Here is a 54115-nt window from a genome sequence, read left to right on the forward strand (position 1 = left end):
TGCGAGTTCTCATCACCGGCGGTGCCGGGTTCATCGGATCGGCCGTCGCCGACGCGCTGGTCGAGCGCGGCCACGACGTGGTCCTGATGGACGCCTTCCTGCCACAGGCGCACGGGGAGGAGCGACCACCGCGCCACCCGCTGCTGCGCGGCGACGTGCGCGACCCCGAGGTGGTGCGGGAGGCGTTGCGGGGCGTGGACGTGGTGTGCCACCAGGCCGCGATGGTCGGGCACGGCCAGGACCCGTCCGACATGCCGGACTACGCCTCCCACAACGACGTCGGGACCGCGGTGCTGCTCGCGGGCATGCACGCGGCGGGCGTGCGCCGGCTGGTCCTGGCGTCGTCGATGGTCGTCTACGGCGAGGGCCGCTACCGCTGCCCGCAGCACGCTCTCGTGACACCGGGGCCGCGGCGGGAGGAGGACCTCGCCGCCGGGCGGTACGAGCCGCGGTGCCCGGTGTGCGGGGCCGACCTGGAGCCCGAACGGGTGCCGGAGGACGCCGTGCTGGACCCGCGGAGCACCTACGCGGCCACGAAGCTGGCCCAGGAGCACCTCGCCGCGGCGTGGGCGCGGCAGACCGGCGGCGGGGTGTGGGCGCTGCGGTACCACAACGTGTACGGGCCGTGGATGCCCAGCGGGACCCCGTACGCCGGGGTGGCGTCGCTGTTCCGGTCCGCCCTGCACCGCGGGGAGGCTCCGGTGGTGCTGGAGGACGGCCGGCAGCTGCGGGACTTCGTGCACGTCAGCGACGTCGCGGCGGCGAACGTCGCCGCTGTGGGGGCCGAGCCCCCACCGGGTGGCCTGGAGGCGGTGAACGTCTGCTCCGGCCAGCCGCACACCATCGGCGACCTCGCCCACGAACTGGCGAAGGCGTGCGGCGGTCCGGCGCCGCGCGTCGTGGGCGGTGCGCGGCCCGGCGACGTGCGGCACGTCGTCGCCGACCCGTCGAAGGCGCGACGCGTGCTGGGGTTCCGCGCAGCGGTCGGGTTCGCCGACGGGGTGGCGGCCTTCGCGCACGCGCCGCTACGGGAGCCCGCCGCGGTCGGCGGGAGCCAGCGGTAGCCGCACCTCGAAGCGGCACCCCGGGCCGTGGTTGTGGGCGGTGATCGTGCCGTGGTGGGCCTGCACGAGTCCCCGCGCGATCGCCAGCCCCAGCCCCGCGCCGGCCGAGTCGTCCCGGCGGGCCCGGTCGCCGCGGTAGGCCACGTCGAACACCCGCTCCAGCTCCTCCGGCGGGATGCCGCCGCAGCTGTCGTCGACGCGCACCCACGCCTGGCCGTCCTCGGCGCCTGCGGACAGCACGACCGAGCCCCGGGCCGGGGTGTGGCGGATCGCGTTGGACAGCAGGTTCCGCAGCACGCGGGCGAGTTCCGGGTCGCTGCCCAGCACCACCGGCCAGTCGCTGTCCGCGGTGCGCAGCTCGACGTCGCGGTGCCGCGCCAGCGGTGCCGCCACCGCGACCACCTCGTTGACCACGTCCAGCAGCGGCACCGCGGAGAACTCCAGCCGCACCGCGCCCGCGGTGATCCGGGACAGCTCGAACAGGTCGTCCACCATGGCGGAGAGCCGCTCGGTCTCGGCGCGGATGTGCGTGGCGTAGGCGCAGACCTCCTCGCGTTCCTCGACGACCCCGTCGGCCAGGGCCTCCGCCATGGCGCGGATCCCGGCGAGCGGGGTGCGCAGGTCGTGGCTGATCCACGCGACGAGCTCGCGGCGGGAGGCCTCGGCGGCCCGCTCCCGGGCGTGCGCCTCCCGCTCCCAGACGCTGCGGCGCGCGACGTTGCGGCCCAGCAGCACCGCGACCGGCACGGTCACCACGCCGACCGCGGTGCAGATCACCACCACCGTGGTCAGCAGCGGGCCGAACATGAACCCGGTGACGCCGAGGACCCCGGCCAGGGTGGCCAGCAGCGGGGTGAGCACCAGCACGGTCAGCGCGGTGGCCAGCGACCGCCACCGCAGGACGTAGAGCAGTCCAGCACCGAGGAGCGCGACGGGCAGCGAGAGGCCGATCGCGTACGGCGCGACGTGGGTGAGTTCGGTGATCACGTCCACGGCGCACCCGTCCCGTCCACCGGGTCGTAGCGGTAGCCCACGCCCCACACCGTGATGATCCGCTGCGGCCGCGCCGGATCCGGCTCGATCTTCTCCCGCAGCCGTCGCATGTGGACGGTCACGGTGGAGTGGTCGCCGAAGCTCCAGCCCCACACCGCTTCCAGCAGCTCGGCCCGGCTGAACGCCCGCCCCGGGTTGCGCAGCAGGTAGACCAGCAGGTCGAACTCGCGGCTGGTCAGCGACAGCTCGGTGCCGTCCAGCGTGCACCGCCGGGCACCCACGTCGACCCGCAGCGCACCGTCGCGCAGCGACTCGGACGCGGGTGGGGGAGCGGCCCGCGCCCGGCGCAGCACCGACCCCACGCGCAGCACCAGCTCGCGCGGGCTGAACGGCTTGACGACGTAGTCGTCGGCGCCGAGCTCCAGGCCGAGCACCCGGTCGGACTCCTCGCCGAGCGCGGTCAGCATGACCACCGGGACCGCGCCGTCCGCGCGGAACCGGCGGCACACCTCCAGCCCGCCGATCCCGGGCAGCATCAGGTCGAGCACCACCAGGTCGGGCGCGCTCGCGGCGAACGACCGCAGCGCGGTCTCGCCGTCGGCGGCGAGGTCGACCCGGTACCCGGAGCGCTCCAGGTACCGGCGGACCACGTCGCGCACCGCGGGGTCGTCGTCGACGACGAGGATCCGCCCCGCACCAGCCTGCTGTTCCATCCGCCTCACCAGTTCGTCGCGATCAGGTGGTTCACCGCCAGCGCGGTCACCGCCTGCCCGGCCAGCCACCAGCGCGGCTGCCTGCCCGGCAGCAACGCGGCACCGACAGCGAACCACACCGCGAACGGAAGCCAGATCCGCTCGACCTCGGCCTTGCTCAGCCCCGAGACGTCGGCGGCCAGCGCCGCCGCGGCCGCCGCCAGCACCAGCCAGCCGGCCGGGCCCCGCTGCACCGCGGCCCGGCGGAGGGCGACGGCGGCGAACGGGCCCGCCGACAGCAGCAGCAGCGCGCCGATGTCGCCGAACACCCAGTAACCGTACGGTCGTCGGGCGAACTCGCCCTGGTGGTAGCGCTGCACCACCAGGTGGTAGCCGTCCAGCCACCAGAAGCCGTGCAGCGCGAACGCGGCCACCACGACGACCACGCCGGCCGCCGCGAACAGCAGCGCACGCACGTTGCGGGTGCGCCAGAGCACCACGAGCACGAGGGGCAGCAGGAGCACCAGCCCGTAGCTCAGGAACAGCGCGAAGCCCAGCAGGAGACCGGCCGCCGTCGCCGCGCAGGCGGCCCACGGTCCGCGGCGCGCCGACGCCACGGCCAGCAGTGCGAGGCCAGTGGTGGTGACCCCGGTGAACATGCCGTCGGCGGACACCGCCATCCACACCGCGCCCGGGAACAGCACCAGGAACGGCACGGCGGCCCGCGCCGCGTCCGCACCGGCCAGGGTGCGCACGGTGACCGGCACGGCCACCGCGGCGAGCGCGCCGACCGCCATCGTCACGACGGCCGCCCACGCCCCGCCGCCGAGCCCGAGGCGGTCGAGCCACACGTAGCTCAGCAGCACCCCCGGCGGGTGCCCGGACACGTGCACCGTCCACGAGTCGGGCTGCCCGAGCAGGATGTGCTCGGTGAACCCCGCCAGCGTGGCGCCGATGTCGGTCACCCGGGGCACGTCGTGCAGGTACTCGCTCCAGTCGGTCAGGCGCCTGGCGATGCCGTCCTGCCAGCCGTCCACCAGCGCCAGCGACACCATCCACGCCAGCGCGGCGACGTACCCGGCGACGAGCAGGCGAACCCACGGCAGCCGGGCGGCCAGCGGCGGCCCCCACGCGATGACCGCACCGGCGACGAGGACCGCGAGCGGGGTCCCGGGACCGGTGCGGGGCAGCCAGAACCCGAACAGCGGTGCGGCGTCGGCGTACAGCGGCACACCGGCCTGGTTCAGCAGGAAGCCCGCGACGGCCGTGCCCGCGACCGCCGCGATCGCGGCCGCGAAGGCGAGGAGGTCGGCCCGCCGCGCACGGTCGGGGGCAGGGCTGAGGGATCGCATCAGCGCGACGCTAATGCCCGCGGCGGCCCGCACCAACGCGCTGCCGCCGCACGTCAGGACTTCGTAAGGATTCCGCCGCAGCCGTAAGGGATCCACAATGTCCGGAGGCGTTCCCGCCGACCCCGCGCTGCGCTTCACTGGCTGACGTGAACGATGTGGACGTGGTGCTGCCCTGCCTGGACGAGGCGCTCGCGCTGCCGGGCGTGCTCGCGGGGATGCCGCCGGGTTTCCGGCCGATCGTGGTGGACAACGGGTCCGTGGACGGCTCCGCGGAGGTCGCCGAGGAGCACGGCGCGGTGGTGGTCCGGGAGCCCCGGCGGGGCTACGGCGCCGCTGTGCACGCCGGTCTCGAGGCGGCGACCGCGGAGTTCGTCTGCGTCCTGGACTGCGACGGCTCCTTGGACCCGGCCGCGCTGCCGTCGTTGGTGTCCGTGGTGCGCGCGGGGCGCGCGGAGCTGGCGGTCGGCCGCCGGGTCCCGGTGACAGCGGCGGCGTGGCCCTGGCACGCCCGCGCGGGCAACGCGGTGATCGCCGGACTGCTGCGGCGGCGCGGACTCCCGGTGCACGACATCGGGCCGGTCCGCGCGGCACGGCGGCGCGACCTGCTGGGGCTGGGCGTCGAGGACCGCGGCTTCGGGTACCCGCTGGAGCTGCTGTGCAGGGCGGCGGACGCCCGCTGGCGCGTGTGCGAGCTCGACGTGACGTACCGGCCGCGCACGACCGGGACCAAGTCCAAGGTGTCCGGGTCGCTGCGCGGAACGGCCCGCGCGGTGCGCGACATGGCGGGTGTGCTGTGGTGACCCGGACCGCGCTGCTGGTGGTCGCGAAGTCCCCGGTGCCGGGCCGGGTCAAGACCCGGTTGTGCCCACCGGCCACCCACGCCGAGGCGGCGCGCATCGCGGCCGCGAGCCTGCTGGACACGATGGACGCGGTGCGGCGCACCGAGCGGAGCCGGCCGGTCGTCGCGCTCGCCGGGGACCTCGACGCCGGCGTCGACGCGGCGGCGCTGCGCACGGCGCTGCGCGGGTGGACCGTGCTCGGGCAGCGCGGTGACGGCTTCCCAGCCCGGTTGGCGGCGGCCCACGCCGACACCGCGGCCGCGCACCCCGGGCTGCCGGTCGTGCAGATCGGCATGGACACCCCGCAGGTGACGCCGGAGCTGCTCGCCGAGGCCTGCGCCGCGCTGGACGGTGCCGACGCGGCGCTCGGCCTCGCCGAGGACGGCGGCTGGTGGGTGATCGGGTTCCGCGACCCGGCCGCCGCACGGCTGCTGGCTTCGGTGCCCACCTCCCGGCCGGACACCGGGACGCGCACGCTGGCCGCGCTGCGCGCCGCGGGACTGCGGGTCGCACTGCTGCCGGAGCTGACCGATGTGGACACCATGGACGACGCGCTGCGCGTCGCCGACGAGGCGCCGTGGACCCGCTTCGCGTCGGTCCTCCCCGCCGCACACCGGTGACAGCGCCGCGGTGCGCGTCCCGGTGAAGCGCTCCGCTCCGACGCCGCCCGCTGCGGGGGCGCGTCCTCCGGTGAGGGGACGTGCGTCGCGATCGCGGTCGCCGTGCGCCTGTGGTGTCACGGGTGTTGTCGCCGCGAACGTGTGTTGTGGTGTTGACCTCCTGTTCTGGCTGGAGCGTTCCCTGCCGTGCTGAGATGGCACGGAGTCCGGTGCGGGCGGTGGTCTGCAGGGGGTGGGGATGAGCGAGCACGACGAGATCGACGTGGAGCGCCCGAACGCCGCGCGGATGTACGACTACTACCTGGGTGGGTCGACCAACTTCGAGGTGGACCGCGCTGCGGCGGAGGCGGGGCGGGGCGCCATGCCCGACGCGGAGACCTACGCCCGGGCCAACCGCGCCTTCCTCGGCCGCGCCGTGCGGTACCTGTGCTCGGTGGGGATCGACCAGTTCCTCGACCTCGGCTCCGGCAGCCCGACCAAGGGCAACGTGCACGAGATCGCGCGGCAGGCGAACCCGGAGGCCCGCGTCGCGTACGTCGACATCGAGTCCGTCGCGGTCGCCCACTCCCGCCGCATCCTCGCGGACGTCGACGGGGTGACCGTCACGCGAGCCGACATCCGCCGGCCGGACACGGTGCTGAACGCGCCGGGAGTCGCCGGGCTGCTCGACTTCAGCCGCCCGGTGGCCGTGCTCGCCGTGGCGATCATGCCGTTCGTGCCGGACGACGCGGAAGCCGCGGCGGTGATGGCCGCCTACCGCCAGGCGTGCACCTCCGGCAGCTACGTGGCGGTCTCGCACATCTCGCAGTTGGCGGCCACCGCGGAGCAGGTCGCCGCGGCCGAGGAGGTCATGGCTCGCACCCCGACGCCGGTGAGCTGGCGGACGGCCGACCGCATCGTCCCGCTGCTGGAGGGCTGCTCGCTCGTCCCGCCGGGGCTGGTGCCGGTGCCGCTGTGGCGGCCGGACGGCCCGGTCGAGCCTGAGCAGGTCGTCCGCGCCAACGCCTTCGGGGCGGTCGGCGTCCTGCCCTGACGCGTGGTCCCGCCGCGTGCGGTGCCCAGGGGCCTGCGCGTGCGCGGTCAGCGGTGTCGCCTGCCATCGGTTCCTCCTGGTCGTCCGTGGTGGACGGTGTCGGTGCGGACCTGCCTGCACCGATGGTGCCACCGACTCGCACGCGTGTTCGAGTGCATCCCGGTCGCTCGTTCGGATGATCCTGCTCGGCGCTGAGCCCGGGCGAGCCGTGGAACAGCGCCGCGCCCCGCGGCGTTGTCGGCTGCATGCGGGAACCGCCGTGCGACGCGGCCGCGGTGCGGCAACGGCTGGCCCGGGAGCGCGCGACCGCGCTGGCCCGGGCCGAGTCGTTGCGGCGCCGCCTCGACGAGATCGGCGACGCGTCGACCTGGACCGGCGCCGACGACGAGCACGACCCGGAGGGCGCGACGCTCGCCTACGAACGGGCCCAGGCGCAGGGCCTGCTGGTCGACGCACGCCACGAGCTGGAGGCGCTCGACCGCGCGCTCGCCCAGGTGGAGCAGGGCGCCTACGGCGTCTGCGAGCGCTGCGGGGAGCCCATCGCCGTGGAGCGGCTGGACGCGCTGCCCGCCACCACCACGTGCATCAGCTGCGCCTCATCGCGGCGTTGAGCCGGCGGTGCGGGCGAAGGTCCTGCGGTAGTCGCGCGGGGTCACGCCGACGAGGTTCCGGAAGTGGTGGCGCAGCAGGGCGGCCGAGCCGAACCCGCACTTGCGCGCGATCTGCTCGATGCCCAGCGCGGTGTCCTCCAGCAGCCGGCGGGCGTGCAGGACGCGCTGCGTGACCAGCCACTGGTTCGGCGTCGTGCCGGTCTCGGCGACGAACCGGCGCGCGAACGTGCGCGGCGACATCTGCGCGCGTGCGGCGAGGCTGGCGACGTCGTGGTCGGCGTCCAAGGTCTGCTGCACCCAGGCGAGCACCGGCTCGAGGCTCTCCCCGGTGCACTCGGGCACCGGGAGGTCGATGAACTGCCGCTGCCCGCCGTCGCGCTGCGGCGGCACCACCATGCGCCGGGCGATCCGCGTCGCCGCGGTGGAACCCAGCTCGCGACGCACCAGGTGCAGGCAGGCGTCGATCCCGGCGGCGGTCCCGGCGCTGGTCACCACGTCGCCTTCGTCGACGTAGAGCACGGCCGGGTCGAGCTGGGCGGCGGGGAAGCGGCGGCGGAACTCCGCGGCGTGGTACCAGTGCGTCGTGCAGCGGCGACCGTCCAGGAGCCCGGCCGCGCCGAGCGCGAACGCCCCGGTGCACACCGAGAGCAGGACCGCCCCGCGCGCGGCGGCGGCCCGCAGCCCGTCGAGCACCTCCGGTGGGTAGGTGTCCCGGACCCGCGCGGCCGGGACCGCCACGACGTCGACCCGGGTCAGCTCGTCGAGGCCGTGCTCGGGAACCACCTGCATGCCCACCGAGGTGCGCACCGGCTCGCCCGGTCGCTGCCCGCAGACGCGGAAGTCGATCGGCGGCACTCCGTCGGCGGTCCGGTCGAGGCCGAAGACCTCGCACAGCACGCCGAGCTCGAACGGCGCGACGTCGTCCAGCACGACGGCGGCCACACTCCGCAACACCCCTCCACCGTAGTTGGCAGGATCTTGCGGCACAACGGCATCACTGCCACTGGTCCGGAGGATCTCCGCGTCGCACCCTCGGAGGTGGCGAAACCCCCTAGCCACCAGGGATGCCGACCATGAACACGCCGTTGCTCACCGGCTTGACCGCGCTCCGCCGCTACTTCGCCGTCCAGACCTGGCTGTGGTCCCGCTACCTTGCCGCCCTGGAACCGTGGGAGGCGGAGGCCGAGATGCGCTGGGTCCGCAACCCGGTCACCCGGCGCTGGGAACTGCGCGGCGAGGTCCTGCCGCGCCCCCACCGAGTCCACTGAGGAGACCGCGCTCGTCCCGGCCGGGGTCCCGACGGCCGCCGCAGCTCGTAGCCCGTCGCTGCGGCGTACGTCGGGCGCGGTACTGCGAGTGCCGCTCGTGGGCCGACGACGCGGGGCCCCGCTGGGGCGACGCTGGGGCCGTCGTCGATCCACGGAGGTGTCGAGATGGTGACCGAGTTCGTGCTGCAGTGGGGTCCGGGCTGGGCCGGCCCGCACGGTGGTCCCGGATGGCCGTTCGGGCTTCTCTTCCTGCTGGTGCTGGCCGCGCTGGTGGTGACCGCGGTCTGGCTGGCGACGCGCGGTCGACCGCGCCGGAAGTCGCCCGTCGACCGGGCCAAGGAGGTCCTCGCCGAGCGCTTCGCCCGGGGCGAGATCGGTCTTGAGGAGTACCGCGAGCGGCTCAGCGGGCTGGACTGAGCCGGTTGGGAACGAACCAGTCTCGGAAATGTGACGGTTAATTTCCAACGTTGCCCGTTCGGGGGAGGGTGTTCTAGCGGGACGCGCGTTACCGTCGAGACAGGTGCGCACTCAGCCGTACGGCACATCCCGGACCCGTCCGGGGCACAACACTGGGGGGAGAGGTCGGGGGCCGGCGTTCTCGCTGGTCCCCGACCCCTCGATCGACCACGGGAGTGGTCTGCATGGACCTGATCACGAGGCGCAGCGACCTCGAGCGCGAGCAGTTGCTCGAGGAGATCCGGGTCGCCGCGCTGGCTCGCAAGCAAGCCCTGGACAGCGGTTCGAGGGCGGACGTGGAAGTGGCCGAGTCGGTGCTCAACTGGTTCTTGGACGAACTCGCCGACCGGTTGCGGCGCGGGACCGTGCCGGGCAGCGACACCCTCCGCGGTGGGCGGGAGGACGAGCCCCTGCCGCGGTGACCGGCGCCGTCAGCGCGGGTCGCGGGAAACCGGGCCCGAAAGCCCGGCCGCGGGCCGTGACCGGGGCGGTGCGGGCGTCGTCCCGGGCGTCCTGGGTGAGGTGCAAGGCCGGGGCGTCCCCGAGGGACCGCGAGCCGCGGCGGTGCCGCGCGCGTTCTCCCGGCTCCGCGGAGGGGCGGCCCGGCCCGTGCGGCGTCCACTGAGGACATCGCGCCTCCCGGGCCGCCTTCCCCGGTCGGGAGGCGCGTAGCCTGGAGGCGTTGATGTTGGACGCCGGACCCGGGAAGTAGGGGGAGAGCGATGTTGTGGACCATCCTCGGCTGGATCGTGTTCGGCTTGATCGCGGGGTTCATCGCCCGGGCGATCGTGCCGGGCAAGGACGACATCGGCGTGCTGCGGACGATCCTGCTCGGCATCGCCGGGTCCATCGTCGGCGGGTTGGTGTTCGGCCTGCTCACCGTCGGTCTGCGCGGGTTCCAGCCGGCGGGCTGGATCGGCTCGGTGATCGGCGCCGTGATCGTGCTGGTGATCTACAACCAGGTCACCGGGCGGAAGCGGCGGAGCCGCTCGTAGTCGACGGCGCCGGGAGGGGGCTCGGCACGGGCCCCCTCCCGGCGCCGTCGATCACGGTTTGCGGCCCACCCCGGCCAGACCGGTGAAGCGCTCCGGGTGCTCCTCGACGTCGCCCGGGGTCGCCGGTCGCCACTGCGGCAGGAAGACCACGCCCGGCTCGACCAGCTCGAACCCGTCGAAGAACCCGGTCACCTCCTCGGTCGACCGCATCGTCAGCGGTGTCGCGGTGCGCTCGCGGTAGAGGTCGGCGTGCGCTGGTCCCACATCGGGCCGGCCCTCGTGGGAGGCGTGCGAGATCACCAGGTAGCTCCCCGGTGCCAGCGCCTCGCGGTAGCGCGCGACGACCTTTCGCGGTGCGTCGGAGTCCGGCACGAAGTGCAGCACGGCGACCATCATCAGCGCGACCGGCTCGCTCAGGTCCAGCAGCTCGGTGACCTCGGGGCTGCCCAGCACCCGCTCCGGGTCGCGCAGGTCCGCGTCGACGATCGTGGCGTCCGGGTTGTCGCGCAGCAGCTTCCGGCTGTAGGCGACCGCGACCGGGTCGGTGTCGACGTACACCACCCGCGCACCGGGGGCCGCAGCCTGGGCGACCTCGTGCACGTTGCCGACGGTGGGGATGCCCGAGCCCAGGTCGAGGAACTGGCGGATGCCGCGCTCGGCGCAGACCTGCACGGCCCGGCGGAGGAAAGCGCGGTTGGCCTGCATCACCAGCGGCAGCTCCGGCCACATCGCGATCGCTTCCTCGGCCATCTGCCGGTCCACCGCGAAGTTGTGGTCGCCGCCCAGGTAGTAGTCGTAGACCCGTGCCGCGTTCGGCTTCTCCAGGTCGACGTGCTCCGGCGGCGCCTCGGACATCACGGTCCTCCTCACGACGGGGCTGTCCCCCCGCTGCGAGCGTAATCGGCGGAGCACCGCCAGATCCAGATCGCGGCACGACCACGACGCGCCGAACGGGGCGGCGCACCCCCGGAGCCCACCGCCGTGGTGTCGCCGCGGGAGGTGAGCCGGAAGCGTTGCGGTGTCGTGTGGGATCGGTCGTCGAGGGCTCCGCGGGGGCGCCGCCAGAGGGTAAGATTTCCGGGTTTGGCCAGGCCGGTGAAGTGGAGCGGTGGGATGCACGGATACACCCAGGACAAGGACAACTACCTCAAACGGCTGGCGCGCATCGAGGGGCAGGTCCGCGGCCTGGCCCGCATGATCGAAGAGGACAAGTACTGCATCGACATCCTGACGCAGGTCTCGGCCGTGACGAAGGGCCTGCAAGCGGTTTCCCTGCGCCTGCTCGACGAGCACCTCAAGCACTGCGTGGCCGAAGCACTGGCGGAGGGCGGCGAGAACGCCGACGAGAAGGTCCGCGAGGCCAGCGAGGCGATCGCCCGCCTGGTGAAGTCCTGAGCTGCCCCGGCACGCGTCCGGCCACTGGGCGACGCAGCTGAGCGGGGCCGGGGCGGTCGCGCGACCGCCCCGGCCCCGGGTGGTCAGCTCTGCGCGAGCAGGGTGCGCATGGTGTCGATCTCGGCCTGCTGGGTGTCGATGATCTGCTGCGCCATCTGCTTGGCCGCCGGGAACTGGCCGTCGGACAGCTCGGTCCGTGCCATCGTCACCGCGCCCTCGTGGTGCCTGATCATCATCTCCAGGAACGCGCGGTCGAACTCCGCGCCGCGGGCCCGCTCCAGCCGCGCCATCTCGTCGGCGGACATCATGCCGCCGTGACCGCCCGTGTCGCCGTGGCTGCCGTGCTCCGCGGGCGCGGCGCCCCAGTCGCGCAGCCACCCGGTGAGCGTCTCGATCTCCGGGCCCTGCGCGGCCTCGATCTGCCGGGCCAGGTCCTCGACCTGCTGGGACTGCGACCGGTCCGGCACCAGCCGGGCCATCTCGACGGCCTGCTGGTGGTGCGGGACCATGCCTCGAGCGAAGGCGACGTCCGCCGCGTTGTGGGCCGTCTGCTCCTGGCTCGCCGGGGCCTGCGGGGGCGGGGTGCTGGCGGTGCCGCAGCCGGCCAGTGCGAGCGCGGCGACTGCGCTGGCGCCGACGACGACCGCGCGGGTGTGCTTCCTCATCTCTGTCGTCCTCCTCGTGACTGATCCGGGCACGCGTGCCACGGCCGGGCCGTGGCCGGTGCCGATCAGTGACGGAGCACGCACAGGGCCGCGAGCCTCCGCGGCACGGGGATCGGCGGCGGGGCCAGCGCGGGCGGGGCCGCGACGAGGGCTCTCGGTGGTCCGGCCACGGCGCGGGCCGCGCGCCGGAGCCGGGGGAGCAGCAGGACCAGGAAGCCGACGACGATCGCCAGGCACAGGTGCAGCGCAGCGTGGCCCGGGGACGCCGGGTGGCCGTGGTGCTCGACCTGCGCGACCGGCGCGTGATCGGTGTGCGCGGTGACCGGTGAGTGCCCGACCGCGTGCGCGGCGGCCGGTGAGTGCCCGACCGCGTGCGCGGCGGCCGCCACCGGGGCGGGCTCGTGCGCCTGCGCCGGGACGTGGTGCATGAGCACCACGCCGAGCGCCAGGACCAGCAGCAGCACCCAGCGGAGCGGGTCCCGGTGTTCTCGCACGTCGGCTACCATACCGGGGTTGGGTCCAGCGGTCAGGACTTGACCAGCCGGGCGATCGCGTCGCTGGCCTCGCGGACCTTGTCCTCCGCCTGCTGGCCGCCCTCGGCCAGCGCCTCGGAGACGCAGTGCTTGAGGTGCTCGTCGAGCAGGCCCAGCGCCACGGCCTGCAGCGCCTTGGTGGTGGCCGAGACCTGGGTGAGCACGTCGATGCAGTACTCGTCGTCCTCGATCATCCGGGCCAGGCCGCGCACCTGTCCTTCGATCCGCCGCAGCCGCTTGGCGTAGCCGTCCTTGTCGTGCGCGTAACCGTGCATCGGCGCCTCCCCTGGTCCTGGCGCCTTTGTACCCCAGGGGGGTACCGATCAGCAAAGCCGATCAGAGGAAGCCCTCCGGCTTGACCGGCTCCTTCGCCGCCTCCGGGTCCGCCCGCTCCGCGCGCCGCAGCCACAGCACGCCGCCCAGCTGGACCAGTGCGGCGCCGCCGGTGAGGGCGACCGCGATGACGGCGTACACCACCCACCCCGAGACGAAGCCCAGCACCACCGCCACGGCGAAGAACAGCAGCGTGCGCACCAGCACGGCGGTGAGTTGGCTCTTGCTCATCGGTCCGGGGCCTTCCTGCTCGCGTCCACCGCCGAGTGTAGGTGGCCGGGGTTCCCGCCGGTCGCACGTGGGCCGCGGGGGACTCCGTTCCGGCGATTGACGCACGGGCGGAGCAGTCCGATCCTGTTTCTGCGAACAGGTGTCCTCAGATTCGGAGGGAGCACCGATGTCGAGGCCGACACCGCTCGGACCGGACTCGCTCACGTGGCGCTACTTCGGCGACTGGCGGGGTCTGCTGCTGGCGCTGTGGGCCGGGTCGATGCAGAACATGCACCCCCAGCTCGGCGCGGGGGTCGAGGAGCACTCGCGGTTCTTCGACGAGCGGTGGGAGCGCCTCTTCCGCAGCCTGTACCCGATCGGCGGGGTGGTCTACGACGGCCCGCGGGCGGAGCAGACCGCGCGGCAGGTGCGCGCCTACCACAACGGGATCAAGGGCGTCGACAAGCACGGGCGGCCCTACCACGCGCTCAACCCGGACACCTACTTCTGGGCGCACGCGACGTTCCTGGTCATGCCGATCATCATCAACGAGCACTTCGGCACGCCGCTCACCGAGCAGGAGAAGGCGCAGGTCTACGCCGAGGGCGTGCAGTGGTACCGGCTGTACGGGATGAGCATGCGCCCGGTGCCGCCGGACTGGCCGAGCTTCCAGCGCTACTGGGACCACATGTGCCGCGAGGTCCTGGAGGACAACTGGGCGACCCGCGCCGTGCTGGACATCTCGCGGATCGGCAAGCCACCCCTGCTGAGCCGGCTGCCCGACCCGCTGTGGCGGCTCGCCCGCGTCCCGATCAGCCGCGGGTTCCGCTGGCTCACCATCGGCCTCTACGACCCGGTCATCCGGGAGAAGCTCGGCTTCCGCTGGACCGCCCGCGACGAGCGGATCCACCGGTTGCTCGGCCGGGCGCTCGCCTTCGTCTGGCGGTTCGTGCCCTTCGAACTGCGGTACCACCCGCGGGCCCGGGCGGCGTGGCGGCGCGTGCGTGGCGAGGTCCCCGCCGACGCGCCGCTGGTCGAGACCCCGGCCCGCAACCTCCCGCCGCTGGACCGGCGCGGCGACCCGCAGCACTACTCGCCCGCCCGCGCCGGCTGAGGTCCGCTGCGCCGGCGGATCGGCGAGCGACGCCACGACCGGCGACGCCCGGGACCCGGACACCGCGCAGGACCCGGCCTCGCGCAACGGCAAGATCCTGCGGATGACGCCCGACGGCGAGCCCGCGCCGGGGCAACCCAGTTCGACGGTTCGGTGGTCCACTCGATGGGCCACCGCAACCCGCAGGGGCTCGGCTGGGACGACGCCGGGCGGCTGTACTCCTCGGAGCTCGGCGACAACACGTGGGACGAGGTCAACCTCATCGAGCCCGGCGAGAACCACGGCTGGCCGGTGTGCGAGGGCGAGTGCGGCAACGCCGAGTTCGTCGACCCGCTGGTGACCTGGCCGACCAGCGAGGCCTCGCCCAGCGGTCTGGCCGTCCACGACGGGCACCTGCACGTCGCGGCGCTGCGCGGCCAGCAGTTGTGGCAGGTCCCGCTCACCGGCGACGGGTCGGTCGGGGAACCGGCCGCGCTGTTCCAGGGCGAGCACGGCCGGCTCCGCACGCCGGTCTCGGCCCCGGACGGCACGCTCTGGGGCACCACGTCCAACCGGGACGGCAACGGCACCCCGGGACCCGACGACGACCAGGTCCTCCGCGTCACCCGGTGATCCCACCCGAGGGCACCTCCTGCCGGTGAGGTGCCCCGCGCACGGGGGCGACCGCGGTCGAGACCTGACCCGCGCGCGGGGAGGGCGCGTCCTGCCGCAGCCGGACGCGCCCTCGTGCGTCAGCTCTCCAAGAACCAGTCCCGCGGCGGGTTCGAGACCTCCGGGATGCTGCGGTCGACCTCGGGCCGGGCGGCCCAGCGGATCCCGTTGGCCAGCACGCGCTTGATCTCCGGCTGGTTGTACACCGGGTAGCGCTCGTCCCCGGGGCTGAAGTAGAAGATCCGCCCCTTGCCCCGGCGGAAGGTCACGCCGGAGCGGAAGACCTCGCCGCCGCTGAAGGAGCTGATGAAGACCAGCTCGTCCGGGGCCGGGATGTCGAAGAACTCGCCGTAGGTCTCCTGCTCCGGGATCACCAGCGGGTTCGGGATCCCCTCGGCGATCGGGTGCGTCGGGTCCACCGTCCACACCAGTTCGCGCTCCGCGGCGTTGCGCCAGCTCAGCGAGCAGGTGGTGCCCAGCAGGCGGGTGAAGACCTTGGAGAAGTGCCCGGAGTGCAGCACCAGCAGGCCCATGCCGCCGAGCACGTGCCGCTGCACCCGGTCCACGACCGCGTCGTCGACCTGGCCGTGCGCCTTGTGCCCCCACCACAGCAGCACGTCGGTGTCGGCCAGCACCTCCTCGGGCAGCCCGTGCTCGGGGTCGCTGAGCAGCGCGGTGCGCACGGTCGAGTCCGGCAGCTGCTCGCGGATCCCGGCCGCGAGCGCACCGTGGATGCCCTCGGGGTAGTACTCGGCCATCCCCGCGGGGTCCTTCGTGGACTCGTGGACGCCTTCGTTCCAGACGGTGATGCGCAGCTGGCTCATTCGACGGTGATCTCCCGGTTCTCGGCAGCGGACTGGTAGCAGGCGTCGATCACGCGGGCGCGCGTCAGGGCGAGGGACCCGTCGTTGGCGGACCACTCGGCCGGGTCGCGCAGGACGCGGACGAAGTTCTCCACCACGCCGGCGTGCGCGCGTCCAGGCTCGGCGGTCGGTTGGTAGTCGGCGATCTCGCCGTCCACGTCCCGGTACACGTGCAGGTCACCGACCAGCTTCTTCGTCGCGCCGACGGCCTTGAGCTCGGCGCCGCCCTCGGTGCCCAGGACGCTGAAGTCGATCAGGTCGTCCGGGCTGCGGAACGCCGCCCAGGAGGTCTCCAGCACCAGCGTGCCCCCGCCCTCCAAGCGCAGGAACGCCGCCGCGAAGTCCTCCACCTCGTAGGCCGAGGCGGTCTGCTCGGCCGTCTCCCACTTCATGCCGCCGATCCCGCGCGGGCCCAGCTCGGAGTAGGTGACCGCGTTGACCGACACCACGCGCGGCTCGCCCAGCAGGAACAGCGAGTAGTCAAGCACGTGGACGCCGATGTCGGCCAGCGGTCCACCGCCGGCCATCTCCCGGTTGGTGAACCAGCTGCCCAGCATCGGGATGCCCCGGCGGCGCATCCACGACGCCTTCGCGTAGTAGGGCCTCCCCAGCTCACCGCGCCGGATGATGTCGCTAAGGACCTGGATGTCCCCGCGCAACCGGTGGTTGAACACCACGTCCAGCACCCGGCCCGCCGAGCGCGCCGCGTCGACCATCTGCTGGCCCTCGACGGCGTTGCGGGCCAGCGGCTTCTCGCTGAGCACGTGCAGCCCGCGCTTGAGCGCGGCGATGGCGATCGGGGCGTGCAGGAAGGTGGGCACCGCGATGCTGACCGCGTCGAGGTCCGGCACCTCCAGCAGCTTCTCCCAGCTCTCGAACAGCAGCTTCGCGCCGTACTGCTCGCCGAGGGAGTGCAGCAGCTCCTGTTCCTTGCCCGCGATCGCGACGATCTCCACGTCGGGGATGTTCTGGTAGGCGGCCAGGTGTTGCTGGCCCGCCCAACCGATGCCGACCACGCCGACCCGGATCGGACTCATGGGTGTCTCCTTTCGAGGGTTCTCTCGTCCAGCGGCGCAGCCGCTCGGTCACGTGTGCGCGGCTCGTCCCACGGGACCGGCCGCGAGCGCGGGCTCAGCCCTTGATCGCACCGGAGGTCAGGCCGGCCACGATGCGCTTCTGGAACACCAGCACCAGGACCAGCAGCGGCAGGGTGACGATCACCGAGGCCGCGCTGATGCTGCCGATGGGTTGGTCGAACTCGTTGGTGCCGGCGAAGAACGCGATGGCCGCCGGGACGGTGCGCGCCGACGGCGTGGAGGTGAGCGTGACGGCCAGCAGGAACTCGTTCCACACAGAGATGAACACCAGGATCGCGGTGGTGGCCATGCCCGGCACCGCCAGCGGCAGGATCACCTTGTAGAAGGCCTGGAACGGGGAAGCGCCGTCGATGAGCGCCGACTCCTCCAGCTCGAACGGGATCTCGCGGAAGAACGAGGTGAGCACGAAGATCGCCATCGGCAGCGCGAAGGTGAGCTTCGGGATGATCAGCCCGAGCAGCGTGTCGTAGATGCCCAGGTCGCTCCAGATCTTGAACATCGGCGCCGCGATCGCGATGACGGGGAACGTGGTCACCGACAGGACCGCCGCGAGGATGAGGCCCTTGCGCGGCAGCGCGAGCCGCGCCAGCGCGTAGGCGGCGAACGACGCGAGCACCATCGCCAGCGTCGTGGTGACCACGCCGACGATGACCGAGTTCCGCAGCGCGACGAGGAACTCGCCGTCCTGCAGGACGTCGACGTAGTTCTGCAGCGAGGGCTGGGTGGGGAACAGGCTGCCCGAGGACAGCTCGGCGCCGGTCTTCAGCGAGGTGTTGACCAGCCAGTAGAACGGCACCAGCGACGCCAGCATCACCAGCACGGCGAACACCAGCGTCAGCGGTCGCGGCCGGTTCCGGTCGCGCGAGCGGCGGCCCGCCGGCGCCGGGCGCGGCGGAGCGGTGGTCTTGGTGGGGACGAGGACGGTCGCCATCAGTTCTCCTTCGCGACGTCGCGGATGTTGCCGCCGGCGAAGCGGATGTAGACCAGGGACACCACCATCACGGTGGCGAAGGTCAAGATGGACAGTGCCGAACCGGGGCCGATCAACCGCCCCTCGCGCAGCTCCTGGTAGGCCAGCATGGACATGGTCTCGGTGCCGTTGGCGCCCTTGGTCAGCACGTACGGCAGGTCGAAGATGCGCAGCGCGTCCAGCAGCCGGAAGATCGCTGCCAGCGCGATCGCCGGGCGCAGCAGCGGCAGCGTGACCCGCCAGAAGGTCTGCCAGCGGCTCGCACCGTCCAGGTCCGCCGCCTCGTAGACGTCCGGCGGGATGACCTGCAGCCCGGCCAGCACCAGCAGCGCCACGAACGGCGCGGTCTTCCACACGTCCGCGACGATGATCACGGCCATCGCGTAACCGGGTTCGGCGAGCCACACGTGCTCACCGCCGGGCAGGCCCAGGGCGCGGAGCAGCCCGGTCACCAGACCGAGGTTGGACTCGAACATCGCCTGCCAGGTGATCGCCGAGACCACGGTCAGCACCGCGTAGGGGACCAGCAGCGTCGAGCGCAGCAGACCCCGGCCGCGGAAGGCCATGTTCAGCAGCAGCGCCATCGCGACGCCCAGCACGACCTCCAGGAACACCGACACGATGGCGAAGAAGAACGTCTGCCGGAACGCCTCCCACCACTCCGGTGAGGTCAGCGCGTTCCAGTAGTTCGTCAGCCCCACGAACTGGGACAGACCGGCCTGGCGCACGCTGTAGACGTTGAGCGACAGCCAGATCGCGTAGCCGATCGGCACCACGGCCACCAGGAACATCACCACCAGCGCGGGGGAGACCATCCACACCGCGGTGCGCCGCTGCTGCTGGTCGACCCGGCTGCGCCGCCGGGTCCGGGTCGTCGTGGTCATCAGAACGTCTCCTGCGCGGTCCGGATGTCCTCAGCCATCTTCCGCACGCCCGAGTCCACATCGGTCTGCCCGGAGATCACCTGGTAGACGTTCTTGTAGATGGCCCGGGACAGCTGCGCGTACACCGGGGACTTCGGGCGCGGCTTGGCGCTGAGGACGGATTGCTTGAGCTGCGGGACGAACGGCAGCTCGGCGATCACCTCGGGGTCGTCGTAGGTCGCGGCGTGCACGGGAGCCTGGGAGTGCTCCATGATGATGGTCTTCTGGAACTCGGCGCTGGTGGCGTAGTCGACGACGGCCACCGCTCCGGCGGGGTTGTCCGCCTCGGTCGCGATGCCCAGGTTCCAGCCGCCGAGCACCGCCGCGGGTTCACTGTGCTCGTCGAAGGCGGGCAGCGGGGCCACCGCGGTGTGCGGCCCGGCGCCGGTCTGCACGATCTGCGCGTGCGCGCTCGGCCACTGCCGCAGGTACCCGGCGCGGCCGGACTCGTAGGCGCGCCGGCCACCGTCCTCGTCGTAGGTCAGGCTGGCCCGGTCGACGGCTCCGTTGTCGAGGGCCTCGGTCAGCTTCGTGAGCACGGCGCGGGTCTGCGGGGAGTCGATGGTGACGGTGCCCTGCTCGTCGATCACCGAACCGCCGGCGGAGTACAGCATCTCCAGGAAGTTGACCGTCAGGCCCTCGTAGCGCTTGGCCTGCATCTCCACCTTGTGCGACTCGTCGGTCGCGGCGTTGGCGTAGACCTGCTCCCACGTTGTCGGCGGCGGCACCCGGTCCTCGCGGTAGAACAGCAGGCCCGCGTTGGTGAAGAACGGGACCGCCCAGTACCGGTCGTCGTAGCGGACGGTCTCCAACGTGGACGGGATGAGGTCGGCGCGGTGCTCCTCGACCAGCCGGCTGTGGTCCTGCACCCAGCCCTGCGCGGCCCACTCGCTGGTCCAGGTCACGTCCATCACGTAGATGTCGCAACCGTGGGAGCCGCCTTCGAGCCGCTGGATGGCCTGCGTGCGCGTGGAGTCGGTGTCCTGCCCGATCTCCAGGTAGTGCGCGGTCACCCCGGTCCGCTTGGCGTTGAAGGACTCGGTGAGCTTGGTGTAGGTCCCGTTGTCCTTGTTCCCGCAGATCGTCACGTCACCGCTGGCGCCGTCGGCGATCGCGGGGTCCAGCACGGGGACCTCGGGCGCGTGCTCGCCGACCGGTCCGGTGGCCGGGGCGCTGACGCACCCGGTGAGGGTGATCGCTGCGGTGGTGGTGAGAACCGCCCAAGCGGGCGCGCGTCTCAGCTGCATGGTGTCTCCGCTTCGCGGGTCCGTCGGTGGTGGCGGGGCGGTGCCCGGGCACCGGTCGAACTGCGGCGTGAGACGACCACATGGATAGCCCGCCGCACACGGCGTGTCAAGGCCTCTCTCGCAGCAGGTCCTTGACTCCGTCGGCGGAGAGCACGTTCTCGATCGCCGCCACCACGGCACCGGCCAGCCCGGCGTAGCGGCCGAGCGTGCTGTTGGCCAGTGACAGGTGCCGGGTGGCCAGCGGCAGGGCGCGGCGGTAGACGACGCTGCGGATGCCGGCGAGCAGGTCGTCGCCGGCCGCGGTGATGAGTCCACCCAGGACGATCCGCTTCGGGTTGTAGAAGTGCACCAGCATGGCCACGACCTCGCCGATCGTCGCGGCCGCGGTGCGGACCTTCCGGACCGCGATGGCGTCGCCGTCGCGCAGCAGCTGGGCGAGGTCGCTTATGGTGCGCGGTCCTGCACCGTCGGTGCGCAGCGCGCGCAGCACCGCGTCGGCGGAGGCGACCGCCTCGACGCAGCCGACGTTGCCGCACTGGCAGACCACGTCGTCGGCGCCCGGCACCCGGATGTGCCCGATGTCGCCGGCCGCGCCGTCGGAACCGCGGTGCAGCTCCCCGCTGGCCAGCACGATGCCGCCGCCGATGCCGGTGCCCACCTTCAGGAACAGCAGCGGAGACTCCTCGGGCGGCAGGGCGCGGGCCTCGCCGAGCGCCATCAGGTTGACGTCGTTGTCCACCGCGGCGGTGCAACCGAACCGGGCGGCCATCGCCTCGCCGACCGGGAAGCCGTCCCAGCCCGGCATGATCGGTGGCCGCACCGGCATGCCCATCCGCGAGTCCACCGGGCCCGGCAATCCCATGACCAGCGCCTTCACCTTCGCCAGCGGCATCCCGGCCTCGGCCAGCAGCTTCCGCAGGTGGTCGGTGAGCACGTCCAGCGACTGCTCCGGGCCGACGGAGATGTCCAGCTCCACCTCGCCCTCGGCGAGCACGTCCTGACCGAGGTCGGCGACGGCGAGCCGGGTGCTGTGCACCCCGACGTCGGCGGCGAGCACGACCCCGGCGCGCGGTGCGATCGCCAGCCGGTGCGCCGGGCGCCCCCGGCCGCCGCTGCCGACCGGGCCCCGCTCGACGACGAGCCCGGCCGTGATCAGCGCGTCCAGGTGGCTGTGCACAGTGGACCGGGACAGCCCGGTGGCGCGCACCAGCTCGACCCTGCTCTCCGCCGCGCCCGAGGCGATCAGCCTGGTCAGGCTGCTGCGCACCAGGCTGTCGTCAGCTCGTCCGGACGTCCGCGGCACCGCCAAGCGGACCGGTTCCCACCCCATCGCGCAGCTCCTGCATGAAAAACCGTCGAATAATGTCTGAAAAGAAATTTAACAGGAGCTCTTGTCGGCCTAAAGGTCGAGATCTAGTTTTGACCGCGACGTAAATCGGGCGTGAGACACCCGCAGCAGTCAACCGATCCGACGAAGGAGGCTCCTCGTGAGCCCTGGACCTTCCGGGCGTGGCGTGGCCGTCCTGGGTGCCGGCATGATCGGCGAGGTGCACCGCCGCGCGGCGCTGCTCGCCGGAGCCGACGTGGTCGGCGTGCTGGCGTCCTCGCCGGCGCGGTCGAGCGAAGTGGCCGAGCGCTGGGGCGTGACGGCCTACCGGGACCTCGACGACGCGCTGGCCGACGACCGCGTCGACGTCGTGCACGTGTGCACCCCCAACGCCACCCACGCGCCGTTCGCCGAGGCCGCGCTGCGCGCGGGCAAGCACGTGGTCTGCGAGAAGCCGCTCGGCATCTCCCTCGCCGAGGCCGAGCGCATGGCCGCGGCGGCCCGGGAGAGCGACCGGGTGGCGACGGTCCCGTTCGTCTACCGCTACCACCCCGTGGTGCGGGAGGTCCGGGCGCGGCGGCTGGCCGGGGAGTTCGGCACCTGGCACCTGCTGCACGGCAGCTACCTGCAGGACTGGATGCTGTCGCCGGACGCCTCCAGCTGGCGGGTCGACCCGGAGCTGGGTGGCGAGTCGCGCGCCTTCGCCGACATCGGTTCGCACTGGTGCGACCTGGTCCAGTGGGTCTCCGGGGAGACCTTCACGGACCTGCTCGCCGAGCTGAGCATCGCCGTCCCGACCCGGCCGGCCGCCAGCGGGCCGACCTTCGCCGGTCCCAGCGAGGCCTCCGGTGAGCGGGTCGAGGTGCGCACCGAGGACTCCGCAGCACTGCTGCTGCGCACCGCCTCCGGCGTGCTGGCCTCGGCGACGATCTCGCAGGTCGCGGCCGGGCGGAAGAACCGGCTGTGGTTCGAGCTCGACGGTTCCCTCGGCAGCGCCGTGTTCGACCAGGAGGAGCCGGAGCGGATCTGGCTCGGCGGCGTCGACGGCAACCGCGTCCTGGTCCGCGACCCCGAGCACGGGTCCCCCGAGCAGCGGCGGCTGTCGACGCTGCCCGCCGGTCACGCACAGGGCTACGCCCAGTGCTTCGAAGCGTTCGTCGCGGACACCTACGCCGCGATCGACGGCGACAGCCCCGAGGGGCTGCCCACGTTCGAGGACGGCCTGCGCTCGGCGCGGCTGGTCGACGCCGTCCTCCGCTCCGCCCGCAACGGTTCCTGGACGAAGGTGTGACCATGCAACTCGGAATGCTCACCGCCTGCCTCCCGCAGTGGTCGTTGGACCGGATCGCCGCCTGGGCCAAGCAGGCCGGCTACGAGGCGCTGGAGGTGGCCGTCTGGCCCAGCACCGGCGGTCGTGACTTCGAAGCCGCGCACCTCCCGGTCGCCGACTTCGGCCCGCGCCAGGTCGACGAGACCAAGGCGCTGTTCGAGGAGCACGGCCTGGAGCTGTCGGCGTTCGCCTACTACGAGAACAACCTCCACCCCGACCCGGCACGGCGGGAGGAGATCCGCACCCACCTCAAGCACGCGATCGACGCCGCGCAGGCGCTCGGCGTGCCCCACGTCGGCACCTTCGTGGGCCGCGACTGGACGAAGTCGGTCTCCGAGAACCTCGCCGAGGCCGAGCGGATCTTCCCCGAGCTGGTGGAGTACGCCGGCGAGCGCGACGTGAAGATCATCGTCGAGAACTGCGTGATGGAGGGCTGGCACCCGGACGGCTACCCCGGCAACCTGGCCTACTCGCCGGAGCTGTGGGAGTGGATGTTCGGCCTCGGCCTGTACCTGAACTGGGACCCGTCGCACCTGACCTGGATCGGCATCGACCCGGTCGACACCATCGCGCCGTACGTCGACCGGATCGTGCACGCCCAGGCCAAGGACGTCGAGCTGGACCCGGCGGCCCGCCAGCGGTACGGCTTCTTCGGCAAGGTCGACAAGGGCGGCAACCCGTGGGACATGGGCTGGTGGCGCTACCGCGTGCCGGGGCTGGGCCAGGTCGACTGGGCGCGCGTGGTGGACCGGCTCTACGAGCACGGCTTCACCGGAACGCTGTCGGTGGAGCACGAGGACCCGGTGTGGGGCGGCGACGACGAGCGCATCACCCAGGGCCTGGAGATCGCGCACCGCACCCTCCGACCGCTGATCGTCGGCTGAGGGGGGAGGCACGGTGCTCTCCGTCCAGCTCTACAGCGTGCGCGAGCAGCTCGCCGCCGACCGGCCCGGCACCCTGGCGCGACTGGCCGAGATCGGCTTCCGCCACGTCGAGCCGTTCGGTCTCGGCTCCCCGGACCGGGCCCCCGCCGAGCGCCTGGCGGCGGCGCGGTCGCTGCGGGCCGACCTGGACGCGGCGGGCCTGGCGGTCTCCGCGGTGCACGCCGGGTTGCCCGCGGACATCGCCGAACTCGAGGAGGAGTGCGCGGTCCTGGGCGCGGACACGGTGTTCGTCCCGCACCCGCGCCAAGTCGCCGGCTTCGGCGAGGAGACCTTCGCCGACCCGGCGCGGCTCGACGCCTTCGCCGACGTCCTGGGCACGGCGGCGGAATCGACCGAGCTGCGCCTGGGCTACCACAACCACTGGTTCGAGTGGGCCGCGCTGCCGGACGGCACCGCCGGCTACGACCGGTTCTGGCAGAAGACGAGCGCGGCGCTGCTCGCGGAGCTGGACGTCTACTGGGCGGTCGCGGCCGGGGCGGACCCGGCGTCGGTGCTGGCCGGTCTCGGTGCTCGGGTGGTCGCGGTGCACCTCAAGGACGGCCCGGCGGAGCCGGACGCACCGCAGACGCCGATGGGCACCGGGCGCGTCGACGTGCCCGCGGTCCTCCGCGCCGCGGCGGGCGTCCCGTGGCACGTGCTGGAGATCGACACCACCGACATGGACCCGTTCGCGCTGCTCTCCGCCAACGCGACGACCCTGGCTTCCTCGGGGGAGGGGACGGGATGACGGCACGTCCCCGCCCGCCTGCGGGGACGTGCCTCCACTGTGGACGTCACCCGGTCGAACTCCGCGGACCGGCCCCGGTTCGGCCGCGGTGACCCACGTCGTCCGCTGTGGACGGTGTGCGGGAGGTGGGGTCGCGTGCTCGGCGACCCGCCGCCGGAGCGGACCGGTCCGGCGGCACGGCGCCGAGGCCACCGGGACCCGCTCAGCGCGGCGCGGGAGTGCAGCGGCTGCTCGCGCCGTCACTCGATCGGGGGGTGGGGCGGCTCGGGTGTGTCGGTCGCGGCGGCTCGGCGCTGATGATGGTCCGCATGGTGGACAACGGGACGAACGGAGCCGGCGGGAGCGGACCCGAGCGGGAGCGCGCCGAGCAGGTGGAGCGCACGCGGACCGGCGGGATCTGGGTGTCGGTGGTCATCGCCGCGGTGGTGCTCGTCTTCGTGCTCGTGTTCATCCTGCAGAACTCCGGCACCGTGACGGTGCGCTTCCTGTGGACGGACTGGAACCTGCCGCTCGGGGTGGCGATGCTGTTCTCCGTCCTCGCCGGCGCGCTCGTGGTCGCCCTCATCGGCACCGCCCGGATCCTCCAGCTGCGCCGCTCCGCCAAGCACCGCACCAAGGCCGGGTGACCCCGGCACCGGCGGTGGGCGTGGTCAGCGGATGCCGGCGCGGCGGAGGCGGTGGGCCAGGTCGGTCGTGGCCTCGGCCAGCGGTTCGCCGGTCTCGCGGGCCTGCGCGTCGGTGGTCTGGTCGACCGGCATCGAGCAGCTGATCGCGTCGGTGCCGGGGAGGCGGCAGGGCACCACGGCGGCCACGCAGCGGACGCCGGGCGCGCTCTCCTCGACCTCGGCGGCGCAGCCGCGTTCGCGGGTGGCCGCGCAGGCCTCGTGGAGCACCTCCAGCGACACCAGGGTGTTCCCGGTCAGCGCGGGCAGCGGGTCGGCGACCTCCTCGCGGGTCAGCTCGGCCCGCAGCACCTCCAGGGCCTCGGTGGCGAAGGGGATCGCCGGGTCGCGGTCCGGGTACGCGGTGCCGCGGACCAGGGCTCGCGCGCCGAGCCGGTAGCGGGTGCCCTGGGTGGTCGGCCTCCGGCCGGCCCGCGTCCCGCAGGCCGTGCAGGCTGGAGCGCGGGAAGCCGGTCAGAGCGTGCAGGTCCGACAGCGACAACCAGGAGGAGTGCGCGGCGAACGCCTCCAGCAGCTCGATCGCGCGCCGCGCCGACCCCACCCCGGCCGCGTCGGACGCGCTGCCGGCTGCCGACCGGGTCACTGTCCACCTCCTCCGCTGCGAGCCGGCACCGCGCACGATCCCCGGCGTCCGGGCACGACGTCCGCCCGCACGGGCAGTGCTCAAGATCACGTCGGGGGCGGCCGCGTCGGGGCGGGGTGCACGGTGGCGGCGTGCACCCCGCCACCGAGGTCAGGTCGTGACGCGGAAGTCGTGGAACCGGGCGTGCACGTCCCGGCTCGGCCCCCACGAGGTGTCGTGGCCGCCGAAGAAGGTGGGGAAGAAGACGCCGGCGAACGGGATGTCGGCGACGTCTTGATGCCCTGCTCCGGCAGCACCTGCCGGCCGTCGTACCAGACGGTGGTGGTGCCGGTGGTGCGGTCCACCGCCTGCTGCACGGTGTGCCACTGGTCGTCGGTCACCCGTCGAACACCGTGGCCTGCGGCTCGCGGTCGCGGACCCGCCACATGCACCGGGTCGACCACGCCTGACCGTGCTCGCCGCCGCTGGCCTGCCCGGGCGGGCCGCCGTACAGCCCCGGCAGCTTCCCGCCGCGCCCGAAGTCCCGGTCGGTGGGGACCGGACCTGGTGGCTCAGGTGCAGCACCGGCGCGTCGGCGAGGTCGTCGCGGCCGGTCGAGCGGAAGCCGGTGTAGAACTGGCCGCCGCCCTCGCTCGGGCAGTCCCCGCACGACGGCCCTGGCCGTAGCGGGCGTCGAGCGCCTCGCCCTGCGGCGTCATCCGGTCGAAGCCCCAGTCTCCCTCGGCGACGAGGCCCCGCTGCTGCTCCCGCGCACCGCTCCGGAAGTCGGCGAATCCCCCGCTCCAGTCCGCGGCGGGAGGAGGCCCCGCCCGGGACCGCGGACAGCGCCAGCAGCGCCGCCGACGCGATCCCGGCCAACCCGGTCAGTCGTCGTTCCCGCACGTCGAACACCTCGCACCCGGTGGTGCACCGATGTCGACCGGGCGGCGGGGCGGTCGGCGCCGGGACGGGCCCGGCGGCACCACAGCGCACACCCGGAGCAGCGCGTGGTCAACCCGCCGATCCGCGGACGTCGACCGGTGCCCGGACCCCGAGGCCGCCGGACCGCTGATCGGGTGATCACCGCTGGTCCGTTCGGTCGCCGGGGGGGTGGATCGTCGTGGTGACCGCGCGCGCTGCTCGGTGGCAACTGGATGCAAAGTCCCCTTCGCTCGCTATCGGATGATCTTAGTTCGATACAGTGCGTCGCATCGGGGACGAGCCAGCGCACCGACGCCAGCGGCGGGGTCGTCGGCGGAGAGGAGCCGGAGCAGCACGCTGATCGAGCATCGCCTGTCAGCAGCGCGCGGGTCGTCGCGACCGCGCTGCGCTTCGGCTGGACGGACGTTCCCCACACGGGCCAAGACCATTGAGAGTGCATGGACGTGACGACGCAGAACGAGGCTGTGGCACCTCCTGAAGAACCGAGAAGACGCCGGGACGGGCAGGGCTCGATCCGCTCGCGGCTGACCTGGTCGGTCGTGATCCCGTGGATCGTCGTCTTCATCCTCTGGGCGGTCGGCTGCGCCCTGTTCGCCTTCGAGGCCATCTACACGCAGCAGGTCGCGACCAGCGTCCGGCAGATGTCGCTGCCCGCGATGTCGGCGCTGGAGCAGGTGAAGAAGGAACGCCTGCTCACCTTGGAGGCCGTCGACCAGCCGGGCCGGGACCGGACGGAGCTGCTGGACCAGCAGCGCCGGACCGACCGGGCGATCGCCGAGATGAACGCGGCCGGGGAAGGCCTGCTCGACTCGGCGCCGGAGGAGATCCGGCGGGCCATGAACGACCTGACCGAGTACCTCGACCGGATGGGCGGCATCCGCACGCGGGTGGCCTCCGGGCAGATCTCCAACGCCGAGGTCGTCGACTTCTACGACAACCTCTCCGACTCCGCGACGCAGGTGGCGGACGTGCAGGCGAAGCTGACCCTCGACCCGGACACCCGTGAGGGCGCGCTCGCCGCGACCGACCTGCTCCGCGCCTCGGACGCGTTCTCCCGTGAGACCTCGCTGGTCGGCACCGTGATCGGCGCCGGGCAGATGAGCCCGGACCAGCACCGGCAGCTGTCCCGCTACATCGACGCCTACCACAGCACGCTGGAGCAGAACGTCTCGAGCATGCGCCCGCGCGTCCGCGACCGGTACGAGAAGCTGCTGGCCAGCCCGGCGTGGCAGCAGCTGGTCGCGGCCGAGGACCGGTTCATCGCCGGGGCCGGCGTGGACGGCGAGCCGCTGCCGATCGAGCTCGAGGACTGGCGCCGGGTCTCCGACGAGGTCGGCACCGAGCTCTCCGCGATGGTGACCGCGCAGGCCGACGAGGTGTCGACCATCGCGGTGGACAACGGCAACGGCACGTTGTGGACGGTCACCTGGGGCAGCCTGGCCGCGCTGGTCGTCGCGCTGGTGTCCTTCGTCTACGCCCGCCGCGTGTACCGCTCGGTGGTCGACGAGGCCCTGCTGACGCGTCTGCAGGGCCTGCGCACCGAGTCGCTGATGATGGCCAACAAGCTGCCCGACGTGGTGCGGCGGCTGCGCGAAGGCGAGACGGTCGACGTCAAGGCCGAGACGGCCGCGCTGGGCAACTACGGCAGCGACGAGGTCGGCCAGGTCGCGCAGGCGATCCAGGTGTTCCAGCGGCAGGCCATGGACGCCGCGGTCGGCGAGACCCGCGCCCGGCAGGGCGCGCGCGTGGTGTTCGTCGGCATGGCGCACCGCATCCAGCGGCTGCTGCGGCAGATGCACGGCACCATCGACGAGCTGGAGAAGAACGAGGAGAGCTCGACCCAGCTGGCCCGGCTGTTCAAACTGGACAACTCCACCACGCGGGCCCGGCGCACGGTGGAGAACCTGCTGGTGCTCGGTGACCAGCAGCCGGGTCGCCGGTGGAGCCGCCCGGTCGCGCTGATGGACGTGCTGCGCTCCGCGGTCTCGGAGATCGACCAGTACTCGCGGGTGGTCATCGGCCACGTGCCGAAGGTCATGGTCACCGGCGCGGCGGTCGGCGACACCATCCACCTGATCTCCGAGCTGATCGACAACGCCACCGCGTTCTCCCCGCCGAACACCCAGGTGCAGGTCGACGTCAAGCAGGTGGCGCGCGGTGTCGCCATCGACATCGCCGACCAGGGCCTGGGCATGAGCGAGGAGACCCGCAGCCGGGCCAACCAGATGATGTCCGAACCGCCCGAGTTCGACCGGCTGGTGCTGGAGAGCAACAAGGCCGAGCAGCTGGGCCTGTTCACCGCGGCGCGGCTGGCGCACCGCCGCGACATCTCCGTGGAGTTCGGCGTCTCGGCCTACGGCGGGACCCGCGCGACGGTGCTGCTGCCGGAACGCATCCTGGACGCCGACGACTCGCTGACCACGAGCAACGGCGGGGGCACGCCCGCCGTGCCGGGCGCGGCCGCGCCCGGGAGTGGCGGCGAACACGACCTCGCGGCGGTGCCGCAGCCGCGCGAGTTGAGCTGGAATGGGGACATGACCGACCAGCCCGCCCCGGCGACGCAGGGACCGACCGAGACCACCGTGGAGTGGCCGAAGACGGACCCGGCTGCCGAGCCCGCGCCGGAACCCGGTCCGGCGGCTCCGCAGCAGGGCGAGCAGCGCAAGCCGGCGGGCGAGCGTCCTCCGCTGCCCAAGCGCGTGCCGCAGGCGAACTTGGCGGAGGGCTTGCGTGACGACCCGGACCAGGACGAGAACGTCGTCGCCACTCCGAGCAAGCTGGCCGGGTTCCGCCGGGCGTTCCGTGGCGGGTTCGACGACGCGCCGAACGAGCGCTCCTGAGTTGTCCAGACAAGAGAACTGTGTGAGGTGGCAATGACCGAAACTGCGTCGAAACTGAGTTGGCTGCTGGACGACTTCGTGCAGGGCGTGCACGGTGCCGACCACGCAGTCGTGCTGTCCAACGACGGCCTGGTGATCGCCAAGTCGGCCGACATGGAGCGCGACTCCGCCGACAAGCTGGCGGCCGCCGCGTCGAGCCTGCGCAGCATCGGCAAGGGCGTCAGCAAGGACTTCGACCGCGGGCAGGTCGCGCAGACGCACGTCGAGATGGAGCGCGGCTTCCTGTTCGTCTCCGCGGCCGGCAGCGGGGCGTGCCTGGCGGTGCTGTGCGGCCCGGACGCCGACATCGAGCTGGTCGCCTACGAGATGGGGCGGCTCATCACCCGCGTCGGCAGCTTCCTGTCGGCCGCTCCCCGGGAGACGCACGGCGCGGTGGCGGAGAGGGCCTGACTGTGGACGAGGCGTGGTATGACGAAGAGGCGGGCCCCATAGTCCGCCCCTACACGATCACGCGCGGCCGCACCCCGACCGGGAAGACGCGGCTCGACACGGCGAGCCAGGTGCTGACGGTGGAGCCTCGACCGGAGACGCCGCGGCTCGAGCTCACCCCCGAGCACCGCTGGATCCTGGACGCCTGCACGCGCCCGGTGTCGCTGGCGGAGCTGGCCGTGCAGCTGGGACAGCCGCTGGGAGTGGTCCGGGTCCTGTGCGGTGACCTGCTCGAGCACGGGGCCGTTTTCGTGCGCTCGCCTCGTACAGAAGTCAGCCGAGAGATCTTGGAGCAGGTGTACCGTGGTCTTTGCAGACTCTAGCCTGGCGGGAGGACGTTCCGCCGCAGGCAGGTCCACTCTGGACGGAGGCGGGCAGAACGCCGCGCCGATCCCGGTGAAGCTGGTGGTCGCAGGTGGCTTCGGAGTGGGCAAGACGACGCTCGTCGGTGCGGTCAGCGAGATCCCGCCGCTGACCACCGAGGAGGAGATGACCGTCGCCAGCGAGGGCGTGGACGACCTCACCGGCGTCGAGCGCAAGACGACCACCACGGTCGCGCTGGACTTCGGGCGCATCACGATCTCCGAGCAGATCGTGCTCTACCTGTTCGGCGCGCCCGGCCAGGACCGCTTCTGGCCGCTGTGGAACGACTTGGCGCTGGGGGCCGCCGGTGCGGTGGTGCTGGTGGACACGCGCAAGCTGGACGACGGGTTCGCCTCCATCGACTTCTTCGAGCGCCGCGACATCCCGTTCGTGGTGGCGGTCAACGTCTTCGACGACGCCTACCACTACGAACCGGAGGAGCTGCGGGAGGCGTTGACCATCTCGCCGGACGTGCCGATCGTGATGTGCGACGCGCGCCAGCGCGAGTCGGCGAAGAACGCGCTGCTCACCCTGGTGCGGCGCGCGATCGAGAAGACGCCGTCCACGTAGGACGACGCCAGGACGTTCGACGAGCGCGCGGACGGTGCGGGGCACCGTCCGCGCGCTCGTGACCACTGGTCAGGGCATGATCGGCTCGGCCCGGCAGCGGAAGTGCCGCAGCACCGCGGGGTTGTGGGTGAGGCGGTAGCCCGGGACCCGTTCGGGGTTCTTCGCGATCTCCGCCAGGACGTCGGCGACGTACTCCATGTGGCTGTGGTCGTAGACGCGCCGGGGCAGCGCCAGCCGCACCAGCTCGAACGGCGGCGGGGTGACCATCTCGTTGTTCTCGTCGAAGGTGCTGAGGAACAGCCCACCGCCCGCGGCCCGGACGCCGCCTTCCCGGTACAGCGCGCAGGTGAGCGCGTGGTCGGGCAGGTGCTTGGGCTGCAGGTGCGGCAGCAGCGGGCTGGCGTTGACGTAGACCGCGTGCAGGCCGGTCGGGCGCAGCGTCTCGATGCCTGCCGCCTGCAGGCGCTCGGCCAGCGACGCGGCCTCGTGCTCGCGGTCGGCCAGGTAGTGCGGGTCGAGCACTTCCCGCAGCCCCTGCGCGAGCTGCTCCAGCGTGTGCCCGGTCAGACCGCCGTAGGTGCGGAAGCCCTCGGTGGCGATGACGTCGGCCTCGCAGCGGTCGGCCAGCTCGGGGTCGTGCACGGCGATGAAGGCGCCCTCGTGCGACAGGCCGTCCTTCTTGAGGCTGGCGACCACGGCGTCGGCGAACTCGAACGCCTTCCGCGCCACCGCGCGCGGGCTCCAGTCCTGGTAGCCGGGATCGCGCCGGGTCACCAGCCAGGCGTTCTCGGCGAACCGCGCGGCGTCGAGCACCAGCGGCACGCGGTGCTCGCGCGCCACCGCGCTGATCCGCTCCAGGTTGGCCATCGACACCGGCTGTCCGCCGCCGCCGTTGTTGGTGATGGTGACGACGATCTGCTTGACCCGCGGTCCTTCCGGCCCGTCGAGCACGGCCTGGACCGCCTCGACGTCGATGTCGCCCTTGAACGGTGCCGGGCTGCTCAGGTCGAACAGCTCCGGGCTGGGCAGGTCCCGGGCTTCGGCGCCGAGGCGTTCGACGTTGGCGCGGGTGGTGTCGAAGTGCATGTTGCTGAGGCTGATGTCGCCCGGGCCCAGCAGGCACCCGAAGAGGACCCGTTCCGCCGCCCGGCCCTGGTGCACGGGCAGGACGTGCTCGTGCGGGACCAGGTCGCGGACGGCGTCGCGGAAGCGGTACCACGAGTCGGCCCCGGCGTAGCGCTCGTCGGCCCGCTGCGCCCACGCCTGCTGGTCGGTGGAGACGGCGCCGGTGCCCGAGTCCGACAGCAGGTCGATGCTGACCTTCTCACCGCGGATGTTGAACGGGTTGTGACCGGCGCGGTCCAGCTCGGCGATGCGCTCGTCCCGCGTGGTGATCGGGATCGGGCGCACGACGGCGGAGACGAAGGGCCGGAGGTGCGGCATGCGGGGTGCTCCTCGTGCTCGACGGGTGGACCGGGCCCGGACCGGTGCCCGGTTGGGTGCGGGACTCCTCGCCCGGGACTACTCGCCCGGGACGCGGGTCCCGCCGTAGGCCTCGGACGACAGGTACAGCGACGTCCCTGTCTGGTTCGGACTCAGCCGCAGCGACACGTGCGCGATGAGACCGGGCTGGGACTCCAGCGGGCGGTCGGTGAGCGCGCGGAGGCACCCGTCGAGCGCCGCCGGGTCGAAACCGAGGTGCTGCAGGTGCCGGGCGACCCGCTCGCGGGCCACGCCGTCGTGCGGCACGTAGTCGCGGATCGGCAGGTACAGGCTGTAGTTGCTGGGCTTGTCGGCGTCGCCGACGAAGGAGTAGCTCGACATCAGCGGCCGGCCGCTGAAGACCTCGGTGCCGGGGGCCAGCACCGAGCAGAACTCGCGGATGGCGTCCTGGTCGATGCCGGGCACCGCGCACGCGACGGACTCGGCGTCGGTGACCCGGGCGTCGAGCTGCCGGACGTAGAGCTTGACCCGCGCGTGCTCGCTGCGGTCGAGGTCGATGGCGAAGAACGTCGGCAGGTCCAGCCCCGGCCGGCGCAGGGCGTTGTTGCGGACCACATCGGACGCTGTGGTCAGTCCCAACCGTTCGAAGGCCTCGGTGACCACGCGCTCGGCGGCGTCTTCGCCGTGCAGGTCGGTGTTGAAGTAGAGCTTGAACGACGGGCTGCCGTCCACGTTGAAGATCAGCGAGAACGCCCAGGAGAACCAGCTCTGCGGATCCTCGGAGGTGAAGACGTCCTCGACGGCGCGCAGCCGCTTCGCGGCGAGGTCGTAGCGGCCGAACAGCTCTTCCACGAGCCGCTTGGCGGCGCGCAGGTTCGCGACCGGGCTGGGGTCCTCCGCCAGCCGTTCCAAGTGGATCCGCAGGTGGCGCGAGCCGTTGTTCTCGAACTGGACCGAGAACTCCAGGGGCGTGGCGTCATCGGCCACGCCGGACGGCCACAGTGGTGGCTGGGACAGGGGTCGCGCGGTGACCGGGCCGAGCAGGTCCCCGAGGAGTCGCGTCGGTGTGGTTCCGTCGATGCCGATGACGTCGCAGAGGTTCTGCAGTTGCTTCTTCGTCAATTCGCCCAGCGTGGTATCGGCAGAACTCATGGCAACCCCGATCCAAGGCTCTGAAAACAGTGATGACCTACCGCTCGCGGTGCGGCGCGGTCACGCTAGTACGCCCCTTTCGGGGCATGCCAGCTCCACTGGAGTGATCTTGAGCAACTGCGGCATTCAGCGGTGCCGTGACCAGCATCGATACGCCCAGTAACCGCGAACCGTAAATCCGATGATATGGAGTCGTGATCCGCCGGTGATTCCGGATCGGAATTCGATCGGTTAATCGTCGGAGCACTGTTGGGGCTGCTCTGTTCGGGGTGCCGCGGAATGGCAGTCGGGGCAATGCTCTCGCCCGGTTGCGCGAGTTCGGTCGTGGCTGCGGTGACCGCCCGGCGCCGGGCTCGCGGGGCCCGGCCAGGCCCCGCGAGCGGTGCGGGTCAGCGGCCCAGGAACATGCCGCCGGAGACGTGCACGACCTGGCCGGTGATGTGCGAGGCCTGCGGGGAGGCCAGGAACTCGATGAGCGCGGCGACCTCCTCGACCCGGCCGAGCCGGCCGTTGGCGGACCGTTCCTCGACGAACGCGCGGCGCGCGGGCGGGAAGTCGCCGCCGTGGAAGAAGTCGGTGCCCTCGGTCGGTCCGGGCGAGACGACGTTGGCGGTGATCCCGCGTGGACCGAGCTGGAAGGCCAGTTCGGACGTCCACGGTTCCAGCGCCGCCTTGACCGCGCCGTAGCTGCCCTGTCCGGAGCGGGCGGTCACCGAGCCGAGGTTGACGATCCGCGCGTGGTCGGCGAGCCGGGGCAGCAGCGCGTGCGTCACCAGCACGGCACTGACCACGTTGGCCTCGAAGTTGGCCACCCAGGAGGCGCGCACCGCGTCGAGGTCGTCGGCGGCCGGCGCGCCGTGGGTCAGGTCGGTGTTGGCGCCCGCGGCGTTGACCAGCACGTCGATCCGCTCCGGCAGCTCGGCCGCGGCGTCCCGGACCGCGGCCGGGTCGGTGGCGTCGACCGGGACGGCGGTGGCTGCCGGGCCGAGCTCGTCGACGGCCTCGGCGAGCTTGTCCTTGCGGCGGCCCAGCAGTGCGACCCGGTCGCCGGCCGCCACCAGCCGCGCTGCCACGGCGCGACCGATCCCGGTGCCGCCACCGGTGACGACTGCGTTGCGAGCCATGTTCCCTCCTTGTTCTTTAGGTCTAAAGACGAGCGCGATGCTAGCCCGTCTTTAGACCTAAAGACAAGTGGGTAGACTCCGGCCATGGACGCGGACTCGGTGGACTGCATCGTCGAGCAGTGGGCGCGGGAACGGCCCGGCATGCCGGTGGACGGCATCGGCGTGGTCGCCCGGATCCTGCGCATCGCCAAGCTGATCACCGACGAGCGCCGCCGCGTGCTGGCCGAGCTGGACATCGACGGCGCGACCCTCGACCTGCTCGCCACGCTGCGCCGCGCCGGCGCGCCCTACCGGCTCGCCCCCGCCGAGATCGCCCAGCACTGCTTGGTCAGCGGGGGAGCGATCACCCAGCGCGTGGCCCGCGCCGAGGACGCCGGTCTGGTTCGGACCGCGAGATCGGCCTCCGGCAAGCGCACCGTGGCGGTGGAGCTCACCGAGCACGGCCACCGGGTCATCGAGCACGACATCGAAGTCCTGATCCGTCGCGAGCGCGAGCTGGTCGCCGGGCTGTCGGACGAGGAGCGCTGTCGGTTGGAGGAGTTGCTGCGGCGGCTCCTGGGGCAGTTGTGTCGCGATTGACCAGGCCGCAGGCCGAACAGCACGCTGCGGCGGCTCCGGTAGACTTCGGCGGCCGGGGAGCAGAGTTGAGAGTGGGAGTCTCGATGGCGCGTGACGCGGACCGCCGCGGTTCTGCGAGCAACTCCGGCATCTCGGGCCGGATCGACCCGTTCTGCTGGATCCCCGTGGTGCCGATGGTGTTGCTGGCGGTGGTCATCCTCATCGCGATGGGCATCTGGGAGCTCAGCCTGATCCTCGTGGTGGGAGCGCTGGTGATCCTGGGCTTCGACTACTGGGTGAACAGCCGCAAGCCGGTCGCGCCGCGCGCGGAGCGCCGACCGCGACGGGACGACTTCGACCTGGACGACCGCCCTCGCCGCGAGCCGGCCCGCCGCCCGCGGCAGGCCCCGCGGGACCGTCCCGCCGCCGGGCGCAGCGGCGCTCCCCGAGCCGGCGCGGCGCGCGGTGGTGCGTCGCGCGGTGGCGCCACCCGGGTCGGGAACCCGCCGCGCGGAGCACAGGGCGGCCGTCCGCAGCAGCGCCCGAGCGGGCGCCCCGGCGTCCGTCGCTGATCCGAGCACGCGGGCGTGCCAGGACCGCGCCGCCGCGGGTCCACGTTGGCGCGTCCTCGGTGATGACGCTGGACCTTCCGCGCCGCGGTCGGCTTCCTCGGGGCCGCAGCCGTCCACACCGGCCGCAGCCCTGAGCGATCACGCCCCAGCGCTGAGGTGGTGGTGCGCGGCGACCAGTTCGGACGCGCACTCCTCCGGGCGGCCCGCCCCGTGGTCGAGCGCGCGGCGCAGCGCGGCCAGGGCGGCGGGGGCGACGTCGGCGAGCAGCTCGGCGGCGCGGTCGGTGGCCCCGGCGAGGTCGACCAGCTTCGTCTGGGCGTCGGTGCTGTCCGGGCGGGCGAGGAGCGCGGTGACGGTCTCGCGGACGTGCTCGCGCAGCGCGGGCAGCACCGCACCGCTGTCGGGCTGGGCGGTCACGGGTCCCTCCTCGAGCGATCGGGTGCGGCAGCGTGACGCGCTCAGTCAGCGCCCTCCGGGCGGTAGGCGCGCAGCGCTTCGTCGCGGGCGGCGAAGGTGAAGCTGCGCCCCGGCGCGGTGACCTCGCCGTCGCAGGCGAGTGCGACGGGCTCGCCGAGCACCTCGACGTGCGTGGACGCCCGCTCCTGCTGGACGTAGGTCTTGCTGTTGAGCAGCGCGCCGGTCAGCGCCGCCACGGCGAAGCGGAGGCGGGACAGCGGGAGGTCGGCGCGGACGTAGCGGATGTCGAGCACCCCGTCGTCCAGGTGCGGGCGCCAGCTGGGGGCGAAGTCCTTCGGCTGGTAGGCGCAGTTCCCCACGAACATCAGCCAGATCCTGCGCTGCTGGCCGTCGATGCGGGCCTCGATCGGCTCGGCCTCGGCGAGCACGCGGACCAGCGCCGCCGCGGCCGCGGGCCACTTGCCCCAGCGCGGCTCCCACTTCTCCCGCAACCGGACCATGTCCGGGTAGCCGCCCAGGCTGGCGGTGTTGACGAACCACTGCTCCCGGTGGTTGTCGACCTGGACCGAGCCCAGGTCGACGTGCACCGCGGACCCGGCGGCCAGCGCGCGTGCGGTGTCCGCGGCGCTGGACACGCCCAGGTCGCGGGCGAAGTGGTTGAGCGTGCCCGCGGGGACCACGGCCAGCGGCAGCCCGCGGCTGGCGGCCGTGGCCGCGGCGGCGGCGACGGTGCCGTCCCCGCCCGCGACGGCCAGCGCGCGGATCGAGCTGCCTGCCGCGTCGAGCTCGCGGTGCAGCTGGTCGACGAGGTCTTCGTCGGGGTCCGTGTGCAGGACCTGGGCGTCCGGCCACAGCTCTCGCAGCTCGGTGGACGGGTCGTGGTCGGCGTCGCCTGACGAGGTGTTGACCAGCAGCGCCAGCCCGTCGCCGTCGGTCAGCGCGGCGACGTGCTCGCTCGGCCTGGCCAGCCCGGGTGCGGCCGGGGGCACCGGCCACCACCGGCGGGTCGCCAGCCCGATGCCGCAGCCGATCGCGGCGCCGACGCCGACGTCGGTGGGCCAGTGCACCCCGGTGTGCACGCGCGAGTACGCCACCGCCGCCGCGAGCGGAGCGATCGCGGCGCCGAGCAGCGGCGACTCCAAGCACACCGCGGTGGTGAAGGCCGCGGCCGAGGCGGCGTGCCCGGACGGGAACGACGACGAGGCCGGCGGGGTCGCCAGCCGCCGGCGGCTCGGCAACAGCTCGGTGGCCGGTCGCCGCCGCGGGAGCAGCTGCTTGGCCAGCAGGTTCGTCACGGCGCTGGACGCGCCGACGGCGGCCACGCCGCGCAGCGCCGCCCGTCGCGCGGGGCCCCTGCGCAGGACGAGCACCCCGGCCAGTGCGAACCAGACCTTGCTGTGGTTCGCCGACCAGCTGAGCCCGCGCATCGCGGGGTCGACGACGCTGCGGGGGAGCCCTGCGCACCGGTGCACCAGCTCGCGGTCCACGCCGGAGATGCGCCTGCGAGCCGCACCGAAGAACTTGAACATGCTCCACATGCTAGGGACAGATCGGCCGGTCCGTGCCAGCGCGTCGGCGGCGCGTCGAGTCCCGGACGGCCCCGGAGCAGTGCGAAGATCATCGTGCCGTGCTCGCGAGCCGCGCCACTCAACCCTCCACTGTGGTCACGCACGGCCCCGCTGCGCAGGTCACACCTCGTGAGTGCCCAAGCCGCCTGCGACCGGTCTTCGCGCTCACGAGCGCGTTGCGGCTGTTCAGGGGTCGTGAGTGCGTAGGCCGCCTGCGACCGGTCTTCGCGCTCACGAGCGCGTTGCGGCTGTTCAGGGGTCGTGAGTGCGTAGGCCGCCTGCGACCGGTCTTCGCGCTCACGAGCGCGTTGCGGCTGTTCAGGGGTCGTGAGTGCGTAGGCCGCCTGCGACCGGTCTTCGCGCTCACGAGCGCGTTGCGGCTGTTCAGGGGTCGTGAGTGCGTAGGCCGCCTGCGACCGGTCTTCGCGCTCACGAGCGCGTTGCGGCTGTTCAGGGGTCGTGAGTGCGTAGGCCGCCTGCGACCGGTCTTCGCGCTCACGAGGGTGGGGGTTGGTCGTGGGAGTGGCGGCCGTGGTGGGGTGGTGATCTCCGGTGGCCGAGGTCGGGGGCTGGGACGCCGACCGGGGCCTCGCCGCTGCGGGCGCGGGCGAACGCGCCCTCGACGACGGCCTCCGCCTCCGCGCGCGCCTGCCAGCCCACGATCTCACCGCTCTTGCGCGGCTCCAGGTCCTTGTAGGTGGCGAAGAAGTGGCCGATCTCCTCGCGGTCGTGCGCCGGGATGTCCGCGAGGTCCCGGATGTGGTCGGCGCGCGGGTCCTCGGCCTGCACGCACACGACCTTGGCGTCCGGGCCTTGCTCGTCGTGCATCCAGAACACCGCCACCGGCCGGACGCGGATCGCGCAGCCGGGGAACGTGGGGTGGGCCACCTGCACCAGCGCGTCGAGCGGGTCGCCGTCCTCGGCGAGGGTGCCCGGGAAGTACCCGTAGTCGGCCGGGTACTGGGTCGCCGTGAACAGGGTGCGGTCCAACCGGATGCGGCCCACCTGGTGGTCCATCTCGTACTTGTTGCGCGATCCGCGCGGGACCTCGACGACCATCTCCAGTTCCACGCTGCTCTCCCCTCGGGCGGAGCCGCCTGGCCGCCCCCAGTGTCGCGCACCCGGCGCGTGAGCACTGACCGACCGGTGCGGTCGGTGGACCGACCGGACCGGTCGGGTACAGTGCGCGGCATGGCACGAGCGCTGCGGCAGCACGTGGACGAGGAGATCCTCGACCGCGCGGCTGCGCTGTTCGCCCAGCACGGCTTCGAGCAGACCTCGCTGAAGGCGCTGGCGGACGCGGTGGGGCTGTCCAAGGCCGGATTGCTGCACCACTACCCGAGCAAGGAAGCGCTGTACGCGGCGGCGCAGCGGTTCTCCGCGGTGCGCTGCGGGCAGGTGGTCGAGCAGGTCGCCGACCTGCCGCCGGGCCCGGCCCGGGACCGGCGCGTGCTGGAGCTGCTGACCGACACCGCGCTGGACCGGCCCGGTCTGGTCGCACTGCTGTTCCGCCCGGTCACCACGCCGGAGGCGCACAACGCCGACCACGACGCGCTGCTCGCCCGCCTGTTCGCCATCGACCCCTCCGACGAGGAGCGGTTGGTCCGGGTGACGGGGGCGCTGGGCGCCCTGGCCGTGCTGAGCCTGGCCGCCCACTACCGGGGCGAGGTGACGGCGTGGCGGCCGCGCATCGTCGAGACGTGCCTCAACGCGCTCGGCCACCCGAGCGCCGGGTGAACCATCCACTGTGGACCTGGTCCGGCGGGGTCCGGACCGCGAGTGCCGTGACGGACGGAGGGGAGTGACCATGGCAGCAGGAACCGAGCCGTTGACCGCGGGCAGCACGGTCGCCGAGTGGCTCGCGCACCCCGAGGGGGCGGCGCTGCTGCGGGAGCTGCTGGCGCAGGCCGGTTTCGACGAGCAGGTGCTCGCGCCGGTGCGCCGGCTGCCGCTGCAGCAGCTGGTCGGCATGAGCCAGGGGGCGCTGTCGCAGGACGTGGTCGACGACCTGGTCCGCCGCGCCGGCGGCGGCGCGGTGCCGGAGCAGGCGGCGGAGGACGCCGGGTGGCGGGAGCGCATCACCCCCGGGCGGTTCGACGCCACGACCGTGATCGTGACCGGTGCCGGGTCCGGGATCGGCCGGGCCACCGCCTCCCGCATCGCCCGGGAAGGCGGCCGCGTGGTGGCGGTGGACATCGCCGGCGAGCGGCTGGAGTCCCTGACCGCCGACCTGCCGGAGGCAGACCTGGTCCCCGTCGAAGCCGACCTCACCGATCCCGGGCAGGTCGAGCGGATCACCGCGGCCGCCGGGCCGCGCATCGACGGGCTGGCCAACGTCGCCGGCATCACCGACGACTTCTCCCCGATCCACGAGGTCTCCGACGAGGTCTGGCAGCGGGTCTTCGCGGTCAACGTCGACGGCCTGTTCCGGCTGACCCGCGCGGTCGTCCCGGTGATGCTGGAGGCCGGGCGGGGCTCGATCGTCAACGTCGCCTCCGAGGCGGCGCTGCGCGGGTCCGCGGCGGGCGTCGCCTACACCGCCTCCAAGCACGCCGTCGTCGGCATCACGCGCAGCACCGCGTTCATGTACGGCCCGCACGGCATCCGGGTCAACGCGGTCGCGCCGGGCGGGGTGGCCACCGGGATCGCCGGCACCGGTACCGCGTCGGAGTTCGGCAGCGGTCGCCTGCGCGACTTCCTGGCCCTGATCCCGCCGATCGCCACCGCCGAGCAGCTGGCGGCCTCCATCACCTTCCTGCTCAGCGACGACGGCGTGAACGTCTCCGGCGCCGTCCTGCCCTCGGACGGTGCCTGGTCGGTGCAGTGACGCCGCGGGTGCGCGGCCGAGCGCGGCTGCGCACCCACCGGCTCACCAGGCGACCGGCAGTTCTTCGAGCCCGTAGATGGCCTGGTGGGTGGCGAAGGCGACCTCCTCGTCCGGGACGGCCAGGCGCAGACCGGGGAACCGGCGCAGCAGGGCGGGGAAGGCGATGCGCATCTCCATCCGCGCCAGCGGTGCGCCGAGGCAGTGGTGGACGCCGTGCCCGAAGCCCAGGTGCGGGGTGGTCGGGCGGGTGATGTCCAGGCGGTCCGGGTCGTCGGTCAGCTCCGGGTCCCGGTTGGCCGCCGGGAGGTTGAACACCACGAGGTCGCCGCGGCGGATGGTGGTGCCGGCGATCTCGACGTCGCGGGTCGCCATGCGCGGAGAGCCGCCGTTGACGACGCTGAGCCAGCGCAGCAGCTCCTCGACGGCCTTCGGCACGCTGTCCGGGTCGTCGCGGACGAGCGCCAGCTGGTCCGGGTGGCGCAGCAGCGCGAGGGTGCCCAGGCCGAGCATGTTCGAGGTCGTCTCGTGCCCGGCCACGAGCAGCAGGTTGCCGATGCCGACGAGCTCGGCGTTGCTGAGCTCGTCGTCGTGCTCGCGGATGAGCATGCCGAGCAGGTCCTCGCCGGGGTCGCGCCGGGCCCGCGCGACGAGGTCCTCCATGTAGGCCAGCATCTCCTCGGCCAGCCTGGCCTTCTCCTCCTCGGGCAGCGTGGTGTCCAGCTGCCGGTTGGTGCGCGCCTGGAACTCGGCCTGGTCGCTCGGGGGCACGCCGAGCAGCTCGCAGATGACCAGCGACGGGATCGGCAGCGCGAACTGGGAGACCAGGTCGGCGGGCGCGCCGCCGCGCTCCATCGCGTCCAGGTGCTCGTCGACGATCTCCACGATGCGCGGTTCGAGCCGGCGCATGCGCCGCACCGTGAACTCGGGCGTGAGCATCCGCCGCAGCCGGGTGTGGTCCGGCGGGTCGAGGGAGAGCAGGTTGCCGCTGCGGTCGCCGGAGAGCTGGCGCGGGTCCCGCCGCATCCCGTCGAGGTCCTCCGGGCCCCAGCCGTTGCGGAAGCTCTCCGCGTCACCGAGCATCCGCCGCACGTCGGCGTGCCGGGTGAGCATCCACGCGGACGGGCCGAACGGGGTCGGCACCCGGACGATCCCGGGCTGCTCGCGCAGGGCCACCGCGTCCGGGGCTGGGCCGAATCCGGTGCGGAGGTTGCCGGGCCGTTGTGCTGCGGTGTTCATGCGGTCTCCTGGTCGGTTCGGGTGGTGGGGTCTACCGGCGCGCGGAGCTCGGTAGGAAGGCGGCGATCAGCAGGGCGAACAGCGAGGTGACGGCGCCGATGGCCAGCACGACGCGGAACCCGGTGAGCGAGGGGACTGCCGCGCCGCCCAGATCGGTGGTGAGGTTGGCCAGCACGGCACCGGCGATCGAGCTGGACAGCGAGGTGCCGAGGGAGCGCATCAGCGTGTTGAGGCTGTTGGCCGCCGCGGTCTCCGACACCGGCACGGCGGCCATGACCAGCGCGGGCATCGCGCCGTAGGCGAGCCCGACGCCGGCGCCGATGATGCTGGAGGCGATCACCAGCTGCCAGACGGTCGACATCATCACCAGGCACAGGGCGTACCCGGCGGCGACCACGAACGCGCCGGTCATCAGCGTGATCTTGGGACCCTTGCGGCGCGAGATGCGCGCCGACACCGGTGACATCGCCATCATGACCAGCCCGTTCGGCGCCATCACCAGGCCCGCGGCGAGGATCGACTGCCCGAGTCCGTACCCGGTCGCCTCCGGCAGCTGCAGCAGTTGCGGGATGACCAGCGACGTCGCGAACATCGCGAACCCGAACACCACGGACGCGACGTTGGTGAGCAGCACCTGGCGGTGCGCGGTGGTGCGCAGGTCGACCAGCGGGTGCGGTGCGCGCAGCTCCCACCAGCCCCACACCGCCAGCACCGCGAGGCCGCCGACGAGCAGCCCGGGCGTCACGCCGCCGGTCCAGCCCCAGTCGGCGCCCTTGGAGATCACCAGCAGCAGGCACAGCAGCGCCACCGACAGGCCGACCGCGCCCGGCAGGTCGAACCGCCCGCCGGTGCGCACCCGCGACTCCGGCACGAGCGCGGTCACGAGCACGGCACAGACCGCGCCGAGGCCGGCGGCCGTCCAGAACAGGGTGTGCCAGTCGGCGTTCTCGGCGAGGAACGCGGCCGCGGGCAGGCCCAGCGCGCCACCGACGCCGAGGGAGGCGCTCATCAGCGCGGTCGCGCCACCGAGCCGTTCCGGCGGCAGCTCGTCGCGCATGATGCTGATGCCCAGCGGGATGACGCCGGAGGACAGGCCCTGGAGCACCCGCCCGACCACCATCGGGGCGAGGCCGTTGGACAGCGCGCAGGTGGTCGACCCCAGCACCAGCATCCCGAGGCTCACCAGCAGCATCCGCCGCTTGCCGTACATGTCGCCGAGCCGGCCGACGGTGGGCGTCGCCACGGCCGCGGCCAGCAGGGTGGCGGTGATCGCCCACGCCGCGTCGGCCGCGCCGGCGTGCAGCAGCGCGGGCAGCTTCGGCACCAGCGGGATCATCAGCGTCTGCGTGAGCGAGACGACGATGCCGCTGAACGCCAGGACACCGACGACGGTGCCCGACCGCACCACGGGGGTCTCGTCTGCCACGGGCGGCGTGCGGGAGGCACGGGTCATGGGCGGCGGGTCTCCCAACGTGTGCGCGGTCGGGCGGCTCGGAGTCCGCGGGTACCACGACAGATGCTGCGGGCCGCGCGGGCTGCCCGCCCGTCCAGCCGACGGCGGGGAGCGTGGACCGCCTCCGAGTTAAGTCAGTCGCTTGACTGAACGATAGCAGTCGTGGTTCAAAGGAAGCCACGTCCGACGCGAGGAGGCCCCGCAGTGACCCGGACCGGCGATGAAGTCCTGGAGTACCCGATCCCCGCGCCGGGCGCGCTGGACGCCCCCGCCGAGTGGGCCGAGCTGCAGCAGCGGTGCCCGGTGGCCCGGGCGAAGCTGCCGAGCGGCGACGAGGTCGCGCTGCTCACCCGCTACGCCGACGTCCGGGAGGTGCTCTCCGACGCGCGGTTCGGGCGGCAGCTCGACGCCCCGGACGCGGCACGGGTCAGCGACACCGAGTCCGGCGGGCTGTTCAACAGCGAGATGTCCTCCGCGCTGCCGCAGAGCGGGGAGGGGCACAAGCGGTGGCGACGCCTGCTCAACCGCTGGTTCACCGCCAAGCGGGTGGCCGCGCTGCGCCCGAAGGTCGAAGCGATGGCCGAGCAGCTGGTCGACGAGATGGTGGAGCGCGGCGCCCCCGCGGACCTCAAGGCCGGGTTCGGCTTCCCGCTGCCGGTGTGGGTCATCTGCGACGTGCTCGGCGTGCCCACCGCCGACCGGGACCGGTTCTCCCGCTGGTCGGACACCTTCCTCAACCTCACCCGGTTCACCGAGGAGGAGTTCACGACCGCGGAGCGCGAGTTCTTCGCCTACATGGACGAGCACGTCGCGGCCAAGCGCGCGCAGCCCGGCGAGGACCTGCTCAGCGAGCTGATCCCCGCCACCGACTCCGAGGGCGAGCGGATGCCGGACCGGATGCTCTCGGCCACCGGGCTGGCGCTGCTGATCGCCGGGCACGAGACCACCGCGAACACGATCGGCAAGATGGTGGCCGTGCTGCTGGCGGACCGCCGGCGCTGGGAGCGGCTGCTGGCCGACCGGTCGCTGGTGCGCACCGCGGTGGAGGAAGCGCTGCGCTTCGACGCCAACTCCGGTCTCGGGATGGTGCGCTACCTCCACGAGGACGTGGTGGTCGCCGGCACCGAACTCCCGCGCGGCACCACGGTGATGTGCAACATGGCCGCGGCCAACCGCGACCCCAGCGCGTTCGAGGCCGCCGACGAGATGGACCTCGGTCGCAGCCCCAACCCGCACCTGGCTTTCGGCGCCGGCGCGCACTCCTGCCTGGGGCAGGCGCTGGCCCGCACCGAACTGCAGGTCACACTGGAGGTGCTGCTGCGCAGGCTGCCGACCCTGGAACTGGCCGTCCCGGTCGCGGAGCTGCAGCGGCTGGAAGGGCTCGTCGTCGGCGGGCTGCGGGAAGTTCCAGTGCGGTGGTGATCATGTCATGATGGCGCGGACTGCGGGGTCGACGCGGGCCGAGGCGACCCGGGAGCTCATCCTGGCGACCGCGGAGCGGCTCTTCGCCGAACACGGGGTGGCAGCGGTGTCCAACCGCCAGGTCAGCGAGGCGGCCGGGCAGGGCAACAACACCGCGGTCGGCTACCACTTCGGCACCAAGGTCGACCTGGTCCGCGCGATCGTGCGCAAGCACAACCGGCGGATCGAGCAGCTGCGCGACGAGATGGTCGCCCGGCTCGACGGTTCGGCGGACGTGCGGGACTGGGTGGCCTGCGTGGTGCGACCGTCCACACGGTACTTGGCCGACCTCGGCGCCCCGACCTGGTTCGGCCGGTTCAGCGCCCAGGTGATGACCGACCCCGCCTACCGCGACATCATGGTGGCCGAGTCGCTCGAATCGCCGTCGCTGCAGCGGGCGACCGACGGGGTCGACACGTGCCTGCCCGAGATGCCCTTGGCGGTGCGGCTGGAGCGCCGGGACATGGTGCGCCAGCTGATGGTGCACATGGTCGCGGAGCGGGAACGGGCGTTGGCAGAGGGGGAACCGACGCCGCGGGCGTCGTGGGACGACGCGGCAGACGGCTTGATCGACGCGATCGTGGGGCTGTTGCTGGCGCCCGTCGGCGATCGCGGTGGGAAGCTCCGGGGGCGGGAGGGGACAGCGTGCAGGTGACCGTCGACGAGGAGAAGTGCTGCGGCGCGGGGACGTGCGCGCTGGTCGCGCCCGCCGTGTTCGACCAGCGCGACGAGGACGGGACCGTGGTCCTGCTCGACGCCGAACCGGCGGCCGAGCACCACGAGGCGGTGCGCGACGCGGCCAGCACGTGCCCCGCGGGCGCCGTCGAGCTGGGCGAGCAGTCGTGAGCGCTCCGCGGGACGTGCTCGTCGTCGGCGCTTCCGCCGCCGGTCTGTCCACGGTGGAAGCGTTGCGGCGCCAGGGCTTCGACGGGGCGGTGACCGTGCTCGGCGACGAGGAGCACCCGCCCTACGACCGGCCGCCGTTGTCGAAGGACGTGCTGTCCGGGCAGTGGGAGCCCGAGCGGGTCCGGCTGCGCCCGGACGCGGCGCTGTCCGCGCTGGAGGCCGAGTTCGTGCTCGCCGAGCCCGCGGTGGGCTTGGACGCGGCGACGCGGACGGTGCGGACCGCCTCCGGTGGGTCGTACCGGGCGGACGCGGTCGTCATCGCGACCGGGGTGCGCCCCCGGACGCTGCCCGGGCAGGAGGACCTGGACGGGGTGCACGTGCTGCGCACCCTCGAGGACTCCTCGGCGTTGCGCAAGAGCCTGCTCTCCTCGTCCCGGTTGGTCGTCGTCGGCGAAGGGGTGCTGGGGTCGGAGATCGCCGCCACCGCCCGCACGATGGGCCTGGCCGTCACCGTGGTCGGCCCGCAGCCGCTGCCGATGCTGGGGCAGCTCGGTCCGCTGGTGGCGCAGCGCCTGGCCGACCTGCACCAGGAGCACGGCGTCGAACTCCGCCTCGGGACCGGGGTCGACGGGTTCACCTCGGAGGGCGGCCGCGTCACCGGCGTGCACCTGGCTGGCGGTGACGTGCTGCCGGCCGACGTGGTCGTGGTGGCGATCGGGGCGCGCCCGCAGACCGACTGGCTGGCCGGGAGCGGTCTCGAGGTCGACGACGGCGTGGTGTGCGACGCGCACTGCCGCGCGGCGCCCGGGGTGTTCGCGGTGGGCGACGTCGCCCGCTTCTGGCACGAGGGGCTGGGTTCGTCGGTGCGCCTGGAGAACCGGACCAACGCCACGGAGCAGGCCGGTGCGGTCGCGGCGAACCTGCTCGGTGACGCGGTCCCGTACACCCCGGTGCCGTACTTCTGGACCGACCAGTACGACGTGAAGGTCCACGTGCACGGGACCGTCCCGCCCGACGCCGAGGCGGAGGTGGCGGAGGGCTCGCTCGACGACGGCCGCTTCGTGGTGCGCTACCGGCGGGCCGACCGGACCGTCGGCGTGCTCGGCTGGAAGATGGCCAAGCAGGCCCGCCTGCTCCGCCAGGAGATCGGCTGAGGATCAGCCGACGGCCCGGCGCACGTGGTCGGCGATGAGCTCGTGGACGGGCTCGGTCTGCTCGCGCGTGCCGAAGGCCGTGGTGTTGTACCCGTGGTCGGCGCCCGCCACGTCGTGGTGGGCGACCAGCGAGCCCGCCGCGGCGAGGGTGTCGGCGGCGGCGATGCCCTCGCCGCGGAGCCGGTCGTGCTCGCGCGTGATCGCCAGCGCCGGCGCGATCCCCTCGATGCCGTCGGCGTTGTCGCCCCAGGCGGGGAGACGAGGCGGTCGCGCCGGACGGCGGGGTCCGGGGCGTAGGCCGTGTCGAAGACCTCCGACACCCAGGGGCGCAGCACGGGCTGGTCCGCTTGTCCGCGGCCCGCGTGACCAGGTCCAGCGGCGGGTGGTGCAGGACCTGCAGCGCGATCGCGGGACCGCCGTTCTCCAGCGCCAGCCGGGCGGCGGCCGCGGCCAGCGAGCCGCCCGCGCTCTGCGCGCCGACGCACAGCCGCTGCCCGTCCCAGTCGCCGTCCTGCTGCGCGGCCCAGGTGACCACGTCGAAGACCTGCTCCACCGCGACGGGGAAGGGGCCGCGGGGCGAGCGCGCAGTCCACGTTGAGCACCACGACGCCGGTGCGGTGCGCCAGGTGGCGGCACCACGCGTCGTCCTGCTCGGGGTGGCCGATGACGAACCCCCCACCGTGGACGTTGACGTACGCGCCGGGCCGCTCGGCGCCGGGCGGCGGGGAGTACGCGGTGCACCGGACGTCCCCGTGCCGCGTCGGGACGGCGAGAGCCCTCGTGCGGCCGGGTATCTCGTCGAACCGGAGCTCGGGCCCCTCCCGCGGCCGTCCGAGCCGGTTCATCGCGCGAGCCACCACCCCGGCGACGAACGGGTGCGACAGCAGGCCCACCACCGACCACCTCCCGACCGGCACCGGGCGTGGTCTACCGCTCCAGCGCGGTCCGGAGATCACGTCGCGGTGCGGCCCCAGGCCTGCTTCACCGCGTCGACGATGTGGTGGTAACCCGTGCAGCGGCAGAGGTTCCCGGCGAGCAGCTGCCGGATCGACTCGTCGTCCGGGTGGTCGTCGGGGTCCGCCGCGGACAGGGTCGCGATGATCCCCGGGGTGCAGAACCCGCACTGGAGCGCGTGGCGGTCCTTGAACGCCTGCTGCAGCGGGCTCAGGCCGTCCGGTGGGGTGAGGCCCTCGATCGTCGTCACCTCGGTGCCGTCCGCCTGCACCGCCAGCGTGATGCAGGAGCGCGCCGGTTCGCCGTCGACGAGCACCGTGCAGGCACCGCAGACGCCGTGCTCGCAGCCAGCGTGGGTGCCGGTGTGACCGAGGTCGTCGCGCAGGAAGTCCACCAGCAGGCGGCGAACCGGGACCGTGCGCTGCACCGCGCGGCCGTTCACGGTCACCGCGATCTCCCGTGTCGTGGTCGGGTCCTCAGTCATGCGTCACCTGCTCCAGGGCCCGCTGCACGCTCGCGCGCAGCGCTGCGCGCCGGGTCGCCGGGTCGGCGTGGAGGTCGTCCGGCGGGGAGGTGGCGTCCGCGGCCGCGTCCGCCGCGGCCGCGACCGGGGTGCGGGACAACGGCGTCCCGCGCAGCGCCCCTTCCGCCTCGGGCAGCCGTCGCACCGTGCCGCCGATGCCGAAGCCGACCAGGCGCACGTCGGTCACCTCGCGCTCGTCCACCCGCACCACCGCGGCCGCGCCCGCGAGGGCGAAGTCGCCCGCGCGCGGGCTGACCTCGGCGAACCCGCACCGCGCGGGGCGAACCGGCACGCGCACCTCGGTGAGCACCTCGTCAGCGGACAGCGACGTCTGGTACGGCGCCACGAACAGCTCGGCGACCGGGACCGTGCGGCGACCGCTGGGCCCGGTCACCACCACCTCGGCGTCCAGCGCGGTGGCGGCCGCGCACAGCTCCGCCGCCGGGTCGGCGTGGGCGAGGGACCCGCCGACGGTGCCGCGGGTGCGGACCTGGTGGTGGCCGACGTGCCGCAGCGCCCGCCCGAGCAGCGGACAGCTCTCCCGCACCAGCGGCGCGGTCTCGGCGGTGCGCTGGCGCACCGCCGCGCCGATGACCAGGACGTCGTCCTCGCGGCGGAGCTCCGACAGCTCCGGGAGGCGGCCGACGTCGACCAGCAGGCTCGGCCGGGCCAGGCGGAAGTTCATCATCGGCAGCAGGCTCTGGCCGCCGGCCAGCACCTTCGCGTCCTCGTCCGCCGCCAGCAGCCGCACCGCGTCACCGAGGCTGTCCGGGCGGGCGTAGCGGAACGGTGGGGGTTTCACGACCGGGCCTCCTCGATCAGCCGCCGCACCACCGACGGGGTCAGTGGCGTGGTGTCGACGTCGGTCACGCCCAGCGGTTCGAGCGCGTGCTCGACGGCGCGCGCGATCGCGGCCGGTGGACCGATGATGCCCGCTTCACCGGCGCCCTTGATGCCGAACGGGATCCCGGGCGCCGGGCTGCAGAGCTCCTCGGTGGCGATGTCCGGGACCTCGCACGCCGTGGGGATCGCGTAGTCGGCGAACGTGGTGGCCAGCGGCTGCCCGTCGGCGTGGGGGAGCTGCTCGTGGAGCACCCCGCCGATGCCCTGCGCGACCCCGCCGTGGACCTGCCCGGCCACGGTGAGCGGGTTGATGACGCGCCCGCAGTCGTGCACCGCCACGTACCGCCGCACCCGCACCACACCGGTGTCCGGGTCCACCTCGACGACCGCGGCGTGCGTGGAGTTGGTGTAGGTGGCCGAGGCGTTCATCCTGCCGTCCGCGCGCGGCACGTGGTCCATGCCGGGCGGCTCGTAGCTGGCGCGCGCGTCGAGCCCCGGCTCGGTCCCCGGCGGCAGCTCGAACGTGCGGGTCAGCGCCACCTGGGCGATGCGCTCCCACGGCACCGAGCTGCCCGGGCTGCCGCGCACCCGGAAGCCGCCGTCGGCCAGCTCGACGTCCTGCGGCGCGGCTTCCAGCAGGTGCGCGGCGATCTCGGTCCCCTTGCGCCGCAACGCTTCCGCGGCCCGGTGGATCGCGCCGCCGGCCACGACCGCGCTGCGGCTGGCGAAGCTGCCCAGGCCGAACGGGGCGGTGTCGGTGTCGCCCATCACCACCCGCACCCGCTCGATCGGCAGCGCCAGCGCCTCGGCGACGAGGGTGGCCACCGCGGTGTGCGCGCCCTGGCCCATCGCCGAGATCCCCACCGCGACGGTGACCCCGCCGTCGGGGTCGAAGCGCAGGTCCGCCGCGTCCTGGCCGCTGCGGATGCCGGTGACGGAGAACGCGCTGGCGGCGACCCCTTCGACGTAGGTGGCGTACCCGACGCCCAGGTGCGCGCCGGGGCGGGCGTCGCGCTCCTCGGCGAGCACCCGCTCGCCCAGCTCCACGGCGCGCTCGAACGCCGCGCGGTGGCTGCCGGAGTCCAGCCGGGCGCCCGCGGCGGTCTCGTACGGCAGGTCCTCCGGGTCCAGGATCATCCGGCGGCGCAACTCCAGCGGGTCGATGCCCAGCTCGCGGCCGATCTTGTCCACCAGCCGCTCGATCGCGAACGTGCCCTCCGGCATGCCGTAGCCGCGGTAGCCGCCGAGCGGGGTCTTGGTGGTGACCACGCCCTCCACCGCCACGCACTGGTGCGGGATCCGGTACGGCCCGCACAGCGAACCGCACGCCACCACGCTGGGCCCGTACCCGCCCGGGAAGATCTCCCCGGAGCCGAGGTCGGTGCGGACCCGCCCGCGCAGCGCGGCGATCGTGCCGTCGTCGCGGACCGCGGCGGACAGCTCGATGCGCACGTCCCGGGCGTGGCAGGCGGTGAGCAGGTGCTCGTGGCGGTCCTCGATCCAGCGGACCGGGCGGCGCAGCCGCACCGCCAGCCACGGCACCAGGTACTCCTCGGGGTAGACCTGGTTCTTCTGCCCGAACCCGCCACCGACGTCCGGGGTGATCACGCGGATGTCGCGCTCGGCCAGGCCGAGCACCCGGGCCAGCATCGTGCGCACCAGGTGGGCGGCCTGGGTGGAGGTCCACACCGTCAGCCGGTCGCCGTCGTGCTCGGCCACGACACCGCGGCATTCCAGCGGAGCGGCCGCGTACCGGTGCGTGGTGAAGGTGCCGCTGACCGTGCGGTGGCGGGCGAACGCCTCGTCCACGGCCGGGTCCTCCGGCGCCATCGACACCAGCACGTTGTCGCCCCACTCCGGGTAGAGCAGCGGCGCGTCGGCGGCCAGCGCCGCGTCCACCGTGTCCACGGCGGGCAGCGGTTCGAGGTCGACGTCGACGAGCTCGGCGGCGTCCTCGGCCAGGTAGCGGTCGTCGGCGACCACCACCGCCAGCGGGCAGCCGACGTAGCGCACCCGGTCGCGCGCCAGCGGGGAGTGCCGCACCGGGCGGACCCACTCGACCAGGTCGGGGACCGGCCCGATCGGCACGTCGGCACCGCTGAAGGCCGCGTGCACGCCCGGCGCTTCCCGGGCCGCCGAGGTGTCGACCCCGCGCACCAGCGCGTGCGGCAGGTCGCTGCGGACGAACGAGGCCTCCACCATGCCGGGCCGCACCACGTCGGCGATGAAGCGGCCGCGGCCGGTGACCAGCCGGTCGTCCTCGATCCGGGGCACCCGCGCGCCGATCAGCGTCGGACGCGTGGTCTGCATCGGTCGCACCATCCGGCCTCCCGGATCAGCGGTGATCTCCCCAGGAAGCCTGCGGCACCACCTGCGCCCGCGCAATCCACCGGAAGGGCGCCGGGGGCGCGGGTCAGAGCCAGCCGCGGCGGCGGAAGACCGTGTAGAGGCCGAGGCACACCGCCAGCATCAGCACCACCGCGAACGGGTAGCCGAACGACCAGTGCAGCTCGGGCATGACGTCGAAGTTCATGCCGTAGACCGTGCCGATCAGGGTGGGGGCGAACAGGATCGCCGCCCACGCCGAGATCTTCTTCACCTCCTCGTTCTGGGCCAGGCTCGCCTCGGTCATCTTCCGCATCTCCTCGTTCTGCGCCTGGGTGACCAGCGTGGCGTTGACGGTGAGGATCTTGTCCAGCAGCTGCCGGAAGCCCTCCGCGCGCTCGCCGACGGTGGTGGCGTGGTCGGCCACGTCGCGCAGGTAGCGCTGCAGCTCGTCGTCGATGCCGTACTTGCTGAACCCCGCCTCCAGGCTGCGCAGGATGCCCATCAGCGGTTGCGTGGCCCGCTGGAACTCGATGACCTCGCGGGTCAGCTCGTAGATGCGCCGCGACACGTGCGGATCGGCCTCGAAGACCTCGACCTCGATCTCGTCGATGTCGTTCTGCAGCCCGGCGATCACCGGCGCGTAGCCGTCCACGACGTTGTCCAGCACCGCGTAGAGCACCGCCTCCGGGCCGCGCCGCAGCAGGTCGGGGTCGGCCTCCATGCGCCGCCGGACCGCCGACATGTCGGGGGACTGGCCGTGCCGGACGGTGAGCACGAAGTTGGGGCCGATGAACAGGTGCAGCTCGTCGAAGCTGACCTCCTCGCTCTCGTCCAGGTAGGTCGCGGCGCGCAGCACCACGAACAGGGTGTCGCCGTAGCGCTCGAGCTTCGGCCGCTGGTGCGCGACGATCGCGTCCTCGACCGCGAGCTTGTGCAGGCCGAACTCCTCCGCGGCGGCGAGCAGCTCCTCCTCCGCCGGCCGGTACAGCCCGATCCAGGCCATCGCGCCGCCGTCGCGGCGCAGCTGCTCGTAGGTCTCGGCGAGGCTCCCCGGGGTGGCGACCCGGACGCCGTCGCGGTAGATCGCGGTGTCGATCAGGGGACGGTCGGCCAGCGGGCGGTCGTCGTCCGAGCGCGGGTCCATCGAGTGCTCGGGCGCCTCGGGTTGGGTGCGCCGGGGCTTGCGCAGGGCCCGGGGCCGCCATTCGGGCACGAGTACCTCCACCGACGTCGGTGCTGGCCGTCGACCTCGCTGTCCACGATCGGGGCCGAGCCTACCCAGGGGTGGACGGGATCCGCTCCTCCGCGCACGGCCGTCGGGTCACCTCCGGAGCCCTCCCGCCGAGGTCCGCGCTGTCCACCAGGCGGCGCGCCACCGGCGTCCGGGGCTCGGCCAGGAGCGTCGCGGTGGGCGCGTGCTCGACGCAGCGGCCCGCGTCGAGCACGTGGACCTCGTCGGCGATCGCCGCGACCGCGTCCAGGTCGTGGCTGATGAGCACCAGTCCTGCGGAGGTGGTGCGCAGCGTCGTGGCGAGCAGGTCGAGCAGCTCGGCGCGGCGCACCGGGTCCTGGCCGGTGGTGATCTCGTCGCAGACGAGCACCGCGGGCCGGGCGAGCAGCGCGCGGGCCACCGCGGCGCGTTGCAGCTGGCCGCCGGAGAGGCGGGCCGGGCGGCGGGCCGCCAGCGCGCGGTCGAGGCCGACCGCCGCGAGGACCCGCTCGACCTCGGCCCGCGCCCGCTCCCCGCCGGCTCCCCGGGTGAGCCGCACCGTCCGGGTGAGCTGAGCGAGCACCGGGCGGAACTCGTCGAAGGACGCGCGGGCGTCCTGGTGCACGTACTGCACCCGCGTCCGCTGCCGCCGGTCGCGGCGCCGCAGGTCAGGGGCCAGCGGGACCCCGTCGAGCAGCACCTGGCCGGCGTCCGGCCGGGTCAGCCCGGCCAGGCAGCGGGCGAGCGTCGTCTTGCCCGACCCGGAGCGCCCCACCACCGCCACGCACCGCCCGGGCGGGACCGCGAGGTCGACCCCGTCCAGCAGGCGGTGACCGTTCCGCGCGACCTTGGTGAGCCCGCGCGCCCGCAGCCCGCCCTCCGCGGCGGGCTCCCCGGTCGTCGGGAGCACCTGCGGCGCGGCGGCGAGCAGGGTCCGGGTGCGTTCGTGGGCCGGGGCCGTCAGCACGTGCTCGCCGCGTTCCACGACGCGGCCCTCGTGCAGCACCACCACCGAGTCGGCGACGCGCCGGACCAGGCCGAGGTCGTGGGTGAGCAGCAGGACCGCCGTGCCGCGGCCGGCCACCTCGGTGAGCGCCTCGACGGCGTGGGAGGTGCTGATCGCGTCGAGCCCGGTGGCCGGCTCGTCCAGGACGAGCACGTCCGGGCGGTGCAGCACGGCCAGCGCCAGCACGGCCCGCTGCTGCTGCCCGCCGGAGAGCTGGTGCGGGTACCGGTCGAGGAGCGCGGGGTCCAGCCCGGCCCACCGCACCGCCTCCGGGACCGCCTCGGCGTCGCGCGCCAGCTCGGCCAGCACCCGGCCGACCTTGCGGAGCGGGTTGAGCGCGGCGGCGGGGTGCTGCGGCAGGTAGCCGATGGCGGTGGCCCGGGCCGCTCGGCGCTCGGCGGTGGGCAGGCCCACCAGGTCGGTGCCGCACAGCTCGACGGTCCCGGCCAGCCGCACCCCGCGCCGAGTCTCGCCCTGCAGCGCCAGGCCCAGCGTCGTCTTGCCGCTGCCGGACTCGCCGATGACCGCGGTGACCTCACCCGGCCGCAGCTCCAGGTCGACGCCGGTCAGCAGGTCACGCGTCCCGGCCCGGGCCCGCAGCCCGCGTGCGCGCAGCACCGGCTCGCTCATCGCTCCTCCCGGCGTGCCAGCACGTGGTTGACCAGCAGGTTGATGCCCGTGCACAGCGACACGAGCAGGCCCGCCGGGACCAGGACCGCCAGCGGCTGCAGGAACAGCG

Annotated in this window: 59 protein-coding genes and 2 pseudogenes (2 of these 61 cut by a window edge); 28 read left to right on the forward strand and 33 right to left on the reverse strand. The window is 73.4% G+C overall.

Going from position 1 to position 54115, the window contains the following annotated elements; all coding sequences use genetic code 11:
- Nucleotides 1–1064, forward strand: the 3' portion of a protein-coding gene (locus HNR68_RS13725; protein ID WP_179721048.1) for an NAD-dependent epimerase/dehydratase family protein. 1 nt of this gene lie to the left of the window's left edge; the window shows 1064 of its 1065 coding nt (coding positions 2–1065); the start codon is cut by the window's left edge — 2 of its three bases fall inside, at nt 1–2; it ends in the stop codon at nt 1062–1064.
- Here HNR68_RS13725 and HNR68_RS13730 read toward each other — a convergent pair.
- From HNR68_RS13730 to HNR68_RS13740, 3 genes are read right to left on the reverse strand one after another with little or no spacing between them, the layout of a single operon-like run.
- A complete protein-coding gene (locus tag HNR68_RS13730) occupies nt 1026–2057 on the reverse strand; it encodes a sensor histidine kinase (RefSeq protein WP_380573077.1) in 1032 nt (343 codons plus the stop codon). The genes HNR68_RS13725 and HNR68_RS13730 overlap by 39 nt on opposite strands.
- A complete protein-coding gene (locus HNR68_RS13735; RefSeq protein ID WP_179721052.1) occupies nt 2048–2770 on the reverse strand; it encodes a response regulator transcription factor in 723 nt (240 codons plus the stop codon). Before HNR68_RS13735 ends, HNR68_RS13730 begins: the two co-directional genes overlap by 10 nt.
- A 5-nt stretch (nt 2771–2775) precedes the next feature.
- Nucleotides 2776–4101 carry a hypothetical protein gene (locus HNR68_RS13740; RefSeq protein ID WP_179721054.1) on the reverse strand — a complete coding sequence of 442 codons (1326 nt, stop codon included), beginning with the start codon at nt 4099–4101 and terminating at the stop codon, nt 2776–2778.
- A 155-nt stretch (nt 4102–4256) separates the two neighbouring features.
- Here HNR68_RS13740 and HNR68_RS13745 point away from each other — a divergent pair, with 155 nt between their 5' ends.
- The 4 genes from HNR68_RS13745 to HNR68_RS13760 all read left to right on the forward strand — a co-directional run bounded on the left by HNR68_RS13745 (nt 4257) and on the right by HNR68_RS13760 (nt 7204).
- A complete protein-coding gene (locus tag HNR68_RS13745; RefSeq protein ID WP_179725033.1) occupies nt 4257–4901 on the forward strand; it encodes a glycosyltransferase family 2 protein in 645 nt (214 codons plus the stop codon).
- Entirely contained in the window at nt 4895–5560 is a 666-nt protein-coding gene (locus tag HNR68_RS13750; RefSeq protein ID WP_425502875.1) for a TIGR04282 family arsenosugar biosynthesis glycosyltransferase, read from the forward strand. Before HNR68_RS13745 ends, HNR68_RS13750 begins: the two co-directional genes overlap by 7 nt.
- 238 nt (nt 5561–5798) lie before the next feature.
- Complete coding sequence (locus HNR68_RS13755; RefSeq protein ID WP_179721058.1) at nt 5799–6593, forward strand: SAM-dependent methyltransferase; 795 nt, start codon at nt 5799–5801, stop codon at nt 6591–6593.
- A 245-nt stretch (nt 6594–6838) separates the two neighbouring features.
- Nucleotides 6839–7204, forward strand: coding sequence for a TraR/DksA family transcriptional regulator (locus tag HNR68_RS13760; RefSeq protein ID WP_179721060.1), 366 nt, complete (start codon nt 6839–6841; stop codon nt 7202–7204).
- Here the strand turns inward: HNR68_RS13760 and HNR68_RS13765 are convergent.
- Nucleotides 7190–8158, reverse strand: a complete 969-nt coding sequence (locus tag HNR68_RS13765; protein ID WP_179721062.1) for a helix-turn-helix domain-containing protein — start codon at nt 8156–8158, stop codon at nt 7190–7192. The two genes, HNR68_RS13760 and HNR68_RS13765, sit on opposite strands and share 15 nt — an antisense overlap.
- 119 nt (nt 8159–8277) lie before the next feature.
- On the opposite strand from HNR68_RS13765, the gene HNR68_RS13770 reads away from it, so the two are divergent.
- From HNR68_RS13770 to HNR68_RS13785, 4 genes are all read left to right on the forward strand, one after another.
- On the forward strand, nt 8278–8472 hold the full coding sequence (locus tag HNR68_RS13770) for a hypothetical protein (RefSeq protein WP_246330448.1): 195 nt from the start codon (nt 8278–8280) through the stop codon (nt 8470–8472).
- Nucleotides 8473–8637: 165 nt separating this feature from the next.
- On the forward strand, nt 8638–8889 hold the full coding sequence (locus HNR68_RS13775) for an SHOCT domain-containing protein (RefSeq protein ID WP_179716373.1): 252 nt from the start codon (nt 8638–8640) through the stop codon (nt 8887–8889).
- A 224-nt stretch (nt 8890–9113) separates the two neighbouring features.
- Complete coding sequence (locus HNR68_RS13780) at nt 9114–9350, forward strand: hypothetical protein (RefSeq protein WP_179721066.1); 237 nt, start codon at nt 9114–9116, stop codon at nt 9348–9350.
- Nucleotides 9351–9650: 300 nt separating this feature from the next.
- Nucleotides 9651–9923, forward strand: a complete 273-nt coding sequence (locus HNR68_RS13785; protein WP_179721068.1) for a GlsB/YeaQ/YmgE family stress response membrane protein — start codon at nt 9651–9653, stop codon at nt 9921–9923.
- Nucleotides 9924–9974: 51 nt separating this feature from the next.
- On the opposite strand, the gene HNR68_RS13790 is transcribed toward HNR68_RS13785, so the two are convergent.
- Nucleotides 9975–10778, reverse strand: coding sequence for an SAM-dependent methyltransferase (locus HNR68_RS13790; RefSeq protein WP_179721070.1), 804 nt, complete (start codon nt 10776–10778; stop codon nt 9975–9977).
- Between the two features lie 258 nt (nt 10779–11036).
- On the opposite strand from HNR68_RS13790, the gene HNR68_RS13795 reads away from it, so the two are divergent.
- The gene (locus tag HNR68_RS13795) at nt 11037–11318 is read left to right on the forward strand and encodes a metal-sensitive transcriptional regulator (protein WP_179721072.1); all 282 of its coding nucleotides are present in this window, start codon (nt 11037–11039) and stop codon (nt 11316–11318) included.
- An 83-nt stretch (nt 11319–11401) separates the two neighbouring features.
- Here the strand turns inward: HNR68_RS13795 and HNR68_RS13800 are convergent, their stop codons facing one another.
- The 4 genes from HNR68_RS13800 to HNR68_RS13815 form a co-directional block, all read right to left on the reverse strand.
- Nucleotides 11402–11983, reverse strand: a complete 582-nt coding sequence (locus HNR68_RS13800; RefSeq protein ID WP_179721074.1) for a DUF305 domain-containing protein — start codon at nt 11981–11983, stop codon at nt 11402–11404.
- A 65-nt stretch (nt 11984–12048) separates the two neighbouring features.
- A complete protein-coding gene (locus HNR68_RS13805) occupies nt 12049–12477 on the reverse strand; it encodes a hypothetical protein (RefSeq protein WP_179721076.1) in 429 nt (142 codons plus the stop codon).
- A gap of 32 nt (nt 12478–12509) precedes the next feature.
- Nucleotides 12510–12791, reverse strand: a complete 282-nt coding sequence (locus tag HNR68_RS13810; protein ID WP_179721078.1) for a metal-sensitive transcriptional regulator — start codon at nt 12789–12791, stop codon at nt 12510–12512.
- Nucleotides 12792–12852: 61 nt separating this feature from the next.
- Nucleotides 12853–13080 carry a hypothetical protein gene (locus HNR68_RS13815; protein WP_179721080.1) on the reverse strand — a complete coding sequence of 76 codons (228 nt, stop codon included), beginning with the start codon at nt 13078–13080 and terminating at the stop codon, nt 12853–12855.
- Between the two features lie 166 nt (nt 13081–13246).
- Here HNR68_RS13815 and HNR68_RS13820 point away from each other — a divergent pair, with 166 nt between their 5' ends.
- On the forward strand, nt 13247–14173 hold the full coding sequence (locus HNR68_RS13820; RefSeq protein ID WP_179721082.1) for an oxygenase MpaB family protein: 927 nt from the start codon (nt 13247–13249) through the stop codon (nt 14171–14173).
- A gap of 153 nt (nt 14174–14326) precedes the next feature.
- Entirely contained in the window at nt 14327–14785 is a 459-nt protein-coding gene (locus tag HNR68_RS26810; protein ID WP_343050139.1) for a PQQ-dependent sugar dehydrogenase, read from the forward strand.
- 119 nt (nt 14786–14904) lie between these two features.
- Here HNR68_RS26810 and HNR68_RS13830 read toward each other — a convergent pair whose 3' ends face one another.
- From HNR68_RS13830 to HNR68_RS13855, 6 genes are all read right to left on the reverse strand, one after another.
- Nucleotides 14905–15648, reverse strand: a complete 744-nt coding sequence (locus HNR68_RS13830; protein ID WP_179721084.1) for a ThuA domain-containing protein — start codon at nt 15646–15648, stop codon at nt 14905–14907.
- The gene (locus HNR68_RS13835) at nt 15645–16724 is read right to left on the reverse strand and encodes a Gfo/Idh/MocA family protein (protein ID WP_179721086.1); all 1080 of its coding nucleotides are present in this window, start codon (nt 16722–16724) and stop codon (nt 15645–15647) included. The genes HNR68_RS13830 and HNR68_RS13835 overlap by 4 nt, the downstream gene beginning before the upstream one ends.
- 94 nt (nt 16725–16818) lie before the next feature.
- Complete coding sequence (locus HNR68_RS13840; RefSeq protein ID WP_246331068.1) at nt 16819–17595, reverse strand: carbohydrate ABC transporter permease; 777 nt, start codon at nt 17593–17595, stop codon at nt 16819–16821.
- Nucleotides 17596–17714: 119 nt separating this feature from the next.
- Complete coding sequence (locus HNR68_RS13845) at nt 17715–18638, reverse strand: carbohydrate ABC transporter permease (protein WP_179721090.1); 924 nt, start codon at nt 18636–18638, stop codon at nt 17715–17717.
- Nucleotides 18638–19924, reverse strand: coding sequence for an ABC transporter substrate-binding protein (locus HNR68_RS13850; RefSeq protein WP_179721092.1), 1287 nt, complete (start codon nt 19922–19924; stop codon nt 18638–18640). Before HNR68_RS13850 ends, HNR68_RS13845 begins: the two co-directional genes overlap by 1 nt.
- Before the next feature lie 106 nt (nt 19925–20030).
- Nucleotides 20031–21254, reverse strand: a complete 1224-nt coding sequence (locus HNR68_RS13855) for an ROK family transcriptional regulator (protein WP_179721094.1) — start codon at nt 21252–21254, stop codon at nt 20031–20033.
- Between the two features lie 157 nt (nt 21255–21411).
- Between HNR68_RS13855 and HNR68_RS13860 the strand changes: the two genes are divergently transcribed.
- From HNR68_RS13860 to HNR68_RS13875, 4 genes are all read left to right on the forward strand, one after another.
- A complete protein-coding gene (locus tag HNR68_RS13860) occupies nt 21412–22542 on the forward strand; it encodes a Gfo/Idh/MocA family oxidoreductase (protein WP_179721096.1) in 1131 nt (376 codons plus the stop codon).
- A 2-nt stretch (nt 22543–22544) separates the two neighbouring features.
- A complete protein-coding gene (locus HNR68_RS13865) occupies nt 22545–23465 on the forward strand; it encodes a sugar phosphate isomerase/epimerase family protein (RefSeq protein ID WP_179721098.1) in 921 nt (306 codons plus the stop codon).
- Nucleotides 23466–23478: 13 nt separating this feature from the next.
- Nucleotides 23479–24252 (forward strand): TIM barrel protein, encoded by a 774-nt coding sequence (locus HNR68_RS13870; protein ID WP_179721100.1) that lies wholly within the window; start codon nt 23479–23481, stop codon nt 24250–24252.
- 308 nt (nt 24253–24560) lie between these two features.
- Nucleotides 24561–24878: a LapA family protein gene (locus HNR68_RS13875; RefSeq protein ID WP_179721101.1), complete on the forward strand. Its 318-nt coding sequence runs from the start codon at nt 24561–24563 to the stop codon at nt 24876–24878.
- 24 nt (nt 24879–24902) lie between these two features.
- On the opposite strand, the gene HNR68_RS27615 is transcribed toward HNR68_RS13875, so the two are convergent.
- The 3 genes and pseudogenes from HNR68_RS27615 to HNR68_RS27625 form a co-directional block, all read right to left on the reverse strand.
- On the reverse strand, nt 24903–25226 hold the full coding sequence (locus HNR68_RS27615) for an IclR family transcriptional regulator domain-containing protein (protein ID WP_380573059.1): 324 nt from the start codon (nt 25224–25226) through the stop codon (nt 24903–24905).
- Nucleotides 25227–25410: 184 nt separating this feature from the next.
- Nucleotides 25411–25608 (reverse strand): annotated as a pseudogene (locus HNR68_RS27620) (hypothetical protein); the annotation flags it as partial.
- 286 nt (nt 25609–25894) lie between these two features.
- Nucleotides 25895–26167 (reverse strand): polysaccharide lyase, encoded by a 273-nt coding sequence (locus HNR68_RS27625; protein WP_380573057.1) that lies wholly within the window; start codon nt 26165–26167, stop codon nt 25895–25897.
- A 709-nt stretch (nt 26168–26876) separates the two neighbouring features.
- On the opposite strand from HNR68_RS27625, the gene HNR68_RS13885 reads away from it, so the two are divergent.
- Genes HNR68_RS13885 through HNR68_RS13900 form a run of 4 tightly spaced genes read left to right on the forward strand, consistent with a single transcriptional unit; the run spans nt 26877 to nt 30701 of the window.
- Nucleotides 26877–29279, forward strand: coding sequence for a sensor histidine kinase (locus HNR68_RS13885; RefSeq protein WP_179721103.1), 2403 nt, complete (start codon nt 26877–26879; stop codon nt 29277–29279).
- Between the two features lie 33 nt (nt 29280–29312).
- Nucleotides 29313–29729: a roadblock/LC7 domain-containing protein gene (locus tag HNR68_RS13890; RefSeq protein WP_179721105.1), complete on the forward strand. Its 417-nt coding sequence runs from the start codon at nt 29313–29315 to the stop codon at nt 29727–29729.
- A gap of 2 nt (nt 29730–29731) precedes the next feature.
- Complete coding sequence (locus HNR68_RS13895; protein WP_179721107.1) at nt 29732–30091, forward strand: DUF742 domain-containing protein; 360 nt, start codon at nt 29732–29734, stop codon at nt 30089–30091.
- Nucleotides 30092–30128: 37 nt separating this feature from the next.
- Nucleotides 30129–30701: a GTP-binding protein gene (locus tag HNR68_RS13900; protein WP_179725035.1), complete on the forward strand. Its 573-nt coding sequence runs from the start codon at nt 30129–30131 to the stop codon at nt 30699–30701.
- 69 nt (nt 30702–30770) lie between these two features.
- On the opposite strand, the gene HNR68_RS13905 is transcribed toward HNR68_RS13900, so the two are convergent.
- The 3 genes from HNR68_RS13905 to HNR68_RS13915 all read right to left on the reverse strand — a co-directional run bounded on the left by HNR68_RS13905 (nt 30771) and on the right by HNR68_RS13915 (nt 34420).
- Entirely contained in the window at nt 30771–32144 is a 1374-nt protein-coding gene (locus HNR68_RS13905; RefSeq protein ID WP_179721109.1) for a tryptophanase, read from the reverse strand.
- 78 nt (nt 32145–32222) lie between these two features.
- Nucleotides 32223–33266, reverse strand: a complete 1044-nt coding sequence (locus HNR68_RS13910; RefSeq protein ID WP_246330449.1) for a tryptophan dimethylallyltransferase family protein — start codon at nt 33264–33266, stop codon at nt 32223–32225.
- Between the two features lie 419 nt (nt 33267–33685).
- Nucleotides 33686–34420 carry an SDR family NAD(P)-dependent oxidoreductase gene (locus tag HNR68_RS13915; RefSeq protein WP_179721113.1) on the reverse strand — a complete coding sequence of 245 codons (735 nt, stop codon included), beginning with the start codon at nt 34418–34420 and terminating at the stop codon, nt 33686–33688.
- An 84-nt stretch (nt 34421–34504) separates the two neighbouring features.
- Between HNR68_RS13915 and HNR68_RS13920 the strand changes: the two genes are divergently transcribed.
- Nucleotides 34505–34999: a MarR family winged helix-turn-helix transcriptional regulator gene (locus HNR68_RS13920; RefSeq protein ID WP_179721115.1), complete on the forward strand. Its 495-nt coding sequence runs from the start codon at nt 34505–34507 to the stop codon at nt 34997–34999.
- A gap of 83 nt (nt 35000–35082) precedes the next feature.
- Complete coding sequence (locus tag HNR68_RS13925) at nt 35083–35550, forward strand: hypothetical protein (protein WP_179721117.1); 468 nt, start codon at nt 35083–35085, stop codon at nt 35548–35550.
- A gap of 138 nt (nt 35551–35688) precedes the next feature.
- Here HNR68_RS13925 and HNR68_RS13930 read toward each other — a convergent pair whose 3' ends face one another.
- The 3 genes from HNR68_RS13930 to HNR68_RS13940 form a co-directional block, all read right to left on the reverse strand.
- Nucleotides 35689–35967, reverse strand: coding sequence for a hypothetical protein (locus HNR68_RS13930; protein WP_179721119.1), 279 nt, complete (start codon nt 35965–35967; stop codon nt 35689–35691).
- Between the two features lie 41 nt (nt 35968–36008).
- On the reverse strand, nt 36009–37496 hold the full coding sequence (locus HNR68_RS13935; protein WP_246330450.1) for a bifunctional phosphatase PAP2/diacylglycerol kinase family protein: 1488 nt from the start codon (nt 37494–37496) through the stop codon (nt 36009–36011).
- A gap of 534 nt (nt 37497–38030) precedes the next feature.
- Nucleotides 38031–38606: an inorganic diphosphatase gene (locus tag HNR68_RS13940; protein ID WP_179721123.1), complete on the reverse strand. Its 576-nt coding sequence runs from the start codon at nt 38604–38606 to the stop codon at nt 38031–38033.
- 120 nt (nt 38607–38726) lie between these two features.
- Between HNR68_RS13940 and HNR68_RS13945 the strand changes: the two genes are divergently transcribed.
- Nucleotides 38727–39272, forward strand: coding sequence for a TetR/AcrR family transcriptional regulator (locus tag HNR68_RS13945; protein ID WP_179721125.1), 546 nt, complete (start codon nt 38727–38729; stop codon nt 39270–39272).
- 70 nt (nt 39273–39342) lie between these two features.
- Nucleotides 39343–40362 (forward strand): SDR family NAD(P)-dependent oxidoreductase, encoded by a 1020-nt coding sequence (locus HNR68_RS13950; RefSeq protein WP_179721127.1) that lies wholly within the window; start codon nt 39343–39345, stop codon nt 40360–40362.
- A gap of 42 nt (nt 40363–40404) precedes the next feature.
- Here the strand turns inward: HNR68_RS13950 and HNR68_RS13955 are convergent, their stop codons facing one another.
- Nucleotides 40405–41598, reverse strand: coding sequence for a cytochrome P450 (locus HNR68_RS13955; RefSeq protein ID WP_179721129.1), 1194 nt, complete (start codon nt 41596–41598; stop codon nt 40405–40407).
- 31 nt (nt 41599–41629) lie between these two features.
- Nucleotides 41630–43051, reverse strand: a complete 1422-nt coding sequence (locus HNR68_RS13960) for an MFS transporter (RefSeq protein ID WP_179721130.1) — start codon at nt 43049–43051, stop codon at nt 41630–41632.
- Between the two features lie 204 nt (nt 43052–43255).
- Here HNR68_RS13960 and HNR68_RS13965 point away from each other — a divergent pair, with 204 nt between their 5' ends.
- Genes HNR68_RS13965 through HNR68_RS13980 form a run of 4 tightly spaced genes read left to right on the forward strand, consistent with a single transcriptional unit; the run spans nt 43256 to nt 46512 of the window.
- Complete coding sequence (locus HNR68_RS13965) at nt 43256–44473, forward strand: cytochrome P450 (RefSeq protein WP_179721132.1); 1218 nt, start codon at nt 43256–43258, stop codon at nt 44471–44473.
- A gap of 7 nt (nt 44474–44480) precedes the next feature.
- Nucleotides 44481–45167, forward strand: a complete 687-nt coding sequence (locus HNR68_RS13970) for a TetR/AcrR family transcriptional regulator (protein ID WP_380575286.1) — start codon at nt 44481–44483, stop codon at nt 45165–45167.
- Nucleotides 45158–45358, forward strand: coding sequence for a 4Fe-4S domain-containing protein (locus tag HNR68_RS13975; RefSeq protein ID WP_179721136.1), 201 nt, complete (start codon nt 45158–45160; stop codon nt 45356–45358). The genes HNR68_RS13970 and HNR68_RS13975 overlap by 10 nt, the downstream gene beginning before the upstream one ends.
- Nucleotides 45355–46512, forward strand: a complete 1158-nt coding sequence (locus HNR68_RS13980) for an FAD-dependent oxidoreductase (RefSeq protein WP_179721138.1) — start codon at nt 45355–45357, stop codon at nt 46510–46512. The genes HNR68_RS13975 and HNR68_RS13980 overlap by 4 nt, the downstream gene beginning before the upstream one ends.
- Before the next feature lie 409 nt (nt 46513–46921).
- On the opposite strand, the pseudogene HNR68_RS27630 reads toward HNR68_RS13980, so the two are convergent.
- The 7 genes and pseudogenes from HNR68_RS27630 to HNR68_RS14015 all read right to left on the reverse strand — a co-directional run.
- Nucleotides 46922–47357, reverse strand: a pseudogene (locus HNR68_RS27630) (alpha/beta hydrolase fold domain-containing protein); the annotation flags it as partial.
- A 107-nt stretch (nt 47358–47464) separates the two neighbouring features.
- Nucleotides 47465–47950, reverse strand: coding sequence for a (2Fe-2S)-binding protein (locus HNR68_RS13990; protein ID WP_179721140.1), 486 nt, complete (start codon nt 47948–47950; stop codon nt 47465–47467).
- Nucleotides 47943–48791, reverse strand: a complete 849-nt coding sequence (locus HNR68_RS13995) for an FAD binding domain-containing protein (RefSeq protein ID WP_179721142.1) — start codon at nt 48789–48791, stop codon at nt 47943–47945. The genes HNR68_RS13990 and HNR68_RS13995 overlap by 8 nt, the downstream gene beginning before the upstream one ends.
- The gene (locus tag HNR68_RS14000) at nt 48788–51142 is read right to left on the reverse strand and encodes a xanthine dehydrogenase family protein molybdopterin-binding subunit (protein ID WP_179721144.1); all 2355 of its coding nucleotides are present in this window, start codon (nt 51140–51142) and stop codon (nt 48788–48790) included. Before HNR68_RS14000 ends, HNR68_RS13995 begins: the two co-directional genes overlap by 4 nt.
- Before the next feature lie 103 nt (nt 51143–51245).
- Entirely contained in the window at nt 51246–52373 is a 1128-nt protein-coding gene (gene corA, locus HNR68_RS14005; RefSeq protein ID WP_343050140.1) for a magnesium/cobalt transporter CorA, read from the reverse strand.
- Between the two features lie 61 nt (nt 52374–52434).
- Entirely contained in the window at nt 52435–54006 is a 1572-nt protein-coding gene (locus HNR68_RS14010) for an ABC transporter ATP-binding protein (RefSeq protein WP_218888298.1), read from the reverse strand.
- On the reverse strand, nt 54003–54115 hold the final stretch of the coding sequence (locus HNR68_RS14015; RefSeq protein ID WP_179721146.1) for an ABC transporter permease subunit. 670 nt of this gene lie beyond the right edge of the window; only the last 113 of its 783 coding nucleotides appear in the window; its start codon lies beyond the right edge, outside the window; the stop codon is at nt 54003–54005. Before HNR68_RS14015 ends, HNR68_RS14010 begins: the two co-directional genes overlap by 4 nt.

It is taken from the genome of Saccharopolyspora hordei (assembly GCF_013410345.1).
Taxonomy (GTDB): Bacteria; Actinomycetota; Actinomycetes; order Mycobacteriales; family Pseudonocardiaceae; genus Saccharopolyspora; species Saccharopolyspora hordei.

What these genes read in the sequence shown, in the direction of transcription:
- HNR68_RS13735 (WP_179721052.1), bottom strand. Translation starts at nt 2,770, where the DNA reads ATGGAACAGCAGGCTGGTGCGGGGCGGATCCTCGTCGTCGACGACGAC.
- HNR68_RS13740 (WP_179721054.1), bottom strand. Translation starts at nt 4,101, where the DNA reads ATGCGATCCCTCAGCCCTGCCCCCGACCGTGCGCGGCGGGCCGACCTC.
- HNR68_RS13755 (WP_179721058.1), top strand. Translation starts at nt 5,799, where the DNA reads ATGAGCGAGCACGACGAGATCGACGTGGAGCGCCCGAACGCCGCGCGG.
- HNR68_RS13760 (WP_179721060.1), top strand. Translation starts at nt 6,839, where the DNA reads ATGCGGGAACCGCCGTGCGACGCGGCCGCGGTGCGGCAACGGCTGGCC.
- HNR68_RS13770 (WP_246330448.1), top strand. Translation starts at nt 8,278, where the DNA reads ATGAACACGCCGTTGCTCACCGGCTTGACCGCGCTCCGCCGCTACTTC.
- HNR68_RS13775 (WP_179716373.1), top strand. Translation starts at nt 8,638, where the DNA reads ATGGTGACCGAGTTCGTGCTGCAGTGGGGTCCGGGCTGGGCCGGCCCG.
- HNR68_RS13780 (WP_179721066.1), top strand. Translation starts at nt 9,114, where the DNA reads ATGGACCTGATCACGAGGCGCAGCGACCTCGAGCGCGAGCAGTTGCTC.
- HNR68_RS13785 (WP_179721068.1), top strand. Translation starts at nt 9,651, where the DNA reads ATGTTGTGGACCATCCTCGGCTGGATCGTGTTCGGCTTGATCGCGGGG.
- HNR68_RS13790 (WP_179721070.1), bottom strand. Translation starts at nt 10,778, where the DNA reads ATGTCCGAGGCGCCGCCGGAGCACGTCGACCTGGAGAAGCCGAACGCG.
- HNR68_RS13795 (WP_179721072.1), top strand. Translation starts at nt 11,037, where the DNA reads ATGCACGGATACACCCAGGACAAGGACAACTACCTCAAACGGCTGGCG.
- HNR68_RS13800 (WP_179721074.1), bottom strand. Translation starts at nt 11,983, where the DNA reads ATGAGGAAGCACACCCGCGCGGTCGTCGTCGGCGCCAGCGCAGTCGCC.
- HNR68_RS13810 (WP_179721078.1), bottom strand. Translation starts at nt 12,791, where the DNA reads ATGCACGGTTACGCGCACGACAAGGACGGCTACGCCAAGCGGCTGCGG.
- HNR68_RS13815 (WP_179721080.1), bottom strand. Translation starts at nt 13,080, where the DNA reads ATGAGCAAGAGCCAACTCACCGCCGTGCTGGTGCGCACGCTGCTGTTC.
- HNR68_RS13820 (WP_179721082.1), top strand. Translation starts at nt 13,247, where the DNA reads ATGTCGAGGCCGACACCGCTCGGACCGGACTCGCTCACGTGGCGCTAC.
- HNR68_RS13830 (WP_179721084.1), bottom strand. Translation starts at nt 15,648, where the DNA reads ATGAGCCAGCTGCGCATCACCGTCTGGAACGAAGGCGTCCACGAGTCC.
- HNR68_RS13835 (WP_179721086.1), bottom strand. Translation starts at nt 16,724, where the DNA reads ATGAGTCCGATCCGGGTCGGCGTGGTCGGCATCGGTTGGGCGGGCCAG.
- HNR68_RS13840 (WP_246331068.1), bottom strand. Translation starts at nt 17,595, where the DNA reads ATGCTGGCGTCGCTGGTGCCGTTCTACTGGCTGGTCAACACCTCGCTG.
- HNR68_RS13845 (WP_179721090.1), bottom strand. Translation starts at nt 18,638, where the DNA reads ATGACCACGACGACCCGGACCCGGCGGCGCAGCCGGGTCGACCAGCAG.
- HNR68_RS13850 (WP_179721092.1), bottom strand. Translation starts at nt 19,924, where the DNA reads ATGCAGCTGAGACGCGCGCCCGCTTGGGCGGTTCTCACCACCACCGCA.
- HNR68_RS13855 (WP_179721094.1), bottom strand. Translation starts at nt 21,254, where the DNA reads ATGGGGTGGGAACCGGTCCGCTTGGCGGTGCCGCGGACGTCCGGACGA.
- HNR68_RS13865 (WP_179721098.1), top strand. Translation starts at nt 22,545, where the DNA reads ATGCAACTCGGAATGCTCACCGCCTGCCTCCCGCAGTGGTCGTTGGAC.
- HNR68_RS13875 (WP_179721101.1), top strand. Translation starts at nt 24,561, where the DNA reads ATGGTGGACAACGGGACGAACGGAGCCGGCGGGAGCGGACCCGAGCGG.
- HNR68_RS13885 (WP_179721103.1), top strand. Translation starts at nt 26,877, where the DNA reads ATGGACGTGACGACGCAGAACGAGGCTGTGGCACCTCCTGAAGAACCG.
- HNR68_RS13890 (WP_179721105.1), top strand. Translation starts at nt 29,313, where the DNA reads ATGACCGAAACTGCGTCGAAACTGAGTTGGCTGCTGGACGACTTCGTG.
- HNR68_RS13905 (WP_179721109.1), bottom strand. Translation starts at nt 32,144, where the DNA reads ATGCCGCACCTCCGGCCCTTCGTCTCCGCCGTCGTGCGCCCGATCCCG.
- HNR68_RS13915 (WP_179721113.1), bottom strand. Translation starts at nt 34,420, where the DNA reads ATGGCTCGCAACGCAGTCGTCACCGGTGGCGGCACCGGGATCGGTCGC.
- HNR68_RS13920 (WP_179721115.1), top strand. Translation starts at nt 34,505, where the DNA reads ATGGACGCGGACTCGGTGGACTGCATCGTCGAGCAGTGGGCGCGGGAA.
- HNR68_RS13925 (WP_179721117.1), top strand. Translation starts at nt 35,083, where the DNA reads ATGGCGCGTGACGCGGACCGCCGCGGTTCTGCGAGCAACTCCGGCATC.
- HNR68_RS13935 (WP_246330450.1), bottom strand. Translation starts at nt 37,496, where the DNA reads ATGTTCAAGTTCTTCGGTGCGGCTCGCAGGCGCATCTCCGGCGTGGAC.
- HNR68_RS13945 (WP_179721125.1), top strand. Translation starts at nt 38,727, where the DNA reads ATGGCACGAGCGCTGCGGCAGCACGTGGACGAGGAGATCCTCGACCGC.
- HNR68_RS13950 (WP_179721127.1), top strand. Translation starts at nt 39,343, where the DNA reads ATGGCAGCAGGAACCGAGCCGTTGACCGCGGGCAGCACGGTCGCCGAG.
- HNR68_RS13955 (WP_179721129.1), bottom strand. Translation starts at nt 41,598, where the DNA reads ATGAACACCGCAGCACAACGGCCCGGCAACCTCCGCACCGGATTCGGC.
- HNR68_RS13960 (WP_179721130.1), bottom strand. Translation starts at nt 43,051, where the DNA reads ATGACCCGTGCCTCCCGCACGCCGCCCGTGGCAGACGAGACCCCCGTG.
- HNR68_RS13970 (WP_380575286.1), top strand. Translation starts at nt 44,481, where the DNA reads ATGATGGCGCGGACTGCGGGGTCGACGCGGGCCGAGGCGACCCGGGAG.
- HNR68_RS13990 (WP_179721140.1), bottom strand. Translation starts at nt 47,950, where the DNA reads ATGACTGAGGACCCGACCACGACACGGGAGATCGCGGTGACCGTGAAC.
- HNR68_RS14000 (WP_179721144.1), bottom strand. Translation starts at nt 51,142, where the DNA reads ATGCAGACCACGCGTCCGACGCTGATCGGCGCGCGGGTGCCCCGGATC.
- HNR68_RS14010 (WP_218888298.1), bottom strand. Translation starts at nt 54,006, where the DNA reads ATGAGCGAGCCGGTGCTGCGCGCACGCGGGCTGCGGGCCCGGGCCGGG.